General features: G+C 70.8%; 52 protein-coding genes, 3 pseudogenes and 1 riboswitch. Of the genes and pseudogenes, 30 read left to right on the forward strand and 25 right to left on the reverse strand.

Annotated elements, in window-relative coordinates:
- Nucleotides 1-75: 75 nt before the first annotated feature.
- Nucleotides 76-351: a GlsB/YeaQ/YmgE family stress response membrane protein gene (locus tag ACNPQM_RS31490; protein WP_358860917.1), complete on the reverse strand. Its 276-nt coding sequence runs from the start codon at nucleotides 349-351 to the stop codon at nucleotides 76-78.
- A gap of 205 nt (nucleotides 352-556) precedes the next feature.
- Here ACNPQM_RS31490 and ACNPQM_RS31495 point away from each other — a divergent pair, with 205 nt between their 5' ends.
- Together ACNPQM_RS31495 and ACNPQM_RS31500 are read left to right on the forward strand one after the other, a co-directional pair.
- Nucleotides 557-931 carry a DUF3099 domain-containing protein gene (locus ACNPQM_RS31495; protein WP_418086664.1) on the forward strand — a complete coding sequence of 125 codons (375 nt, stop codon included), beginning with the start codon at nucleotides 557-559 and terminating at the stop codon, nucleotides 929-931.
- A gap of 199 nt (nucleotides 932-1,130) precedes the next feature.
- Nucleotides 1,131-1,379, forward strand: coding sequence for a hypothetical protein (locus ACNPQM_RS31500; RefSeq protein ID WP_418086635.1), 249 nt, complete (start codon nucleotides 1,131-1,133; stop codon nucleotides 1,377-1,379).
- Nucleotides 1,380-1,385: 6 nt separating this feature from the next.
- Here ACNPQM_RS31500 and moaA read toward each other — a convergent pair whose 3' ends face one another.
- The 3 genes from moaA to ACNPQM_RS31515 all read right to left on the reverse strand — a co-directional run bounded on the left by moaA (nucleotide 1,386) and on the right by ACNPQM_RS31515 (nucleotide 4,559).
- Nucleotides 1,386-2,375, reverse strand: coding sequence for a GTP 3',8-cyclase MoaA (gene moaA, locus ACNPQM_RS31505; RefSeq protein WP_418086636.1), 990 nt, complete (start codon nucleotides 2,373-2,375; stop codon nucleotides 1,386-1,388).
- 181 nt (nucleotides 2,376-2,556) lie between these two features.
- Nucleotides 2,557-4,197: a cation acetate symporter gene (locus tag ACNPQM_RS31510; RefSeq protein ID WP_358860913.1), complete on the reverse strand. Its 1,641-nt coding sequence runs from the start codon at nucleotides 4,195-4,197 to the stop codon at nucleotides 2,557-2,559.
- Nucleotides 4,194-4,559 carry a DUF485 domain-containing protein gene (locus ACNPQM_RS31515; RefSeq protein ID WP_418086637.1) on the reverse strand — a complete coding sequence of 122 codons (366 nt, stop codon included), beginning with the start codon at nucleotides 4,557-4,559 and terminating at the stop codon, nucleotides 4,194-4,196. Before ACNPQM_RS31515 ends, ACNPQM_RS31510 begins: the two co-directional genes overlap by 4 nt.
- A 287-nt stretch (nucleotides 4,560-4,846) precedes the next feature.
- On the opposite strand from ACNPQM_RS31515, the gene ACNPQM_RS31520 reads away from it, so the two are divergent.
- From ACNPQM_RS31520 to ACNPQM_RS31535, 4 genes are all read left to right on the forward strand, one after another.
- Entirely contained in the window at nucleotides 4,847-6,376 is a 1,530-nt protein-coding gene (locus tag ACNPQM_RS31520; RefSeq protein ID WP_418086638.1) for a S8 family peptidase, read from the forward strand.
- Between the two features lie 64 nt (nucleotides 6,377-6,440).
- The gene (locus ACNPQM_RS31525) at nucleotides 6,441-6,599 is read left to right on the forward strand and encodes a hypothetical protein (protein WP_418086639.1); all 159 of its coding nucleotides are present in this window, start codon (nucleotides 6,441-6,443) and stop codon (nucleotides 6,597-6,599) included.
- Nucleotides 6,600-6,812: 213 nt separating this feature from the next.
- Complete coding sequence (locus ACNPQM_RS31530; RefSeq protein ID WP_418086640.1) at nucleotides 6,813-8,345, forward strand: S8 family peptidase; 1,533 nt, start codon at nucleotides 6,813-6,815, stop codon at nucleotides 8,343-8,345.
- Nucleotides 8,346-8,444: 99 nt separating this feature from the next.
- Nucleotides 8,445-9,884, forward strand: coding sequence for a CoA transferase (locus tag ACNPQM_RS31535; RefSeq protein WP_418086641.1), 1,440 nt, complete (start codon nucleotides 8,445-8,447; stop codon nucleotides 9,882-9,884).
- A 63-nt stretch (nucleotides 9,885-9,947) separates the two neighbouring features.
- Here the strand turns inward: ACNPQM_RS31535 and ACNPQM_RS31540 are convergent, their stop codons facing one another.
- The 4 genes from ACNPQM_RS31540 to ACNPQM_RS31555 all read right to left on the reverse strand — a co-directional run bounded on the left by ACNPQM_RS31540 (nucleotide 9,948) and on the right by ACNPQM_RS31555 (nucleotide 13,238).
- Complete coding sequence (locus tag ACNPQM_RS31540; RefSeq protein ID WP_358860907.1) at nucleotides 9,948-10,991, reverse strand: zinc-dependent alcohol dehydrogenase family protein; 1,044 nt, start codon at nucleotides 10,989-10,991, stop codon at nucleotides 9,948-9,950.
- A gap of 17 nt (nucleotides 10,992-11,008) precedes the next feature.
- Complete coding sequence (locus tag ACNPQM_RS31545) at nucleotides 11,009-11,698, reverse strand: lysoplasmalogenase (protein WP_418086642.1); 690 nt, start codon at nucleotides 11,696-11,698, stop codon at nucleotides 11,009-11,011.
- On the reverse strand, nucleotides 11,695-12,573 hold the full coding sequence (locus ACNPQM_RS31550; RefSeq protein WP_418086643.1) for a sterol desaturase family protein: 879 nt from the start codon (nucleotides 12,571-12,573) through the stop codon (nucleotides 11,695-11,697). The genes ACNPQM_RS31545 and ACNPQM_RS31550 overlap by 4 nt, the downstream gene beginning before the upstream one ends.
- 278 nt (nucleotides 12,574-12,851) lie before the next feature.
- Nucleotides 12,852-13,238, reverse strand: coding sequence for a DUF4440 domain-containing protein (locus ACNPQM_RS31555; RefSeq protein WP_358860904.1), 387 nt, complete (start codon nucleotides 13,236-13,238; stop codon nucleotides 12,852-12,854).
- Between the two features lie 159 nt (nucleotides 13,239-13,397).
- Here ACNPQM_RS31555 and ACNPQM_RS31560 point away from each other — a divergent pair, with 159 nt between their 5' ends.
- A complete protein-coding gene (locus ACNPQM_RS31560) occupies nucleotides 13,398-15,455 on the forward strand; it encodes a PA14 domain-containing protein (protein ID WP_418086644.1) in 2,058 nt (685 codons plus the stop codon).
- Between the two features lie 308 nt (nucleotides 15,456-15,763).
- Here the strand turns inward: ACNPQM_RS31560 and ACNPQM_RS31565 are convergent, their stop codons facing one another.
- Complete coding sequence (locus tag ACNPQM_RS31565; protein ID WP_418086645.1) at nucleotides 15,764-16,477, reverse strand: VIT1/CCC1 transporter family protein; 714 nt, start codon at nucleotides 16,475-16,477, stop codon at nucleotides 15,764-15,766.
- 25 nt (nucleotides 16,478-16,502) lie between these two features.
- Nucleotides 16,503-16,730: pseudogene (locus ACNPQM_RS31570) on the reverse strand (amidohydrolase); the annotation flags it as partial.
- Nucleotides 16,731-16,788: 58 nt separating this feature from the next.
- Here ACNPQM_RS31570 and ACNPQM_RS31575 point away from each other — a divergent pair.
- The 6 genes from ACNPQM_RS31575 to ACNPQM_RS31600 all read left to right on the forward strand — a co-directional run bounded on the left by ACNPQM_RS31575 (nucleotide 16,789) and on the right by ACNPQM_RS31600 (nucleotide 22,260).
- Nucleotides 16,789-17,172, forward strand: coding sequence for a VOC family protein (locus tag ACNPQM_RS31575; RefSeq protein WP_418086646.1), 384 nt, complete (start codon nucleotides 16,789-16,791; stop codon nucleotides 17,170-17,172).
- A gap of 196 nt (nucleotides 17,173-17,368) precedes the next feature.
- Nucleotides 17,369-18,394 carry a DEDDh family exonuclease gene (locus ACNPQM_RS31580; RefSeq protein ID WP_418086647.1) on the forward strand — a complete coding sequence of 342 codons (1,026 nt, stop codon included), beginning with the start codon at nucleotides 17,369-17,371 and terminating at the stop codon, nucleotides 18,392-18,394.
- Nucleotides 18,395-18,458: 64 nt separating this feature from the next.
- Nucleotides 18,459-18,692: a hypothetical protein gene (locus tag ACNPQM_RS31585; protein WP_358860900.1), complete on the forward strand. Its 234-nt coding sequence runs from the start codon at nucleotides 18,459-18,461 to the stop codon at nucleotides 18,690-18,692.
- A gap of 71 nt (nucleotides 18,693-18,763) precedes the next feature.
- Nucleotides 18,764-19,582, forward strand: a complete 819-nt coding sequence (locus ACNPQM_RS31590; protein ID WP_418086665.1) for an SURF1 family protein — start codon at nucleotides 18,764-18,766, stop codon at nucleotides 19,580-19,582.
- 117 nt (nucleotides 19,583-19,699) lie between these two features.
- The gene (locus tag ACNPQM_RS31595) at nucleotides 19,700-21,499 is read left to right on the forward strand and encodes a glycoside hydrolase family 15 protein (protein ID WP_418086648.1); all 1,800 of its coding nucleotides are present in this window, start codon (nucleotides 19,700-19,702) and stop codon (nucleotides 21,497-21,499) included.
- A 5-nt stretch (nucleotides 21,500-21,504) separates the two neighbouring features.
- Nucleotides 21,505-22,260 carry an SDR family oxidoreductase gene (locus ACNPQM_RS31600; protein WP_358860898.1) on the forward strand — a complete coding sequence of 252 codons (756 nt, stop codon included), beginning with the start codon at nucleotides 21,505-21,507 and terminating at the stop codon, nucleotides 22,258-22,260.
- Between the two features lie 37 nt (nucleotides 22,261-22,297).
- Here the strand turns inward: ACNPQM_RS31600 and amaP are convergent, their stop codons facing one another.
- From amaP to ACNPQM_RS31625, 5 genes are read right to left on the reverse strand one after another with little or no spacing between them, the layout of a single operon-like run.
- Entirely contained in the window at nucleotides 22,298-22,885 is a 588-nt protein-coding gene (gene amaP, locus ACNPQM_RS31605; protein ID WP_418086649.1) for an alkaline shock response membrane anchor protein AmaP, read from the reverse strand.
- Nucleotides 22,882-23,568: a DUF6286 domain-containing protein gene (locus ACNPQM_RS31610; RefSeq protein ID WP_358860896.1), complete on the reverse strand. Its 687-nt coding sequence runs from the start codon at nucleotides 23,566-23,568 to the stop codon at nucleotides 22,882-22,884. The genes amaP and ACNPQM_RS31610 overlap by 4 nt, the downstream gene beginning before the upstream one ends.
- On the reverse strand, nucleotides 23,565-23,918 hold the full coding sequence (locus ACNPQM_RS31615; protein ID WP_358860895.1) for an Asp23/Gls24 family envelope stress response protein: 354 nt from the start codon (nucleotides 23,916-23,918) through the stop codon (nucleotides 23,565-23,567). Before ACNPQM_RS31615 ends, ACNPQM_RS31610 begins: the two co-directional genes overlap by 4 nt.
- Nucleotides 23,919-23,923: 5 nt before the next feature.
- Complete coding sequence (locus ACNPQM_RS31620; protein ID WP_358860894.1) at nucleotides 23,924-24,115, reverse strand: hypothetical protein; 192 nt, start codon at nucleotides 24,113-24,115, stop codon at nucleotides 23,924-23,926.
- Nucleotides 24,116-24,147: 32 nt separating this feature from the next.
- Nucleotides 24,148-24,636: an Asp23/Gls24 family envelope stress response protein gene (locus ACNPQM_RS31625; protein ID WP_358860893.1), complete on the reverse strand. Its 489-nt coding sequence runs from the start codon at nucleotides 24,634-24,636 to the stop codon at nucleotides 24,148-24,150.
- 93 nt (nucleotides 24,637-24,729) lie between these two features.
- Here ACNPQM_RS31625 and ACNPQM_RS31630 point away from each other — a divergent pair, with 93 nt between their 5' ends.
- A complete protein-coding gene (locus ACNPQM_RS31630; RefSeq protein ID WP_418086650.1) occupies nucleotides 24,730-25,431 on the forward strand; it encodes a hypothetical protein in 702 nt (233 codons plus the stop codon).
- A gap of 283 nt (nucleotides 25,432-25,714) precedes the next feature.
- Here ACNPQM_RS31630 and ACNPQM_RS31635 read toward each other — a convergent pair whose 3' ends face one another.
- The 3 genes from ACNPQM_RS31635 to ACNPQM_RS31645 form a co-directional block, all read right to left on the reverse strand.
- The gene (locus tag ACNPQM_RS31635; RefSeq protein WP_418086651.1) at nucleotides 25,715-26,506 is read right to left on the reverse strand and encodes an enoyl-CoA hydratase/isomerase family protein; all 792 of its coding nucleotides are present in this window, start codon (nucleotides 26,504-26,506) and stop codon (nucleotides 25,715-25,717) included.
- A gap of 221 nt (nucleotides 26,507-26,727) precedes the next feature.
- Entirely contained in the window at nucleotides 26,728-26,949 is a 222-nt protein-coding gene (locus tag ACNPQM_RS31640; RefSeq protein ID WP_037691626.1) for a helix-turn-helix domain-containing protein, read from the reverse strand.
- A gap of 361 nt (nucleotides 26,950-27,310) precedes the next feature.
- Complete coding sequence (locus ACNPQM_RS31645; RefSeq protein ID WP_358860890.1) at nucleotides 27,311-28,909, reverse strand: ABC-F family ATP-binding cassette domain-containing protein; 1,599 nt, start codon at nucleotides 28,907-28,909, stop codon at nucleotides 27,311-27,313.
- 273 nt (nucleotides 28,910-29,182) lie between these two features.
- On the opposite strand from ACNPQM_RS31645, the pseudogene ACNPQM_RS31650 reads away from it, so the two are divergent.
- A pseudogene (locus ACNPQM_RS31650) lies at nucleotides 29,183-29,290 on the forward strand (neutral zinc metallopeptidase); the annotation flags it as partial.
- Between the two features lie 84 nt (nucleotides 29,291-29,374).
- Nucleotides 29,375-29,788 carry a VOC family protein gene (locus tag ACNPQM_RS31655; protein ID WP_418086652.1) on the forward strand — a complete coding sequence of 138 codons (414 nt, stop codon included), beginning with the start codon at nucleotides 29,375-29,377 and terminating at the stop codon, nucleotides 29,786-29,788.
- Between the two features lie 34 nt (nucleotides 29,789-29,822).
- Here the strand turns inward: ACNPQM_RS31655 and ACNPQM_RS31660 are convergent, their stop codons facing one another.
- From ACNPQM_RS31660 to ACNPQM_RS31670, 3 genes are all read right to left on the reverse strand, one after another.
- The gene (locus tag ACNPQM_RS31660) at nucleotides 29,823-31,133 is read right to left on the reverse strand and encodes a hypothetical protein (protein ID WP_418086666.1); all 1,311 of its coding nucleotides are present in this window, start codon (nucleotides 31,131-31,133) and stop codon (nucleotides 29,823-29,825) included.
- A gap of 185 nt (nucleotides 31,134-31,318) precedes the next feature.
- The gene (locus ACNPQM_RS31665; RefSeq protein WP_418086653.1) at nucleotides 31,319-32,446 is read right to left on the reverse strand and encodes an alpha/beta hydrolase; all 1,128 of its coding nucleotides are present in this window, start codon (nucleotides 32,444-32,446) and stop codon (nucleotides 31,319-31,321) included.
- A gap of 74 nt (nucleotides 32,447-32,520) precedes the next feature.
- Nucleotides 32,521-33,225, reverse strand: a complete 705-nt coding sequence (locus ACNPQM_RS31670; protein ID WP_418086654.1) for a class II aldolase/adducin family protein — start codon at nucleotides 33,223-33,225, stop codon at nucleotides 32,521-32,523.
- 282 nt (nucleotides 33,226-33,507) lie between these two features.
- On the opposite strand from ACNPQM_RS31670, the gene ACNPQM_RS31675 reads away from it, so the two are divergent.
- The 8 genes and pseudogenes from ACNPQM_RS31675 to cobC all read left to right on the forward strand — a co-directional run bounded on the left by ACNPQM_RS31675 (nucleotide 33,508) and on the right by cobC (nucleotide 43,797).
- Complete coding sequence (locus ACNPQM_RS31675) at nucleotides 33,508-34,794, forward strand: inorganic phosphate transporter (protein ID WP_358860886.1); 1,287 nt, start codon at nucleotides 33,508-33,510, stop codon at nucleotides 34,792-34,794.
- 12 nt (nucleotides 34,795-34,806) lie between these two features.
- Nucleotides 34,807-35,040 carry a hypothetical protein gene (locus ACNPQM_RS31680; protein WP_358860885.1) on the forward strand — a complete coding sequence of 78 codons (234 nt, stop codon included), beginning with the start codon at nucleotides 34,807-34,809 and terminating at the stop codon, nucleotides 35,038-35,040.
- A 152-nt stretch (nucleotides 35,041-35,192) separates the two neighbouring features.
- Nucleotides 35,193-35,324: riboswitch (cobalamin riboswitch) on the forward strand.
- 147 nt (nucleotides 35,325-35,471) lie between these two features.
- A complete protein-coding gene (locus ACNPQM_RS31685; protein WP_418086655.1) occupies nucleotides 35,472-36,452 on the forward strand; it encodes a cobalamin biosynthesis protein in 981 nt (326 codons plus the stop codon).
- Nucleotides 36,449-38,008, forward strand: a complete 1,560-nt coding sequence (locus tag ACNPQM_RS31690) for a cobyric acid synthase (protein WP_418086656.1) — start codon at nucleotides 36,449-36,451, stop codon at nucleotides 38,006-38,008. Before ACNPQM_RS31685 ends, ACNPQM_RS31690 begins: the two co-directional genes overlap by 4 nt.
- A 175-nt stretch (nucleotides 38,009-38,183) precedes the next feature.
- Nucleotides 38,184-40,199: a putative cobaltochelatase gene (locus ACNPQM_RS31695; RefSeq protein WP_418086657.1), complete on the forward strand. Its 2,016-nt coding sequence runs from the start codon at nucleotides 38,184-38,186 to the stop codon at nucleotides 40,197-40,199.
- Complete coding sequence (gene cobO / locus ACNPQM_RS31700; RefSeq protein WP_358860882.1) at nucleotides 40,199-40,807, forward strand: cob(I)yrinic acid a,c-diamide adenosyltransferase; 609 nt, start codon at nucleotides 40,199-40,201, stop codon at nucleotides 40,805-40,807. The genes ACNPQM_RS31695 and cobO overlap by 1 nt, the downstream gene beginning before the upstream one ends.
- Nucleotides 40,801-42,195: a cobyrinate a,c-diamide synthase gene (locus tag ACNPQM_RS31705; protein WP_418086658.1), complete on the forward strand. Its 1,395-nt coding sequence runs from the start codon at nucleotides 40,801-40,803 to the stop codon at nucleotides 42,193-42,195. The genes cobO and ACNPQM_RS31705 overlap by 7 nt, the downstream gene beginning before the upstream one ends.
- Nucleotides 42,192-43,797: pseudogene (gene cobC / locus ACNPQM_RS31710) on the forward strand (Rv2231c family pyridoxal phosphate-dependent protein CobC). Before ACNPQM_RS31705 ends, cobC begins: the two are co-directional and overlap by 4 nt.
- Nucleotides 43,798-43,881: 84 nt before the next feature.
- Here cobC and ACNPQM_RS31715 read toward each other — a convergent pair.
- Both ACNPQM_RS31715 and ACNPQM_RS31720 read right to left on the reverse strand, forming a co-directional pair.
- A complete protein-coding gene (locus tag ACNPQM_RS31715) occupies nucleotides 43,882-44,838 on the reverse strand; it encodes an SCO1860 family LAETG-anchored protein (RefSeq protein WP_418086659.1) in 957 nt (318 codons plus the stop codon).
- Between the two features lie 299 nt (nucleotides 44,839-45,137).
- Nucleotides 45,138-46,214 carry an amidohydrolase family protein gene (locus tag ACNPQM_RS31720; RefSeq protein WP_358860918.1) on the reverse strand — a complete coding sequence of 359 codons (1,077 nt, stop codon included), beginning with the start codon at nucleotides 46,212-46,214 and terminating at the stop codon, nucleotides 45,138-45,140.
- 127 nt (nucleotides 46,215-46,341) lie between these two features.
- On the opposite strand from ACNPQM_RS31720, the gene ACNPQM_RS31725 reads away from it, so the two are divergent.
- From ACNPQM_RS31725 to ACNPQM_RS31750, 6 genes are all read left to right on the forward strand, one after another.
- On the forward strand, nucleotides 46,342-47,448 hold the full coding sequence (locus tag ACNPQM_RS31725) for a pyridoxal-phosphate-dependent aminotransferase family protein (RefSeq protein WP_418086660.1): 1,107 nt from the start codon (nucleotides 46,342-46,344) through the stop codon (nucleotides 47,446-47,448).
- A 353-nt stretch (nucleotides 47,449-47,801) separates the two neighbouring features.
- The gene (gene ectA, locus ACNPQM_RS31730) at nucleotides 47,802-48,332 is read left to right on the forward strand and encodes a diaminobutyrate acetyltransferase (protein WP_358860878.1); all 531 of its coding nucleotides are present in this window, start codon (nucleotides 47,802-47,804) and stop codon (nucleotides 48,330-48,332) included.
- Nucleotides 48,333-48,383: 51 nt separating this feature from the next.
- A complete protein-coding gene (ectB, locus tag ACNPQM_RS31735) occupies nucleotides 48,384-49,652 on the forward strand; it encodes a diaminobutyrate--2-oxoglutarate transaminase (protein ID WP_418086661.1) in 1,269 nt (422 codons plus the stop codon).
- Between the two features lie 55 nt (nucleotides 49,653-49,707).
- Nucleotides 49,708-50,106 carry an ectoine synthase gene (locus ACNPQM_RS31740; RefSeq protein ID WP_358860876.1) on the forward strand — a complete coding sequence of 133 codons (399 nt, stop codon included), beginning with the start codon at nucleotides 49,708-49,710 and terminating at the stop codon, nucleotides 50,104-50,106.
- 3 nt (nucleotides 50,107-50,109) lie between these two features.
- Complete coding sequence (gene thpD, locus ACNPQM_RS31745) at nucleotides 50,110-51,003, forward strand: ectoine hydroxylase (RefSeq protein WP_358860875.1); 894 nt, start codon at nucleotides 50,110-50,112, stop codon at nucleotides 51,001-51,003.
- 95 nt (nucleotides 51,004-51,098) lie between these two features.
- Nucleotides 51,099-52,115: a VOC family protein gene (locus ACNPQM_RS31750; RefSeq protein ID WP_418086662.1), complete on the forward strand. Its 1,017-nt coding sequence runs from the start codon at nucleotides 51,099-51,101 to the stop codon at nucleotides 52,113-52,115.
- A 53-nt stretch (nucleotides 52,116-52,168) separates the two neighbouring features.
- Here the strand turns inward: ACNPQM_RS31750 and ACNPQM_RS31755 are convergent, their stop codons facing one another.
- Together ACNPQM_RS31755 and ACNPQM_RS31760 are read right to left on the reverse strand one after the other, a co-directional pair.
- The gene (locus ACNPQM_RS31755) at nucleotides 52,169-53,230 is read right to left on the reverse strand and encodes an aminotransferase class V-fold PLP-dependent enzyme (RefSeq protein ID WP_418086663.1); all 1,062 of its coding nucleotides are present in this window, start codon (nucleotides 53,228-53,230) and stop codon (nucleotides 52,169-52,171) included.
- Nucleotides 53,231-53,331: 101 nt separating this feature from the next.
- Nucleotides 53,332-54,051 (reverse strand): DsbA family oxidoreductase, encoded by a 720-nt coding sequence (locus ACNPQM_RS31760; protein ID WP_358860872.1) that lies wholly within the window; start codon nucleotides 54,049-54,051, stop codon nucleotides 53,332-53,334.
- Nucleotides 54,052-54,371: the final 320 nt, after the last annotated feature.

Here is a 54,371-nt window from a genome sequence, read left to right on the forward strand (position 1 = left end):
GCTGGGCGAGCTGGACGAGGCGACGCTGAGCGCCGCGCTCTCCGAGGTGCCGCACTGCGCTGTACGCGTGCCGGATCAGGCCTTCTGTCTGGTGCCGCGCATCGACGTCCAGAGCATGTCGCCGACACCGACGACGACCACGGCGCCGATCAGCTGCAGCAGGTGGCGCGTCCAGTCGATGCCCTTGGTTTCATTGACGCCGATCCAGGTCGCGACGGTATTGCCGAGGACGCTGCCGATGATGCCGAAAACGGTCGTCAGCCAGAGCGGGATGTTCTGCTTGCCCGGCAGGATCGCCCTGGCGATCACGCCGAGGACCAGACCCACGATGATTGCCCACAACCAGCCCATGTCGCCTCCTCACGCGGCGCGCTGTCGCGCATGTGCGCCCAGTCTCGGCCCATCCGCGGCGCTCCGCATGCCGGACGGGTCTGTCCGTGCCACGGGGGTGCGGTTGTGCGTGAATACGGCGTGCCCCGGTCTCGAACCCGCCGGAGGCCGGGCGTACCGTGGGAGCGGCTCGCAAAGAGCCTTCGGGGAAGGGTGGTGGAACGTGATGTGGAAGCAGAGCGGGGCTGAGGTCTTCCGGATCACGGGAGCGCGGCAGAGCCTTGCGGACGATGTGCGTGGCAGGCAGCGCCGCTATGTGATCTCGATGTCCGTACGGACGGTCTCGGTGATCTTGGCCGCAGTGCTGTGGAACATCGAGCGGCCTGTGGCCATCGTGGCGCTCGTCCTGGGTGCCCTGCTTCCGTACGTCGCCGTCGTCATCGCCAACGCGGGCCGGGAAGCGCCTCCTTCGCTGCCCTCCACCTTCGTTCTGCCGCCCGCGCGGCCGATGCTCGATGCCGCCCCGACGGCCGGTCCCGCGAAATCCGGACCGGCGGCCGACCGGGCCCCCGGCGGGGCGGAACCGCATGAGCACAGTTGAGCGCACAGCACACCTGTGGCCTCAAGGAAAGCTCAGACCAATCATGCAGTTCAGGTGCACCGCACCCCGGTCCGCGTGACATACTGCCTACGCGCTCCGCATCCCCCGTCGGAGCGACAGACCGACGCCGGGCAGCTCCCCCCGTGGCTGCTCGGCGTCGCTTTTTCTCCGTCTCTCGCAGGGCCCTAGGGTTGAGTCCGTGAACTCCCCCGAACATGCCGCCGAGAGCGCTGCCACCGCACCGATCTGTTCCGCCAAGGGCTGCCGTGCGGCCGCCGTATGGGTGCTGGCCTGGAACAATCCGAAGCTGCACACCCCCGAGCGCCGTAAGACCTGGCTGGCCTGTGACGAGCACCGGGAGCATCTCTCCTCGTTCCTGGGGGTTCGAGGTTTCCTGAAGGATGTCGTGACACTGGCGGAGTGGGAGTCCTCGGCCGAGGGGCGCTGAGGACCGTCAGCCGCCGATCGCCGACATCGGGCGGTCGGGCTGCAGGAACGACGGGTCGTCCAGACCGGATCCGGCCTTTTTCCCCCACATCGCGACACGCCAGAGCCGGGCGATCTCCTCGTCCGGGGCATCGGACCGCAGCGCGCCGCGCAGATCGGTCTCCTCGCGGGCGAACAGGCAGGTCCGCACCTGGCCGTCGGCGGTGAGCCGGGTGCGATCGCAGGCCCGGCAGAACGGGCGGGTGACGGAGGCGATGACGCCGACCCGGTGGGGTCCGCCGTCGACGAGCCAGCGCTCGGCGGGGGCGGAGCCGCGCTCCTCCTCGCCCTCGGCGGTGAGGGCGAAGCGGGTGCGCAGCGAGGCGAGGATGTCGCCTGCCGTGATCATGCCGTCGCGCTTCCAGCCGTGCTGGGCATCGAGCGGCATCTGCTCGATGAAGCGGAGCTCGTATCCGTGCTCCACGGCCCAGGCGAGCAGGTCGGGGGCCTCGTCCTCGTTGAGCCCCGGCATCAGCACGGCGTTGACCTTGACCGGGGTGAGGCCCGCGTCATGGGCGGCTTCGAGGCCTGCCAGCACGTCGTGGTGGCGGTCGCGGCGGGTGAGGGTCTTGAAGACGTCGGGGCGCAGGGTGTCCAGGGAGACATTGACCCGGTCCAGTCCGGCGGACCTGAGAGCGGCCGCCGTGCGCTTCAGCCCGATGCCATTGGTCGTCAGCGACAGCTTCGGGCGGGGCGTCATCGCCGCGCACTGCTCGACGATGGAGACGAGGCCGGGGCGCAGCAACGGCTCGCCGCCGGTGAAGCGGACGTCCGTGATTCCCAGCTGGGTGACGGCGATACGGACGAGCCGGACGATCTCGTCGTCGCTCAGCAGGTCCGGCTTGGCCAGCCACTGCAGTCCCTCTTCGGGCATGCAGTAGGTGCACCGGAGGTTGCAGCGGTCGGTCAGCGAGACGCGCAGGTCGGTGGCGACCCGGTCGTAGGTGTCGATGAGCATGGTGGCCCCCTCCCCCGGTGGATCCCGGTAGCGGATCTGACTCACTCGAGACTACGCGAGACCTGTGACAGGCAGGTGGCCCGATTGCCACGAGGTACGGCGCGGCCGCGTCGTAGGACTCTACGACGCGGCCGCGGGAACAGCGTGGTGCGTGGCTCGCCCTTCGATTGGCTCCTTCTCGTCAGTGGGCACCGACGCCGGTGAGGGACTTGACCTCCAGCTCGGCGTACTTGCCCTGGTCCGGCTCCTCCTTCGAGAGGAGGGAGCCGAGCCAGCCGAGCAGGAAGCCCAGCGGGATGGAGATCAGGCCGGGGTTCTCCAGCGGGAACCAGGCGAAGTCGACGCCCTTGAACATCGATGTCTTCGCGTTGCCGGAGACGACCGGCGAGAAGAGCACCAGGATCACGGAGCAGGCCAGACCGCCGTAGATCGACCAGAGGGCGCCCTGGGTGGTGAACCGCTTCCAGAAGAGGCTGTAGAGAAGGGTCGGGAGGTTGGCAGAGGCGGCCACCGCGAAGGCGAGAGCCACCAGGCCGGCGACGTTCATGTCGCGGGCGAAGGCGCCGAGGACGATCGCGACCGCGCCGATGAGGACGGTGGCCCAGCGGGCGGCCCGCATCTCCTCCTTCTCGGTGGCCTTCCCCTTGCGGATGACGTTGGCGTAGATGTCGTGGGCGAAGGAGGACGAGGAGGCGAGGGTGAGGCCCGCGACGACGGCGAGGATCGTGGCGAAGGCGACGGCCGAGATCACGGCGAGCAGCACCGCTCCGCCGGTCGTGCCGACCCCGCCGAGGTATTCGGCGAGCTGCGGGGCCGCGGCGTTGCCGGCCGGGTTCTTCGCCCTGATCTCGTCCGGGCCGATGAGCGCCGCGGCGCCGAACCCGAGCGCGATCGTCATCAGGTAGAACGCACCGATGATGCCGATGGCCCAGTTCACCGACTTACGGGCGGCCTTGGCGGTCGGGACGGTGTAGAAGCGGATCAGGATGTGCGGGAGTCCGGCGGTGCCGAGGACCAGGGCGATGCCGAGGGAGAGAAAGTCCAGCTTCGAGGTGCCGGTGGCACCGTACTTGAGGCCGGGCTCCAGGAACGCCGCTCCGTGGCCGCTCTTCTCGGCGGCCGTGCCCAGCAGGTCGGAGACGTTGAAGTCGAACTTGAGCAGCACCAGGAAGGTCATCAGGAGGGCACCCGCGATGAGCAGGACGGCCTTGACCATCTGCACCCAGGTGGTGCCCTTCATGCCTCCGACGGTGACGTACACGATCATCAGGACGCCGACCAGGGCGACGATGAGGATCTTTCCGGCGTCGCTGGTGATGCCGAGGAGCAGCGAGACGAGCACACCCGCGCCCGCCATCTGCGCCAGCAGGTAGAAGATCGAGACGACGATGGTGGAGGCGCCCGCGGCGGTACGGACCGGGCGCTGCCGCATCCGGTAGGCGAGGACGTCACCCATCGTGTAGCGGCCGGAGTTGCGCAGCGGTTCCGCGACCAGCAGCAGGGCCACCAGCCAGGCGACGAGGAAGCCGATCGAGTAGAGGAAGCCGTCGTAGCCGAAGAGGGCGATGGCGCCGGCGATACCGAGGAACGAGGCGGCGGACATGTAGTCGCCGGAGACCGCGAGCCCGTTCTGGAAGGCGGTGAACTGGCGGCCGCCCGCGTAGAAGTCGGAGGCGCTCCTGGTCTGCCGGCCGGCCCAGACGGTGATGCCCAGGGTCGCGGCGACGAAGACCGCGAACAGCGTGATGATCAGCGGCCGGTGCTCGGCGGTGGACGAGGCGGCGAGCTGGATCACGGGGTGCGAGTGGTACGCGGCGCTCATGCGTCGTCCTCCATACGGGACTTGATGGCCTCGGCCTTCGGGTCGAGCTTCGTCGCGGCGTGCCGCGCGTAGAACCAGGCGATGAGGAAGGTGGTGACGAACTGGGCGAGGCCGAACACGAAGGCCACGTTGATGTTGCTGTACACCTTGGTGCCCATGAAGCCGCCGGCGTAGTTCGACAGCAGCACGTAGAGCAGGTACCAGAGCACGAACGCGATGGTCAGCGGGAAGGCGAACGAGCGGTGCGAGTGGCGCAGTTCGGCGAACTCCGGGCTCTCCTGGACCTCGACGAACCGTTCTGTCGTGGGCTGGGCAGGGCCGGTGTCCGGACCGGCCTTGGGCGGCGATGCATCGGTAGCCACGGATTCTCCTCGCGACGCGGGTGCGGTGGTGGGGGTGGTGGGTTTCACAACAGAACCTCGATGTCGGGGGGTTGGTGGTGCGACTCCCCTGACAACGGCACGGAGGGCGCGGCGAAGCGGTTCACCGCGCGTTACTCCTCCTCCACTTCGCCGATCGGTGGCACTCTTCGAACTGAATGTCGTCAATTCATTGATGTGCAGGATGATCAGCGCTAACTTCACCGTTCATGCACACGTCCGGACACACCTCGTGTCCGGCCGGCTGACACGGATGATGTGGAGACCCCATGGCGCATCTGGGATCCAGGCGGACCCGCGCACTGACGCTGCCCGTCGGATTGGCCCTCACTGCCTCGCTCGGCTTCCTGCCGATGAGTGCCGCATCCGCCGCCCCGTCGGACGGACTGCCCACGGCGGCGGTCTCGACGAACGGCCCGAAGCTGTCGTACGTCGTCAACACCACCCCCGTACACAGCACGGGTGTGGTGCGCCGAGCGATAGCCGAGGCCGGCGGGACGATCGTGACGTCGTACGACCGTATAGGCGTGATCGTCGTCCACTCCTCGAACCCCGACTTCGCGAAGACCATTCGCAAGACCCCGGGTGTCGAGTCGGCCGGTGCCACCCGCACCGCCCCGCTCCAGTCCGTCGCCACGACCGAGGAGGGCAGCACCGAGCTGCTGACCGCCGAGGAGGCCGCCAAGGCCGCCGCGGCCGCGGGCCCGGGCCAGGAGCCGCTGGAGCCCAACCAGTGGGACATGCGCGCCATCCAGGCCGACGAGGCCAGCAAGATCAATGACGGCAGCCCCTCGGTCACCGTCGGCGTGATCGACACAGGTGTCGACGACACCCACGTCGACCTCAAGGCGAACTTCTCCAAGGAGCAGTCGGCCAACTGTGTCGGCGGCGTGGCGGACAACTCCGAGGGCGCCTGGCGCCCTTACCCCGACGGCAGTGACCACGGCACGCACGTCGCCGGTACGATCGCCGCCGCCCGCAACGGCATCGGCGTCACCGGTGTCGCCCCCGGCGTCAAGGTGGCCGGCATCAAGGTCAGCGAGCCCGGCACCAGCCTCTTCTACACCGAGGCGGTTGTCTGCGGCTTCGTCTGGGCCGCCGAGCACGGCATCGAGGTCACCAACAACAGCTATTACGTCGACCCCTGGTACTTCAACTGCCAGGACGACCCGGACCAGAAGGCTCTGCTCGACGCCCTCACCCGCGCCACGAAGTACGCCGAGCGCAAGGGTGTCCTCAGTGTCGCCGCGGCGGGCAACGAGAACTACGACCTGGCGTCGCACGAGATCCTCGACCCGTCCAGCCCGAACGACACCACCCCGGGACCGCGCACCGTGGACCCCCACAAGTGCTTCGACATCCCGACCCAGCTGCCGGGCGTCGTCACGGTGTCCGCGACCGGCGTCAAGGGCTTCAAGTCGTACTACTCCAGCTTCGGTCTGGGCGTCGCTGACGTGTCCGCCCCCGGCGGCGACAGGTGGCAGATCCCGGCCACGCCGGACGCCAACGGCCGTGTGCTCTCGACGGTTGTGAACGGCCAGTACGGCTACAAGCAGGGCACCTCGATGGCCACCCCGCATGTCGCGGGCGTCGCGGCCCTGCTGAAGAGCACGCACCCGAAGGCCACGCCTGCACAGCTGCAGGAGCTGCTGAAGGCCCAGGCCGTCAACCCGGGTTGCCCGTCCAAGGTCTACAACGCGGCCGGCCAGCTGATCGACGCGACGACCTGCAAGGGCGACAGCACGGTCAACGGCTACTACGGCCACGGCATCGTCAACGCCCTGAACGCCGTCAAGTAGTCGGCTCCGCACCTCTGCGCAACCGGGGCCGGACGGGAAGCACTTCCCGTCCGGCCCTCTCGTCATGGCGTCACGGCTTGACGAGACCGCCCGCCACCACAAGCTCACCGGACATCTTCGCGAGGCCGGACTCGGTGCCCTGACCGACCTCGGCTTCGGCCGAGCCCTGGAACGCGTCCCGTCACTCAACACTCCACATTTCGGCCCGTTGAGCGGGACTTGATCAACCTGCGGCCACTGTATCGATCAAGACATGAAAGGTAAGGGTGATTTGCGGCCGTTGCCCCCGGTCGCTCGGCGGCCCGCGCTCCACACTTCGAACTGATTTACGTCAATTCATTGATGTGCAGGATGATCAACGATAGCTTCACCGTTCATGCACACGTCCGGACACATCCCGTGTCCGGCCGGCTGACACGGATGATGTGGAGACCCCATGGCGCATCTGGGATCCAGGCGGACCCGCGCACTGACGCTGCCCGTCGGATTGGCCCTCACTGCCTCGCTCGGCTTCCTGCCGATGAGTGCCGCATCCGCCGCCCCGTCGGACGGACTGCCCACGGCGGCGGTCTCGACGGACGGCCCGATGCTGTCGTACGTCGTCAACACCCGTGCCAATCACGGCACCATCAAGCAGGTGAAGAAGGCGATAGCCGAAGCCGGCGGCACGGTGGTGATCGCCTATGAGCAGATCGGTGTCATTGTCGTCCACTCGCAGAACCCGGACTTCGCGGAGTCGATCCGCCGGGTCAAGGCCGTCGACTCGGCGGGGGCCACCCGTACCAACCCCATCGTTCCGCAGGCCACCACGGAGATCGGGGTCGAGCAGCCGCTCACCGCCGAGGAGGCGCGGACCGCGGCCGCGGAGGCCACCGGCGACCAGGATCCGATGGAGCCCCTGCAGTGGGACCTGCCCGCCATCAAGGCGGACCAGGCGCACCAGAAGACGCTGGGCAGCAGCAAGGTCACCGCCGCGGTCATCGACACGGGTGTCGACGACACCCACCCGGACCTGGCGCCGAACTTCAACCGCGAGGCCTCCGCGAGCTGCGTGTCCGGGGCGCCGGACACGACGGACGGCGCCTGGCGTCCCAAGGCCGGTGAGAGCGACCACGGCACGCATGTCGCGGGCACCATCGCCGCCGCGAAGAACGGCATCGGGGTGACGGGTGTCGCGCCGGGCGTGAAGGTCGCCGGCATCAAGGTCGCGAACCCGGACGGCTTCTTCTACACCGAGTCGATCGTCTGCGGCTTCGTCTGGGCCGCCGAGCACGGCGTCGACGTCACCAACAACAGCTACTACACCGACCCGTGGATGTTCAACTGCAAGAACGACCCGGACCAGGGCGCCCTGGTCGAGGCCGTCGCCCGCGCCACGCGGTACGCGGAGAGCAAGGGCACGGTGAACGTCGCCTCGGCCGGCAACAGCCGCTTCGACCTGGCCTCCGGCGCGATCGACGACACGACCAGCCCGAACGACACCACGGCCGTGACCCGGACGATCAACCCGCGTGAGTGCCTCGACATCCCGGCGATGCTGCCGGGCGTCGTGACCGTCTCCGCGACCGGTGCCAAGGGGCTGAAGTCCTCGTACTCGAACTACGGGAACGGTGTCATCGATGTGGCTGCCCCGGGCGGCGACTCGACGATCTACCAGACGCCCGCTCCGCCGGCCACGAGCGGTGGGATCCTGTCGACGCTGCCGGGCGGCAAGTACGGCTACAAGAACGGTACGTCGATGGCCTCCCCGCATGTCGCGGGTGTGGTGGCCCTGATCAAGTCGTCGCACCCGCACGCCTCGGCGGCCGCGGTGAAGGCGCTGCTGCTTTCCCAGGCGGACGCGACCGCGTGCGGCGCCCCGTACGACATCAACAACGACGGCAAGATCGACGCCGTCTGCGAGGGTTCCACGAACAGCAACGGCTTCTACGGGGCCGGTATCGTGAACGCGCTGAACGCGGTCCGCTAGTAACCGGCACGTAGTCGGCAGGCGTAACGAGCGGGAAGGGCCGGGGGCATCCCCCGGCCCTTCCTTCCGTCAGATGGCACTCAGTGCCATAGTGCGGACATGACACATGTACAGAGCTCCGGTACGGAGCAGGCCTGGGCCGCTCTCGGCGGTGACCCCGCACTTCTCGGCCGTATCGGCTTCGGCGGACCGACCGGTGCGCTGCCCGCGCGGCTGCCCGTCCTGGAACTGGCCCGCTCCACTGTCGCGGTCTGTTCGCTGGCCGCCGCCGAACTCGCGGCGCGCCGCACGGGGGGCAGCGCCGGTCCCGTACCGCAGGTCCGGATCGACGACGGGGCGGTGGGCACGGCGTTCCTCAGCGAGCGGCATCTGCGGATCGACGGGCGCGCGCCGACGACGTTCGCCCCGCTGTCCCGGTTCTGGCGGACGACCGACGGCTGGGTCCGCACCCACGCCAACTACCCCCACCACCGAGCCCGGTTGCTCACCGCACTCGGCCTGCCCGACGACACCGACGTGGACACGGTGGCTGCCGTGCTCGCCGAGCGCCGGTCGGTGGAGATCGAGGAGACGGTGTACGCCGCGGGCGGTCTGGCCGTCGCGCTGCGCACCTGTGAGGAGTGGGCGGCTCACGAACAGGGCGCCGCAATCGCCGCACGCCCGCTGCTCACGCTCGAACGGACCGAGGGGCCGGGGCCGGTGGCGCCGCGCCGCCTCTCCCCGCTGTCGGGTTCGCCACTGCTGCCCGCCGCCGGGCTCCGGGTCCTGGACCTGACGAGGGTGCTCGCCGGTCCGGTCGCCACCCGCACGCTGGCACTGCTGGGCGCGGACGTGCTGCGGATCGACGCACCGCAGCTGCCGGAGAGTCAGGACGCCCACAACGACACCGGCTTCGGCAAGCGGTCGGTCTCCCTGGACCTGCGCGACCGGGCCGGGCGGGCGACGTTCGAGGAGCTGCTCGCCGACGCCGATGTACTGGTGACCGGATACCGGCCGGGCGCGCTGGAGGCGTACGGCCTGACTCCGGAGGCGCTCGCCGTACGCCGTCCCGGTCTGGTCCTCGCGCAGGTGTCCGCGTGGGGCCGGTACGGGCCGTGGCACGGGCGCCGCGGCTTCGACAGCCTGGTGCAGGTGGCCACCGGCATCGCGGCGCTGGAGGGGAACGCGGGAGCACCGGGCGCGCTGCCCGCGCAGGCCCTCGACCACGGCACCGGGTACCTGCTGGCGGCGGGGGTGCTGCGGGCACTGTCCGAGCAGCACGACGACGGCGGCCCGCGTCTGCTGCGACTGGCGCTCGGGCAGACGGCGCACTGGTTGTGCACAGGCCTGTCGGAGCAGCCGGCCGACGGCGCCGCGGAGACGTACGACCCCGAAAAGTACCTCGGCATCACGGACAGCGGGATGGGACGCCTGAGGTACGCCCTGCCGCCGGTGTCCTTCGCGGGCGGCCCGGCGGACTGGTCGCGCCCGCCGGGCGCGCTGGGCGCGGATTCCCCGGTGTGGAGTGTCACCGCGACTGCCATCAGCGGCACCCACTGACCAGGACGGACCCGGCGGACATGTCTCGTGCGCCGGGCCCGCACCGGTCGATGCCGTGGTCCGCTACGGCTTGATGAGAACCTTCAGCGCCTTACGCTCGTCCATCGCCCGGTAGCCGGCGGGGACCTCGTCGAGGCCGATGGTGAGGTCGAAGACGGGCGACGGGTCGATCGTGCCGGACAGGACGTCGGGGAGCAGTTCCGGAATGTACGCACGCACGGGGGCGACGCCGCCGCGCAGGGCGATGTTCCGGTCGAACATGACGCCGAGGTCCAGCCCGGTGCCGCTGCCGTGCGGCACGCCGACGTAGCCGATCGAGCCGCCGTCGCGGGTGATCCCGACCGCCGTACGCATCGACTGCTCGGTGCCGACGGCCTCGATCACGGCCTGCGCGCCCGCGCCGCCGGTCAGTTCCCGTACGGCGGCGACGGCCGCCTCGCCGCGCTCGGCGACGACGTCCGTGGCGCCGAAGCTGCGGGCGATGTCCGTACGCGTCTGGTGGCGGCCCAGTGCGATGATCCGCTCGGCGCCGAGCCGCTTGGCGGCCATGACCCCGCACAGGCCGACCGCCCCGTCACCGACGACCGCGACCGTGGAGCCGGGCTTCACGCCCGCGCCGACGGCCGCGTGGTGGCCGGTACCGAGCACGTCGGACAGGGCCAGGAGCGCCGTGAGCAGCCGGTCGTCGGACGCGGCCGCGGCCGGGAGCCTGACCAGTGTGCCGTCGGCGAACGGGACGCGGACGGCCTCCCCCTGGCCGCCGTCGGAGCCGACCGAGCCCCAGAAGCCGCCTTGCGGGCAGGACGTCATCAGGCCCTCGGCGCAGTACTCGCAGGTGCCGTCGGACCAGACGAAGGGGGCGACGACCAGGTCGCCGACCGCGAATCCAGCGACCTCCGAGCCCGCCTCCTCGACGATCCCGAGGAACTCGTGGCCGATCCGCTGGCCGGGCTGCCGGGCGGCCTCGCCTCGGTACGCCCACAGGTCGCTGCCGCAGATACAGGCCCGCAGGACCCGCAGCACCACATCGGTGGGCTGCTGGATCGTCGGGTCCGGCACCTCCTGCACGCGTATGTCGTGGGGGGCGTGGATGACGGTGGCGCGCATGGGGGTCCTTGCTGATCTCAGATGCTGGTACTCCGCTCACGGTACGCCCCGGGGGCGACACCGGCCCGTTTCGCACCCGGTGCAAGCGCTCCGACGGTCAGCAGGAACTGCGCCGCGATGTAGGTGAGCATGATCCAGAAGTCGGGGGCCGGCAGCTGGGGCAGGTCGGCGATGCCGGTGGCGATCAGCGCGTCGGAGAGCAGGAAGAGCGCCCCGCCGACGGCCGCGTACCGGCCGAAGGTACTGGACCGGTAGGCCATCGCGGTGAGCAACAGGCTGTACCCGGCCATCGGGATCCTCAGGTCCGCGGGCAGCCCGCCCCAGAGCAGGACGAGGAAGCCGGCCAGCACGACCGCGTACCCGACGCCGAGCAGCGCGGAACTCCGGGCGCGCCCGAAGAGCCGGAGATAACAGACATGACCTGCGGCGAAGGAGCCCATACCGATGAGGAACGCGGCGTCGGCGTCCGCCAGCAGGAATGTGTCGCCGCCCCAGCCGAAGAGCAGCGCGGCGATCAGCAGCCGGGGACCGCGGCGGGCGGCGGCGTACCCGGCGAGCAGCGGCATGAGCAGCGGCTTGGCGACGAGGTGGGCGATGCCGGCATCGGCGAGGAGACCGAAGAGATCGACGGCGGAGGCGACGAGGAAGGCGATGAGCAGGGGGCGTACGAGGCGTGCCCGCGGATCAGCGGCCGTGGCGGCACTCATCCGGTGCGACCGGGTGCGGGGACGGCGATGGCGGAGACCTCGGGCGCCGGCTGCCACCCCGGCCCGCGGAAGACTCGCCCGGCCCGCTCGCGCCAGCTGCCCGCCGCCCGTACGTCCCGGGCGATCGCGGCGTACTCGTGCGTCGCGACGCGCAGCGGGTTGTGGGTGGCGATGTTCTTGGTGAGCCCGTAGACCGGCCGTTCGGTCTCGGCGGTGAAAGAACCGAAGAGCCGGTCCCACAGGATCAGGATGCCGCCGAAGTTCCGGTCGAGATAGCCGCCCTGGGAGGCGTGGTGCACCCGGTGGTGGGAGGGCGTGTTCAGTACGTACTCGAAGGGCCGGGGCAGCTTGTCGATCCGTTCGGTGTGGACCCAGAACTGGTAGACGAGATTGGCGGAGGAGCAGAACGCCAGCGCCGCCGGATGGACCCCGCACGCGATGAGCGGCACATAGAACGGCCAGACGGTCAGCGAGGTCCAGGGCTGGCGCAGTGCGGTGGTGAGGTTGAACTTCCGGCTGGAGTGATGGACCACATGGCAGGCCCAGAGAATCCGGATGACGTGGTGGCCGCGGTGGGACCAGTAGTAGAGGAAGTCCTGCGCGAGCAGCATCAGCAGGACCGTCCACCACAGGACGGGGACACGGAGGGGGGTGAGCTCGTAGACCGCGGTGTAGATCGCCACGATGGGCACTTTCCACAGCAGGTCGAAGACGAGGCTGCCGAGCCCCATGGTGACGCTGGTGACGGCGTCCTTGGTCTCGTACCCGGCGGTGTCCTCGTCGGGGTGGATGCGGTGGCTGACCATTTCGACAACGGTGAGCAGGACAAAGGCCGGTATGGACCACAGCACGACATCGGGGAGGTTCGGCTCCATACGAGCACCGTAGGGCTGCCGGTCGGTCCGGGACTAGACGTAGTTACCAACAAGTATACGAGACACGATGTCAGCAACCTTTGGCACCTTCTGCCAATAAGACCGACCGGCAATTGGGGGTGGGAGAAGGAGCGGGGCTGGGTGCGTGCGGCTGCCAGGCGGAGGAGGGAGGCAGCGCGGAGCGTTGTTGACCGACGACAACGCCGCAGATGTGCGCAACCGGCCCCGCGACGCTGCCCCCCTGTGCCGGTCGGTCTAAGACCGTCGCCCGATTCCGCTCATGTGCCCTCGGGCGGGATCGGTGTGGCCTGGTGGTAGTACAGCTGCCACGTCGCGCTCACGCTCCGCCTGCGCCAGAGGGAGCTCCGTCGTGCCCGGTTTCCACCGAACACGGTCTCGTAGGTGAGATGCACCAGCCCGGGTGCCAGCAGGACACCGGTCATGTCCGAGGGCTCGAAGCGCGGGCCGCCCTCTGCCGCACCGTCCAACTCGGGCAGCTCGGCCAGCATGTCCTCGTACGTCCACCGCCGACCCGAGGCGCCTACCTCCACGAAGTCCGGATCCAGCAGCTGTTGGGCCTGCAACCGTGACGTGCGCACGTCGGGGTCCATCAGCCGCAGCTCGCCCGCGATGGCTTCGCGTACCTCATCCGTCTCTCTGCTCATGCGGCATCATCGCCCAGGTGACCTGCCCCTTCGCAACCGAGTTGCCCCTGCCGGTCGGTCTCGGTCGGATTTCCCGGCCCTACAACCAAACGCGTTCCTCGCGAGTCGTGATCATCGGCGGTCACATACCGCCACCGACGATCAAAACCGAAGGAACGCATGAACCGACCCAGAGGCACAACGGTCGCCACTGCCAGCGCCGTCGTGCTCGCCACCGCCGGCGGCCTGCTCACCGCCGCCACCCCTGCCTCCGCCGCCGTGACCTGCGCATCGCCCGTCTTCAAGCGGACGTTCTTCGCGAACACCGCCTTCTCCGGCACCCCCAAGCGCACCGACTGCGACTCGGCGATCGACGAGAACTGGGGCACCCGCGCACCCGGCTACAAGGGCATGCCCGCCGACAACTTCGGCGTCCGCTGGTCCACGACCCGCGACTTCGGCTCCGGCGGGCCCTTCACGTTCACCGCCTCCTCCCGCGACGGCATCCGCGTCTACCTCGACGGCGTCCGCAAGGTCGACCTGTGGAAGAACGTCACCACCACCGTCTCCAAGACCGTCAACGTGACCATCCCGTCGGGCAAGCACAGCCTCCGCATCGACTTCGTCAACTGGACCGGCGCCGCCAACGTCAAGTTCGCCTATACCCCGCGCACTTCGGCGACCGTCGACAAGGTCAAGCCGCTCGTCCCGACCGGGACCACCGTCACCTACAGCACGGCGACCACGTCCACGAAGGTCAGCTGGGCCAAGAACAAGGAGATGGACCTCGCCGGGTACCGCGTGTACCGGCGGCTGAAGGGCACCTCCTTCCCCGCGAAGCCGATCGCGACCACGACGTCCACCTCGTGGACCGACACGACCGTCCCGAAGGACGGCAACGTCTACTACTACGAGGTCCGCGCCTACGACAAGGCCGGCAACGTCTCCTCGGGCACCGCCGACCTCGCCATCACCACCCTCGACCAAACCGCCCCCGCCGCCCCCAAGGGCGTCGAGGACAACTGGGCCATGGGCTACCCGGACAAGATCACCCTCTACTGGAACAGCAACACGGAGTCCGACCTCGCCGGCTACCGCGTGTACCGCTCGACGTCTTCTCCGGTCGCCCTCACCCCCGAGAACCTGCTGAACGGCGACAAGCTGTCGGGCGGCGGTTACAGCGGGCCCCTGCCGCAGACCGGTGGCGTCTACTACTACGTCGTCACCGCCGTCGACACGCACGGCCACGAGTCGGCGGCCTCGGGCACAGCGATGTACTACACCCGCGACCTGACGGGCCCGGTGGACACCGCCCTCAACGCGCGAGGCACGGAAAGCGAGGCGGGTGTCACGCTGGCCTGGGACGCCTCCGAGCGGACCAGCGACGACTTCGCGGGCTACTCGGTCTTCCGATCGCTGCAGCCGCGCACCGTCCCCGGGGCCGTTCGCAAGGAAGTCGGCAAGGGCGTGAAGGGCTCCACCTTCACCGACGCCGCCCCGCCGCCCGGCGCCACGTACTACTACTCCGTGGTCGCCCTGGACCACGCAGGGAACGGGGGCACCCCGTCCCAGGAGGTCGCCGTCACCGTCGTCGGCAACACGACCGCCCCTGCCCCGGTCACCGGCGTGACCGCCGTCCCGAAGGAGAATGGCGTCACCCTCTCCTGGGACGCGAGCAGCGCGCCCGGCCTCGACCACTACCGCGTGCTGCGCGGCAGCCTCGTCGACGGACAGTGGGTGTACAGGCCGCTGATGGATCCCTGGACCCTGCGGCCCCGGGAGTTCACGACGACGAGGTTCCACGACGCCGTGGCCGCCGGCGGGCAGCAGGTGCGCTACAGCGTCGTCGCCGTCGACCAGTACGGCAACCAGCTCACCCCGGACACCGGCGCGACCGTCGCCGACGTCACCGAGCTGGACCTCCGCCCCATCGCCCCGCCCGCGACCGGCGGACCGATCACCAGCCTCAACACCGTCTACAACGGCTGGATCCGCTGGTCCCTCTCCAGCGACGGGAACGAGAACGGCAGTCCGGTCTCCGGCTTCGAAATCCACCGCTGGAACCGGCAGACCGAGACGTTCGACCTGATCGGCACCAGCCCCGAGGACACCTCCGGGGACCATTCGTGGGTGGATCTCACCCAGCCGGCTGGCACCACGGTGTACTACCGCGTCACGGCCCTCTACGCGGACGGCACCAAGTCGGGCGCGTCCGAGACCGTCGCCGTGACCGACTGAGCGCACCCGCGCTGAGCACATCATGCGGGCGGTGAACTCCGCTATGGGGAATGGAAGTTGAGCTTCCAGTCCCCTTCGCCTTGCCACGCCGGATGTCCGGCCACCTGCCTGCAACCAGCCGCATCATGATCCACCCGAGAGGTCCTAGTGCCGTGACCGGCAATGTTTGCCCCGTGAGGAGCGTCGTCCAGTGCGTGCGATCGCAAGGCGGGCGGAAGTCCTTGTAGCGGAGCTACCAGGACTTTTGGCCAACGCGGCGAGCGGGCGTGCTGGACGGTGCGACGGGGCAAAGCTTGCCGGGAGGGGCACTAGACCCCCACCGCCCCCAGCAACGCCCCCGCCGCATAGGTCACCGCCATCGCCACCGCGCCCCCGCCCATGTTCCGCAGCATCGCGCGCCCCGCCGCCGCGTCGCCCAGCCGTGCGCTCCACCACCCCGTGAGCGCCAGCGCGGCCAGGACCGCCAGGACCGTGACGACCAGGCGTACCGACGACGGCGGCAGCACGATCGCCAGCAGGGGCAGCAGGGCACCCACCGTGAACGCCAGGAAGCTGGCGCCCGCCGCGTGCCAGGGGTTCGTCAGGGCGTCCGGGTTGATGCCCAGCTCGACCTCCGCGTGGGCGCGCAACGCGTCGCGGTCGGTGAGCTGGAGGGCGGCCTCACGGGCGACTTCACGGCTGAGGCCCTTGCCCTCCAACAGGCCGGTCAGTTCAACGAGTTCCGCCTCCGGGGTCTCCTTCAGCTCCCGATTCTCGGTGGCCAGCGCAGCCTGTTCCGAGTCGCGCTGGGTGGAGACCGATACGTATTCGCCCGCCGCCATCGACATCGAACCGGCCAGCAGCCCGGCCAGGCCCGCTGTCAGCAGGACGCCGCGGTCGTCGGTGGCTCCGGCGACACCGACGACGAGGCCCGCGGTGGAGACCACACCGTCGTTGGCTCCGAGGACCGCGGCGCGCAGCCAGTTCAGCCGTGCGCCCAGGCCGTTGCCGTGGGGCTCGTGATGCGCCTGGGTATCCGTCACCCGGGGATGGTCTCACCCCTCCCCGTCACCAGACGCGGACCGACCCGCCCGGCGCGAAGCCCGGACCGGTCGCGTCGGCCGGGACCTCGGTAAGGGGCTCGGCGATCTCCTCGACCGCCGGGCCGACGGTTGCGGCGATACGGTCGAGCGCGGCCAGGTCGAAGCCGTAGACGCGGGCCGCGTTGCCGCCGACCATCGCCGCGATCTCGTCGAGCGGGAGTCCGGCGTACGCGATCCGCAGGCCCTCGTGTGCGCGAACGATGAGCGCAACTCGGTGGCGCCCATCGTGGAAGTCAGGAAGGCTGGCGCGCATGGTTTCGGTTTTGCAGAACGTGGCGATTGACTGTGCGGATGCCTACGAGCTGGCCCGGTTCTGGAGCAGGGTGACGGGCCGTCCCCTGCATCCGGAGGGCAAACCGGGCGACCGGGAGACTCAGGTGCTGCTGGCGGAGGGCCCGGTGCTGCACTTCAACCAGGTGCCCGAGCCCAAGAAGATCAAGAACCGGATCCATCTGTGTCTGCGCCCTGAGACCTCGCGTGAGCAGGAGGTGGAACGGCTGCTGGGGATCGGTGCCACCTTTGTCACCGATCACCGGAATTCCGATGGCTCTGGCTGGGCAGTCCTCGCCGACCCCGAAGGCAACGAATTCTGCGTTCTTCGCAGCGAGTCCGACCGAGCCGCGATGAATTCCTGAAGCTCACGCGCCATCCTGGCCGGTTTCGTATGACAGCTGGTCACGACCACGTCAGGACGGGCTCGAACTGCGGGGAGTCGCCGCGCTGCCCGGCCGTGACCACGATCGACATGGGCTTCTGTCGCACGCCCTACCCCGGACCGGTCGAACAGAGGGCTCCCGAATAGGGGGCTGTCAGTACCGGCCCGTATTCTCTGTGACCATGCTCGACGACCGCCAGACCGCAGCACCGTGGCCGACCGCCTACCCGCAGGGGTACGCGGTCGTCGACGTGGAGACCACCGGACTCGCCCGCGACGACCGGATAATCTCCGCTGCCGTCTACCGGCTGGACGCGCAGGGCAATGTCGAGGACCACTGGTACACCCTGGTCAACCCGGAGCGGGACCCCGGCCCCGTCTGGATTCACGGTCTGACCAGCGATGTCCTGGACGGAGCCCCGCTCTTCCCGGAGATCTCCGCCGCACTGTCGGAGCGCCTCGCGGGCCGGGTTCTGGTCGCGCACAACGCCGCCTTCGACTGGTCGATGCTGGCCCGGGAGTACGCCCGCGCAGCGGCCGTCGCCCCGGTCGAGCAGCGGCTCTGCACGATCGCGCTCTCCAAGGAGCTGCGGCTGCCGCTGCCCAATCACAAGCTGGAGTCGCTGGCCGCGCATTTCGGAGTCGTGCAGCAGCGTGCGCACCACGCGCTGGACGACGCCCGGGTGCTGGCCGAGGCGTTCCGGCCGAGTCTGCATGCGGCCGCGCGCGACGGGGTGCGGCTACCGCTGCTGGAGTGCCGCCCACTGACAGAGTGGTCGGACTCCCCGGTGACCCCGCGGGTCGGCTATCAGCCCTCGTACGGCAACCAGAACAGCTGGCGCCCTTCCCGGAAGCGGCCCGCCTGCCCGTATCCGAACCCCGGGCGGTACGACAAGGACAAACCGCTCATGCAGGGCATGCGTGTGGCGTTCTCCGGGGACACCTCCATAGACCGTGAGCTGCTGGAGGACCGGTCGGTCGAGGCCGGGCTGCATGTGGCGACCAGCGTCTCCCGGCTGACCAGCCTGCTGGTCACCAACGACCCGGACGCGGCAACATCGAAGACGGTGAAGGCCAAGGCGTTCGGCACGCCGATCGTGGACGAGAGCGCCTTCACCCACCTGCTGAGAGATGTGGCCGAGGCGTCGGCGACGACCGGGGCGCCCGTGGCTGCTGCTCTGCCGACGCCGTCATCGGAGTGAACCGGGGGCGACTCGCCCGTACGCCGCTCGCCGCCCGGCGTCCCCGCGTCCCACCCTGTGGCGCATGGCACGTTGTGAGGTTTGCGGAAACGACTACGGCATGTCGTTCGAGGTGCACGCGCAGGGCGCAGTGCATGTCTTCGACTGCTTCGCCTGCGCCATTCACCGGATGGCACCCATCTGTGAGCACTGCCGGGTCCAGGTCATCGGCCAGGGTGTCGAGGTCGACGGGCACTGGTTCTGCGGGGGGCACTGCGCTCGCGCAGAGGGGAAGGTGGGCATCATCGACAGAGTCTGAGCCCCGGTCGCACGACACCGTCCGCCACCCCCTCCGCGATGCACCCCATGACGCAGTTGTACCGTCGTGGGGTGTACCGCTTCCTGTTGACCCGGCAGTGGCTGATCCTCGCCCTCCTCGCCCTCGTCCTCATTCCCACGATGGTCGAGCTGGGTTTCTGGCAGCTCCACCGGCATGAGCACCGAGTGGCGCAGAACTCCCTGATCTCGCACAACCTGAAGGCGAAGCCGGTTCCGGTCGCCACGCTCACCTCCCCCGGTCACACGGTCCCGCGCTCCGACTACTGGCGTGCGGTGACGGCCACGGGGACGTACGACACGAAGCACGAGGTCGTCGTGCGCCGCCGGACGTCCACCGACGGCAGCGTCGGCTTCCACGTCCTGATCCCGCTCGACCTCAAGGGCGGCGGTACGGTCCTGGTCAACCGGGGCTGGATCCCCACCGCCGACGACCAGCACGCCTTCCCGGACATCCCGGCCGTGCCCACGGGCGAGGTGACCGTCACGGGACGGCTCAAGGCCGACGAGACGACGGGCGCCAGCGGCATCAAGGACCTGTCGGACCTGCCGGACCGCCAGGTGATGCTGATCAACAGCGCCCAGCAGGCCAAGGCGCTCTCCCGGCCGGTCCTCGGCGGCTACATCGAGCAGACCGCCCCCGAACCGCGCGGCGACGTTCCGGAGCTGATCGAGGCGCCGGACGACAGCTCCATCGGTCCGCACATGGCGTACGCGGTCCAGTGGTGGCTGTTCGCCGCTGGTGTCCCTGCCGGATACGTGGTGCTGGCCCGGCGTGAGAAGCGCGACCGGATGGAGGCTGCGGCCAGGGCCGGGGCAGCAGGCGGCCCGGAACAGGAACAGCCGGAGAAGCCCGCGCCCGCGACTGCCTGAGCAGCCCTGCCCGGCGACGGCCCGCCACCATGTCCACGAGCCGGTGATGTCGGGCGTGCGGCCGCCTGTGGGACATCGGCTGCTTAGCGTGCCCCCGGTGCGGGAACACGGCAGAACGTGACCCCACGCATCGAGGACTACGCCCTCATCGGCGATCTGCAGACAGCCGCACTGGTCGGCAGGAACGGTTCTGTGGACTGGCTCTGTCTGCCCCGCTTCGACTCGGGCGCCTGTTTCGCCGCCCTGCTCGGCGACGAGGACAACGGCCACTGGCGCATCGCCCCGAAGGGCGCGGAGACCTGCACCCGGCGCGGCTACGCAGGCGACTCCCTCGTCCTGGAGACGTTCTGGGAGACCCGCACCGGCACCGTCAAGGTCATCGACTTCATGCCGCAGCGCGACCGTGAACCCGATGTCATGCGGATCGTCGAGGGGGTCAGCGGCACCGTCGACATGGCCTCCGTGATCCGGCTGCGCTTCGACTTCGGCTCCATCGTGCCGTGGGTGCGCCGCGCGCGGGGCCACCGGGTGGCGGTCGCCGGACCCGACTCGGTCTGGCTGCGCAGCGAGCCGCCGGTCAAGACGTGGGGCCAGGAGTTCTCCACCTGCTCGTCGTTCACCGTCTCCGCGGGCGAGCAGGTGGCGTTCGTACTGACCTGGCATCCCTCGCACTCGCCGCGCCCCGATCTCGTCGATCCGCACGAGGCGCTGAAGAACACCCTGTCCGACTGGGCCGATTGGTCGGCCCGCTGCAAGTACCGGGGCCCGTACCGGGAGGCCGTGATCCGCTCGCTGATCACCCTCAAGGCGCTCACCTTCGCGCCGACCGGCGGCATCGTGGCGGCCGCCACCACCTCGCTGCCGGAGGAGATCGGCGGCGTACGGAACTGGGACTACCGCTTCTGCTGGCTGCGGGACTCCACCCTGGTGCTCAACGCGTTGATCTCGGCCGGCTATGTGGAGGAGGCCGCCGCCTGGCGGGACTGGCTGCTGCGCGCCGTCGCCGGGGACCCGGCCGACCTGCAGATCATGTACGGCCTGTCGGGCGAACGACGGCTGCCCGAGGTGGAGCTGCCGTGGCTGCGCGGATACGGGAACTCCAGCCCGGTCCGGATCGGCAACGCGGCGGTCCGGCAGCGGCAGCTCGATGTGTACGGAGAGGTCATCGACTCGCTCCGACTGGCGCGTGAAGCGGGCATGCCCGACCAACCGCACGCCTGGAGCCTGCAGCTCAGCCTGCTCGGCTTCCTGGAGTCCACCTGGCGCGAGCCGGACGAGGGGCTGTGGGAGATCCGCGGCCAGCGCCGCCACTTCGTGCACTCGAAGGTGATGGCCTGGGTCGCCGCCGACCGCGCGGTGCGCAACCTGGAGGCCAACCCGTCGCTGGCCGGGGACGCCGACCGGTGGCGGGCGATGCGGGACGCCGTGCACCGGGAAGTGTGCGAGAAGGGGTACGACCCGGTACGGAACACCTTCACGCAGTCGTACGGCTCCCGGGAGCTGGACGCCGCGACGCTGCTGATCGCCCGGACCGGCTTCCTGCCGCCGGACGATCCGCGAATCGTCGGAACGGTCGACGCGGTCCGGGCCGAGCTGGGCAGCAACGGGCTGATCCGCCGCTACAGCACGGACGGCGGCTCGATCGACGGGCTGCCGGGCGGCGAAGGGGCGTTCCTGGCGTGCTCATTCTGGCTGGCTGACGCGCTGCGCCTGATCGGGCGCACCGAGGAAGCCACGGAACTCTTCGAGCGGCTCCTCGCGCTGCGCAACGATGTCGGGCTGCTCGCCGAGGAGTACGACACCGTGGCACGGCGGCAACTGGGCAACTTCCCGCAGGCGTTCAGCCACATCGGACTGGTGGGCACCGCCGTTTCGCTGGCCGGGTGCGACATGCTGGAAGCCGACGCGGCAGGATAGGGTCCATGGATCTTGGGCTGAAGGACCGTGTGTACATCGTGACCGGCGCGACCCGGGGGCTTGGCCATGCCGCCGCGCGGGAGCTTGCGGCGGACGGCGCGAAGGTGATCATCACCGGGCGGGACGGGAAGCGGGCCGAGGCGGCCGCCGCCGAACTGGGACCGGACGTGGTCGGCGTGGCCGCCGACAACGGGGAGCCCGGCGCGGCGCAGCGTCTGGTGGACGCCGCCCATGAGCGGTTCGGGCGGCTCGACGGCATTCTGATCAGCGTCGGCGGACCTGCGCCCGGATTCGTCGCCGACAACACGGACGAGCAGTGGCAGTCGGCGTTCGACTCGGTGTTCCTGGGCGCGGTACGGCTGGCGCGCACGGCGGCTGCGACGCTCGGCGAGGGCGGGGTCATCGGCTTCGTGCTCTCCGGCTCGGTCCACGAGCCGATCGCCGGGCTGACCATTTCGAACGGTCTGCGTCCGGGCCTGGCCGGGTTCGCCAAGTCCCTGGCCGACGAGCTCGGCCCACGGGGCATCCGTGTGGTGGGCGTGCTGCCGTCCCGGATCGACACGGACCGGGTGCGGGAGCTGGACGCGCTGTCCGGCGACGCGGAGGCTTCGCGCACGGCGGCCGAGGCGCGGATTCCGTTGCGCCGGTACGGTACGCCGGAGGAATTCGGGCGGACGGCGGCGTTCCTGCTGTCGCCCGCGGCGTCGTATCTGACGGGGATCATGGTGCCGGTGGACGGCGGGTCGCGGCACGGGTTCTGAGAGGGCCCGATTCTGCCGCTGCCGGACGTCCCCGCCCTCAACTCACTCGTTCCGCACGGTGCTTGACAGCCCTCAGCCGTACTTCCGCCGGCAGTTCCGCCAGGCCCGCCGAGTCCCTCGCGTGAGCCAGGGCCTCGTCCGTGAGGCGGCCGAGGGCCTCGTCCGGTACCGCGTGCGGTTCCATCAGCAGTCGGATCCGCGCCTGCGGCGTGCTGCGCCGGCCGACCAGCATCACCTGGGCGCGGGCCACCCCGTCCAGCGTCCCCGCCTCCGCGGCGAGCACGCCTTCCAGGGCCCGGCCGCGCAACAGCGCCCCCTCGCCGTCGCCGCTGTCGACCAGCACCTCGGCGAGGCGGGCGCGGCGGAGCTGGGCGAGGAACCACCACAACGCGAGGACGACGAGGACCGCGAGGACCACGAGTACGGTCGGCCACCACCAGCCGTCGGCACGCCAGCGGTCCCGGTCGGCCCTGCTGAGCAGCACATCGGCCCTGCCGTGCCACGGCCACCAGGGCGGCACGGAAAGGCCGAGCCCGGCGGCGAGCACCGCGCCGCCGCCGCAGATCAGCACCAGCCCGGCCAGTGCGAGCAGTACCCGGTTGACGGTCCTGAGCACGGCGGTCACCCCTTCTTCGCCGGACGGCGGACATACACGGACAGGCTCGGCGGCTTCGCCAGGCCCAGTTCCTCGATCCCCGCGCCCAGCACGGTGTCCAGGTCGGCCCGCACGTCGTCGAGTTCGCGGAAGTGCGACACGGCACGCACCGCGACCTTGGCGCGCCCCATCCGGACCCACACCGACTGCACGCCGGACACCTCCATGGCCCGGTCGCGCAGGACCAGGGCGGCGGCGGTCCGGTCGAGCCCGGCCCGTACCCCCGGACGGTCGCGGCGCATCGGCAGCACATCGCGCAGACCGGGCGTGGCGGCGAGCACGATCAGCCACACACCGATCGCCGTCGCGAGCGCGGCACCGGTCACCACCCACACATTGTCCAGCGGCCGCTCCGCCAGGTCGTCGGCGAGCGCGCGGCGCCAGTGCATGGCCGGGTGATGGGCCCGTACGGCCGCCACGTCGTACAGCAGCAGGCCGGATCCGCCGAGGATCACCAGCGCGAGGAGCCCGGCCGGGATGCGGCGCGCGGACCAGAAGCGGCCGGCGCTGCCGCCGCTGTGCTCCTTCACCGGCGCCGGGTCGTACGCCGCGGCGGAGGCGGACTGGTCGAGAGCCAGTCCGCCTCCGCGTTCCACGGGGTCGCCGGCGGGCGGGCGCCGCGTGCTGTTCTCCGGCTCCTGGGGCTCGGTCATCGGATCCTCCCCTGTGCCGCGGCGCTCGCTCCCGCGGGGTGCAGACGCTCGACCTGTACGGCCACTTCGGGCACTTCCATCCCCGCCAACGCCTTTACCCGTTCGATGACGTGCCGACGCACGGCACCGCACTGGCGGCCGATGTCGGTGGGATATCCAAGCTCCAGACTGACCCGTACCCGGGCGGTGTCACGGTGCACCGTGACCGTGGCGCGCGGCGAGGCACCCTCCCGCGGCGGCTCGATGACAGCCTCCTTCGCCGCCTGTGCGGCGATCTTCGCGACAACCCGGTCGGCGATCCGGGTCTCGCCCCGTTCCGAGGCAGGAACCCGGCCGAGTACCCCCGACAACGCCGTCACCGCCGTCGGTCGCCGCGCTCGCGACTCCGGAAGAAGTCGCCGGGTTCCAGATCGCCGTCCAGGAAGCGACCGGCGACGTAGCCGATCGCTCCCAGTGCGGCGACAAGCAGAAAGGCCCCGAACCCGCCGAAGTACCCGGCGAATGCGAGCGCCATGCCGGCCACCATGCCGACCACAGCCATGCTCATCGTGCGCTCCTCAACTGCCTCGGCTCGAAGGCCTACTGGAGACGTGGCTCGGAACGGTCCTCTTCCTCCTCGTCGGGCAGCTTCACATCGCTGACCGCAATATTGACCTCGACGACCTCGAGGCCCGTCATCCGCTCGACCGCCGCGATGACGTTCTCCCGTACGTCACGGGCGACATCGGCGATCGACACGCCGTAGTCGACGACGATCTCCAGGTCGAGGGCGGTCTGCGACTCACCGACCTCCGCCTTGACGCCGCGGGTGACCGATTTGCCGCCCCCGGGGACCCGATCGCGCACCGCGCCGAAGGTACGGGACAGGCCGCTGCCCATCGCGTTGACACCGACCACGTCGCGCGCCGCCATACCGGCGATCTTCTCGACCACACCGTCCGCGATGGTGGTACGGCCGCGGGTGGCGGGATCTCCACCGCCGCGCTTGGTCAGCGGACTCTTCCTGGCGTCGTCCCCCGTCGCACTGTCGGGGTTCTCGGGCCGGTTCCGCTGCGGGGTGTCGGTCATCGCCACTCTTCCCTTCGGGGCAGGGTTGGACTTCCTTGCCCACACTAAGTGCGCTTGCCCCGTCTCGCGCCGTGGATGCGGCAGGCTGGGGCAATGACGACGGCTGACAGCCCGCACAGGGCCGACGGGTGGACGACGGCGGTACGGCAGAGGCTCGGCCTGGGCAGACTGCTCCCCCTGGGTGGTCCGGCGGACGGTGCGTGGATCGCCGAGCGGGCCGTGATCTCGGTGCTGCGGCGCTCGGTGGGCGCATCGGAAACCGGCCCGGTGCTCGGGCACGTACGGATCACCGTGGCTGACCCGGACGCGGCCCCGGACCCTTCGCTGCCGTCGCCGCCGAGCGCGCTGCCGCCCGGGCCACTGCGGATCGGGGCGACGATGTCGGCGACGGCCGACCGGCCGCTGCCCGCCGCCGCGGCCGCCCTGCGCTCGGTCCTGCTGACGGCGGCCGTGCAACGGCTCGGCCTGGTGGTCGGCGAGGTGGATCTACAGGTGACGGAGCTGCTGGACACCGTCCCTGACCGGACGGCCCCAGCGCCCGCCGCGGTGCCCGGGGCGGAGCCGGAGGGCGCGGCAGGGACGGCGGCGGCCGCGGTCCCCGGTGTCGTCAAGCTGACCCGTGTGCTGGGCAGCGCGGTGCACACGGCCGCGGACCATGTGCGGGTCGAGCTGGCGACGGACGCGAACCACCGGGCGCTCGATGTGGCGCTGGCGGTGCGAACGGCGGTGGCGGACGCCGTGGACGGACATCCACCGGTGACTGTGCTGGTCACCTCGGTGGTGGACGCGGGATGAGCGGACGAAGTGCACCTGAGAGTGCCCGGCAGTAGGCAGCGCGGGTGAAGGAGCGGGGCTGGGGTGCGTGCTTCGCAAGGCGGAGGATTGAGCCAACGCGAAGGGGGTCCCCCCATGCCTTTGGGGCTATGGGGGAGTTGGTGATTGACGACAACGCCGCGAGGTGCGTGCGCCGGCCCCGCGACGCCGCGAAGCCTACTGCCGGGCACTCTGAACCGCCGCCACCGCGGCGCACACGGAGTGACCGGGCGGTTCCCGCTGGGGGACGCCCGGTGCCATGCCCTCAGTCCGTGAGACCCGCGAGGTCGCGGAGACGGCGGCCCTGGGCCGCGCGCTCGGCGGTGCGCTGGTCCTCGTATGTACGCGAGACCGCACCGCTCAGCAGCGCCTTGGTCTCGACGACGGCGTCACGCGGGGCCGCCAGCAGCGCCGCGGACAGTTCACGGGTCGCCGCGTCGAGCTCGTCGGCGGGGACCACGAGGTTGGCGAGACCGGTGCGCTCGGCCTCCTCCGCGTGGACGAAGCGGCCGGTGGCGCAGATTTCGAGCGCGCGGGCATACCCGACCAGGTGCACCAGAGGGTGTGTGCCGGTGAGGTCGGGGACCAGACCGAGACTGGTCTCACGCATGGCGAACTGCACGTCCTCGGCGACGATCCGCAGATCGCAGGCGAGAGCGAGCTGGAAGCCGGCGCCGATCGCATGCCCCTGGACCGCCGCGACCGACACAATGTCGTTGCGGCGCCACCAGGTGAACGCCTCCTGGTATTCGGCGATGGTCGCGTCGAGCTCGGAATCCTTGCCGCGTGCCAGGTCGAGGAAGGACGGCTCACCGTCGAACCCCTCGGGGCTGAACGCCTGCCGGTCGAGCCCCGCGGAGAAGGACTTGCCCTCACCACGGAGCACGACGACCCGCACGCTGCCGGGCAGCGCCCGTCCGGCCTCCGTCAACGCCCGCCACAGAGCGGGGGACTGAGCGTTGCGCTTGGCCGGATTGGTGAGGGTCACCGTGGCAACCGCGTCATCGACGGTGAGTCGTACGCCGTCCTGGTCGAGCACAGAGTCGAACGAGGTCATGGGGCGCCTCCGGGTCGGGTGCAGTCAGCATGTCGAGCTAAGTGACTGAACAGTAACCACCCGGTCGGTCACATGGCCGACCGGGTGGCCACCGCCCGAAACCGGTGAGCCCTCGGGGCACGTCCGTCCTGCGACGTGTCCCGATCCCCTAGGGCGTGTTTCGAAAGTCCCGCCTGCCCCAAGGGCGGCAGACGGCAGTTCGACGACACGGCCTGAGGCCGTCAGGCCGTCGCAGCCTTCTTGCCCCGTGTCGCTCCGCCGCGTCCCCGCAGCGTGACTCCGGACTCGCTGAGCATCCGGTGGACGAATCCGTAGGAGCGGCCGGTCTCTTCGGCCAACGCCCGGATGCTCGCACCGGAGTCGTACTTCTTCTTCAGGTCTGCCGCGAGCTTGTCGCGCGCGGTGCCGGTCACCCGGCTGCCCTTCTTCAGAGTCTCGGCCACCCGTGCCTCCTCATGGGAAGTGCGCTCTGGATTCTCATGATCACCCCTCGCGGGCTTCCTGGCCACCCATTCGGCAAGGTCCGTACAACCGGTTTCGCACCCCGGGAATACGTCTTCACGAGCGGAATCCCGCATTCTGCCGGGCTTCGAGGGCGGTTCGGCACCGAGTTGAGACGAAGAGCCAGGTCAGGGCCGTATGAGGGGAATCGGCCCCACATGGGTGCGCCCGGCAGGTATCTGCCGGGCGCCGCGCCGAGGTACGAGAGGTCCTCACACGGATGATGGATCACGCGTAGGCCGAATGATCCAGTCGGAATGGATCAGCCGGCAGCGGGCAGGGAAACCGCCCGGACCGCGGGAATCAGGCCAGGGCGACCAGGTCCCGGTAGTCCGCACCCCACAGGTCCTCGACGCCGTCCGGCAGCAGGATGATCCGCTCCGGCTGGAGCGCCTCGACCGCACCCTCGTCGTGCGTGACGAGGACGACCGCGCCCTTGTACGTGCGCAGCGCGCCGAGGATCTCCTCGCGGCTGGCCGGGTCGAGGTTGTTCGTCGGCTCGTCGAGGAGCAGCACATTGGCGGAGGAGACCACCAGGGTCGCGAGCGCCAGACGGGTCTTCTCACCGCCGGAGAGCACGCCGGCCGGCTTGTCGACGTCGTCGCCGGAGAAGAGGAACGAGCCCAGCGTCTTGCGGACCTCGACGAGGTCGAGATCCGGGGCGGCGGAGCGCATGTTCTCCAGAACCGTGCGCTCCGGGTCGAGGGTCTCGTGCTCCTGGGCGTAGTAGCCGAGCTTGAGCCCGTGGCCCTCGATGACCTCGCCGGTGTCGGGCTTCTCGGCACCGCCGAGGAGCCGGAGCAGGGTGGTCTTGCCCGCACCGTTGAGGCCGAGGATGACGACGCGAGAGCCCTTGTCGATGGCGAGGTTCACGTCGGTGAAGATTTCGAGCGAACCGTAGGACTTGGACAGCCCCTCCGCCATCAGAGGGGTCTTGCCGCACGGCGAGGGCTCGGGGAAGCGCAGCTTGGCGACCTTGTCGGAGACCCGGACCGCCTCCAGGCCGGAGAGCAGCCGCTCGGCGCGCTTGGCCATGTTCTGCGCGGCGACGGTCTTGGTCGCCTTGGCGCGCATCTTGTCGGCCTGCGAGTTGAGCGCGGCAGCCTTCTTCTCGGCGTTCTGACGCTCACGCTTGCGACGCTTCTCGTCGGCCTCGCGCTGCTGCTGGTAGAGCTTCCAGCCCATGTTGTAGATGTCGATCTGCGAGCGGTTGGCATCGAGGTAGAAGACCTTGTTGACGACCGTCTCGACGAGGTCGACATCGTGGGAGATCACGACGAAGCCGCCGCGGTAGGTCTTCAGGTAGTCGCGCAGCCAGACGATGGAGTCGGCGTCGAGGTGGTTCGTCGGCTCGTCGAGGAGCAGGGTGTCGGCGTCCGAGAACAGGATGCGGGCCAGCTCGACGCGGCGGCGCTGACCGCCGGAGAGCGTGTGGAGCGGCTGTCCGAGCACCCGGTCGGGCAGGCTGAGCGCGGCGGCGATGGTGGCGGCCTCGGCCTCGGCGGCGTAACCGCCCTTGGTGAGGAACTCCGTCTCCAGCCGCTCGTACTTCTTCATCGCCTTCTCGCGGGTGGCACCCTTGCCGTTCGCCATCCGGTCCTCGTTCTCACGCATCTTGCGCAGGATCTCGTCCAGCCCACGGGCGGACAGGATGCGGTCGCGGGCGAGGACGTCGAGATCACCGGTGCGCGGGTCCTGCGGGAGGTAGCCGACCTCACCGGAGCGGGTGATGGTGCCGCCGGCCGGTGCGCCCTCGCCGGCGAGGCACTTGGTGAGAGTGGTCTTGCCCGCTCCGTTGCGGCCGACGAGGCCGATGCGGTCGCCCTTGGCGATACGGAAGTTGGCGGACTCGATGAGGATGCGGGCGCCGGCACGCAGCTCGATACCGGAAGCGGTGATCACGGAAAAACTCCAGGGCGGGTTGGACGGCGGACGGGACGACTTCAGAGTCTCGACTCGACGCCGCTACTCATGCACAAGGAGAATTGCCATACAGGCCATTCTACTGGCGGTGTGCAACTGCTTTTCCGCATGCTCCTACGGCATTTGCCGATCACTCGCCCGGAACGCCCTCCGGCGCCGCCCTCCTGACTCCATCCGGCGACCAGAACAGGCATAGCGGTGTGAACTATCCGATACTCGGCGCAGTGCAGTGAGGCAGCCGCGGCCGGACGGAGAGTGGCGCCGGAGTCCTGGGCGCACGGCTCGACGGCGCAGCGGCAGCAGTGGTTCACCACCGGTTTCCGCAGCGGCGGCATGGCCGACTCCACCACCCTCCGGTGAAACGGCCGCGCGGCCGGTCCGCTGCCGATGACCGACGGAACACTGAGACGCAGATCACCATGGAGAGCGAAAGAGGTGAGCGCCATGGCGGGCGCACCGGCCGGGGTTCCGACGATCTATCCGACGATTCTGTACGACGACGCGAAGGCCGCGATCAGGACGCTGACGGAGGGGCTGGGGTTCACCGAGGAAGCGGTGTACGAGGGCGAGAGCGGCACGGTGCTGCACGCGGAGCTGTCCTGCGGCAACGGCAGGGTGATGCTGGGCTCCAAGGGGCGCGGGGGGATCTTCGCCGAGGCGATGACGGATGCCGGACCGAGCGGGGTGTACGTCGTGGTGGACGAGGTCGATGCGCACCATGCGCGGGCCGTGGAGTACGGCGTGGAGATCCTGATGCCGCCCACGGATCAGGACTACGGGTCGCGCGACTACATGGCGCGTGATGCGGAGGGCAATGTGTGGAGCTTCGGGACGTACGCCCCGGGGTCCGCGGACTGACCGCGTCCGCGTCCCCGGGCGCTCTCCCTGATTCCTACGCGCCGCCGGTGTGCACCTGGAAGGCGGCCCGGCGGACGGCCTTGGCCAGTGCGGGGTCCGGATGGGCGGCGGCCAGCGCCACCAGCACCTGGACGGTACGCGGGTGGCCGACGGCCCGGACCTCGTCCAGCAGCGCCGGGACCGTGCCCTGGACGGCGGAGTCGAGGTGACGGACCAGCAGTGCCGTCTCGCCGTGGTCGGCGACGGCCGCCGCGGTGTCGATCCAGAGCCAGGTGGCTTCCTCACGGCTGAGGACCTCCTGGGCGTCCTCCGGGTCGGCTCCGTCGTACTCGGCCAGCCAGAGCAGGGCGTACGGGCGCAGCGACGGGTCGGTGACGACGGAGCGCACCACCGGCTCGGCGGGGGCCCCGACGACCCGGAGTGCCTCGAAGGCGAGTCCGCGCAGCAGCGCGTCCTCGCCTCGGGCGACGGCGAGCAGTTCGGCGACGGCGCTGCCGATGGGACGGGCGGCCAGCCAGGCGCGGTATTCGGCGCGGGCCGGTCCGGGGGTGAGCCGGGCACAGCCGAGCAGCATGTCGGCGGCGGACTGCTCGATGTTCCCGGCCGGGCTCTGGGCGGCGACGCAGATCTGTTCCAGCTTGACCCAGACCGCCCAGTTGCCGAGCGGGGTGAGGGTGGCATGACCGGCGCCGAGCGTGAGTGCGCCGACGGCGGCCAGTCCCTCCAGTGCCCAGTCGAGGAGCAGCGCGACCAGGGCGGCGGGGTGCGCGGTGAGAGCGGGTTCGGCCGGTTCGGCTGGCCCCTTTGACCCATAGGGCACCTCGCAGCGCTCCTCGTGGAGTTCGGCGACGCGCTGGCCGAGGAGATCGAGGAGGGCGGGCACGGTGACCGGACCCGCCGAGAGCTGCAGGAGGGAGAGCACCTGGGGTACGGCCTCGACGGCTTCGGCGACCGCGGTGGACTCGATGCCATCGGGCGCCGGGTGGACGAGCGACCAGGCGTCGAAGAGCGCCACCCAGCCACGGAGCACGGCGGAGTCGTCGCGGTCCCAGGCGCGCAGCCGCCAGCCGGGGCGTGCGGTCTCGCCGTGGAGTTCGACGAGGCCGGCCAGGCGGGCCCGGTCCCAGCCGGAGCGGACCTGCGCCGGGGACAATTCCAGTGCGGTCGCAGCCCGTTCGAGAGCGTGGGCGGCGAGCGGGGCCGTGCCGGGGCTCGCGCCGTCGGCGGCCCAGCGGGCGATCCGTACGGCGTCGGCGAGCGCGGCCCTGGCCTCGCGGGCGAGTTCCGCACGGGGCGGGGTGCCCTCGGGCGGGCGGGGTACCGGCCTGGTGCGCCGGGTGGTCACGGCCTTGCGGGCGGTGGCAAGGGGTCGCGGGCGGACAAGTCGCAGCCTGGAGTCGCGCGGGGTACGGGACGTCACGGGGAGCAGTCTTGCCCCTGACGGCCCGAAAGCCCAAACGGAACCCGGATTCGCGGCGGAAGGGGGCTGCGGGCCCGGACGGCACCAACCCGCCCGTCCCTCGCATCAGCTCACATCAGGGGCGTGAGGAAACGCCGCAGCGCCTCTTCATAGCGGACCGGATCGGCATTCCACATCGCCGCATGCGGAGCCTGCGGTACGGGATGCAGGGCGACCAGGTCGGGACGGCGCTCGGCGAGCTCCCGGCTCGGCTGCCACGGGGCCAAGGTGTCGGCGGGGCCGTGGAAGATCAGCGTCGGGGCGTGCAGGGCCTGCGGGAGGGAGGCGTCGAGGAGCCGGGAGCCGCGCAGACCGGTCTGGCCCTGGGCGGCGCGCAGGGCGAGCGGCAGCAGCGGGGACGGGACGCCGCGGGCGATGGCCAGAGCGCGCAGGGTGGCGGCCCAGTCGAGCACCGGGGAGTCCAGGACGAGGCCGCAGATCCGCCCGCGGAGCGCGGAGTTGACGGCCGCGTGCAGAGCCATGGAGGCGCCGGTGGACCAGCCGTGCAGGACGACCTTCTCGGCGCCGTACCGCACGGCGAAGCGGACGGCCGCGTCCAAGTCGCGCCATTCGGACTCGCCGAGGTGGGCCAGTCCGTCCGGGGAGCGCGGGGCTCCGGGGTCGCCGCGGTATGCCAGGCCGAGGACCGGCAGCCGCAGCCCGTGCAGGAACTCCATGATGTTCATGGGGTGTTCGCGGGTGGTGCCGAGGCCGTGCACGGTGATGACCCAGGTGTCCCGGGGGCCGGGCACGAACCAGGCGGGCAGGACGCCGAGCTCACCGGGGATCTCGACGTCCTCGTGGTCGAGGCCGAGGGCCGTGCCGGGGTCGCCGCTGTACAGCGCGGGGGTGATCCGGACCTGGGCGCCGGGTTCCAGGCTGCCGTCATTGACACGTTCCAGTCTGCGTACGACGGCGTCGGGGGCGTGCGATGCCTGCTCGATCACCGGGCCGACGACGGCCTGGACGCCGTCGCCCACCAGTCCGTACGTACCGGGCCGGAGCGCGGCGAAGGAGCGGGTCAGTGTGACCTGCCCGGCCGCCGTGGCGTGCACGGTGAGCTGCCGGTCGGCGGGGAGCGGACGTCCGGACGGCGCCCTCAGGGCGGCGCTGCTGGCGTACCGGCCGGCGACGACCGCTGCCGCGCCGACGCCGAGGAGGGTGGTGACGGCTGCTGCCGCCGCTGTTGCCGGGCGCACTGCTTCAGTCTCGGGGGGTGTGCCGCGCCCTGCCAGTGGACAGGGGCCGTCCGGTGGCTCGCCGGTGCTCCCGGTCAGCCGGGTTGCCCGTACCCCTTCAGAGCGTCCTGCACGTCACGCAGCTGAGCGAGGGAGAGCAGGGACGGGGTGTGGCCTGGTACGGAGCTTGCGGTGAGCCAGAGCCTGCACATCCATTCCAGCTGGGCGGTGCGGTCGTAGGCCTGGTCGAGGGTCGATCCATAGGTGACGGTTCCGTGGTTGCGGAGCAGACAGCCCGTGCGGTCACGCAGGGCGGCCAGCATGTGCTCGGCCAGCTCCTGGGTTCCGTAGCGCGCATAGGCCGCGGTGCGGACGGGGCCACCGAGCATGGCGGCGGCGTAGTGCACCAGCGGGACCTCGGGGACGAGGGTGGAGACGGCCGTGGCGTGCACGGCGTGGGTGTGCACGACGGCGGCGGCGTCGGTGTTGCGGTAGACCGCCAGGTGGAGCGGCAGTTCGCTGGTCGGGGCGAGGGCGCCGAGCACCTGGTTGCCGTGGAGGTCGACGGCCACGGTGTCGCCGGGGCCCAGCCGGTCGTACGGCACACCGCTCGGGGTGACCAGGACGAGGTCGCCGACCCGCGCCGACACATTGCCCGAGGTGCCGACCACCAAGCCCTCCGCAGCGGTCCTGCGGGCGGTGGCGACGACGCCGTGCCAGGCCTGCTCGATCGCGTCGCGTGCGCCGTTCGCATCGCGCCCGTTATGCCCGCTGTGCGCGTCCTTGTGATGCTCACTCATGGGGGAATCCTGCCAGCGGGGCCGGCGCGGCAGGAGACGCCGAGTGACTCACATCTCTTTTCCGGGGCTTCCGGACCTCGGATCACAGGGCGCAAAGCGAGGCGGGAGGGGCGAAATTCGGCCACGACAGGCGCCGCGCCCCACATCCACTGTCGGTGGCCCGACAAAAAGAATGGCTCAACTCCGTTTGGAGTCACCACAGAGCCCCGTCCAGTTCATCTTCCGTTCACCCAGGTTGCCTACGTTCCACGTGCCAATGACGTCGAACGATTGCCTGGGTAAATGGAACACATCACGCTGCTCCTCGCGATTGTGATCGTGACAGCTCTAGTGTTCGATTTCACGAACGGTTTCCATGACACCGCGAACGCGATGGCGACCACCATCTCGACCGGTGCCCTCAAACCCAAGACAGCGGTGGCCATGTCCGCCGCTCTCAACCTCGTCGGCGCCTTCCTGTCGGTGGAGGTCGCCAAAACGATCTCCGGCGGGATCATCAACGAGAACGGACTGCGGACAGAAGTCATCTTCGCGGCCCTCGTCGGCGCCATTCTGTGGAATCTGCTCACCTGGCTGGTCGGCCTGCCGTCCAGCTCGTCCCACGCACTCTTCGGCGGCCTGATCGGCGCCGCGGTGATGTCGGCGGGCTGGTCCTCGGTCGACGGCGGAACCGTCGTCACCAAGGTCCTGCTTCCCGCGGTCGCCGCCCCGGTCGTCGCGGGTGTCGCCGCACTGCTGGCGACCAGGCTGACGTACCGGATCGGCGGCGGGAACCGTAACGAGGCCCAGGAGAAGGCCACCGCCAAGGGCTACCGGGCCGGCCAGATCGCCTCGGCCGGTCTGGTCTCGCTCGCCCACGGCACCAACGACGCGCAGAAGACCATGGGCATCATCACCCTGGCCCTGGTCACCGGTGGCATCCTGTCCCCCGGCTCGAACCCGCCGGTCTGGGTCATCGTCTCCGCCGGTCTGGCCATCGCACTCGGCACCTACCTGGGCGGCTGGCGCATCATCCGCACCATGGGCAGCGGCCTCACCGAGCTCAAGCCGCCGCAGGGCTTCGCCGCCCAGACCAGCGCGGCCACGGTCATCCTGGCCTCCTCGCACCTCGGCTTCTCCCTCTCCACCACCCAGTCCTGCTCCGGCGCCGTGATGGGTGCGGGTCTGGGCCGCCCGGGCGGTGTGGTCCGCTGGTCCACCGCGACCCGGATGTTCGCCGCCTGGGGTCTGACCCTGCCGGCCGCGGGTCTGGTCGGCGCGGGCGCGGAGTTCCTCACCAGGCAGGGCACCTGGGGTGTCGTCGCCGTCGCCGTCCTGCTCGTCGCGGGCTCCGGAGCGATCTGGCTGCTGTCCCGGCGCAAGCCGGTCGGGCACGGCGATGTCGCGCCCACCGGTGAGGTCGCCGAGCCGGCGGGGGTCATCACCACCGCCATCGCGGCCGTCACTCCGCCGCCCGCCGGGACGGCTGCGGTCGCCACGGCAGTGGACACGACCACGGACCTCAAGACCACCATCCCGGCCCAGCCCGGAACCGTCGCCGCCGATCCGGCGCGGCCCGCCACGGTGTAAGGACAGATCACCATGAACATCGACTGGGCAGCTCTCGGCTCCGTCTTCGGCGTCTCGCTCGTCGTCACCGTCGCGCTGGTGGGCCTCTTCACCCTGGGCATCGTCGGCCTCTCCAAGCAGCCGGAACCGGCCACGCAGGGTGGCTCCACCGGAGGCTCCCTGGTGCTCGCCCGCGTGGGCGGGTACCTCTGCTTCGGGCTCTGCGCGGCTGCGGTCGCGTACGGGATCTATCTGATCGTCGCCTGAGCCCCTTCCCGCACTCCCCCATCGGGCCGGACACACCTCGCGTGTGTCCGGCCCGATGTGCGTCTGCGCACAGTGCACCGCCGCAGGTCAACGCCAGGTTGACGGGCGTTCGCGGAGCGTGGTGGACTGCCGGAGCCATTTACGGCGACAGCAGAGGAAGCCGGTGTGAATCCGGCGCGGTCCCGCCACTGTCACCGGGGAGCAGTCCCCCACACCGGAAGTCACGGCCCGCGCATGCGGGCTGGAAGGCCGGGGGAACTGCGGATCCGGGAGCCAGGAGACTCTCGCCGCCGGTCACGTCGAACCAGGGCGCGGACCCTGAGTGAGGACATATCGCCATGCCCGGCTGCCGTGCGTCCGCCGTTTCTGTGCCGCCCTCACCAGGAGCAGGCTGTACCGAGGTCCTTCGAGGCAGCGCGGCCGGCTGAGCCGTGCGAGCCGACCGCATCTTCGCGTACGGCGCCGCCGCCGGCCTGATCGGCGATCTGCTGCTCGGTGATCCCCGCCGGGGGCATCCGGTCGCCGCCTTCGGGCGGGCCGCGGCGGGCGTCGAACGGCGCCTGTGGCGCGACCACCGCGGGTGGGGCGCCCTGCACACCCTGGTCTGCGCCGGAGGCGCTGCCGGTGGAGCCGCGCTGGCCGCCCGTACCGTACGCCGTCATCCCGCCGCCTCCGTCGCCCTGACCGCGGCCGCCACCTGGTCCGTCGTCGGCGGCACCTCGCTGGGTCGCGAGGCGCGCGCCATCGGCGGCGCGCTCGCCGCCGGTGACATCGAGCTGGCCCGGGAGCGCCTCCCCCATCTGTGCGGGCGCGACCCGCACTCCCTCGACGGGCCGCAGATCGCGCGCGCCGTGGTGGAGTCCGTGGCCGAGAACACCTCGGACGCGGTGGTGGGTGCCCTCGTGTGGGGCGCGCTGGGTGGCGTGCCCGGACTCGTCGCCTTCCGCGCCGTCAACACCCTCGACGCGATGGTCGGGCACAAGTCGCCCCGCCATCTGCGCTACGGCTGGGCCTCGGCCCGCCTGGACGACGTCGCGGGCTGGCCCGGCGCCCGGCTCACCGCCGCGCTCGCCGTGGTTGCCGGGGGGCAGCCACGTCGAGCGCTGCAGGCCTGGCGGGCGGACGCGGGCAGGCATCCGAGCCCCAACGCGGGCCCGGTGGAAGCCTCGTTCGCGGGGGCGCTCGGCGTACGGCTCGGCGGGACCCTCGCGTACGGCGGGCGTGTCGAGCACCGGCCGGTACTGAACGGCGCGACCGGCCGTGCGGTGGAGACCGGGGACATCGAGCGCGCGGTGCGGCTGTCGCGCCGCGTGGGAGTACTGGCCCTCGGCGTGTGCGCGGCGGGCCGGCTGATCGCGGGACGGTGGTCGCCCTCGGGGCGGCGTGCGGCTGCGGGACGGAGCGGGAAATGAGCGGCGGACTGCTGGTCGCCGGAACCACGTCGGACGCGGGCAAGAGCGTCGTCACCGCAGGCATCTGCCGGTGGCTGGTGCGCCAGGGCGTGAAGGTCGCGCCGTTCAAGGCGCAGAACATGTCGCTGAACTCGTTCGTCACCCGCGAGGGTGCGGAGATCGGACGCGCGCAGGCGATGCAGGCGCAGGCCGCCCGGGTGGAACCGACCGCGCTGATGAACCCGGTGCTGCTCAAGCCCGGCGGCGACCGGTCCAGTCAGGTCGTCCTGATGGGCAGGCCGGTGGGCGAGATGAGCGCGCGCGGTTACCACGGGGGGCGACAGGAATCTCTGTTCGGTACGGTCGTGGACTGTCTGGAGCAGCTTCGGGGCACCTATGACGCCGTGATCTGCGAGGGGGCGGGCAGCCCGGCCGAGATCAATCTGCGGCGCACCGACATCGTGAACATGGGGATCGCGCGGGCCGCGGGGTTCCCCGTCATCGTCGTCGGTGACATCGACCGCGGTGGCGTCTTCGCCTCGTTCTTCGGCACGACGGCGCTGCTCAGCGCCGAGGACCAGGCGCTGGTCGCCGGCTATCTGGTCAACAAGTTCCGCGGCGACGTGTCGCTCCTGGAGCCGGGTCTCGACATGCTGCACGGGCTGACCGGGCGGCGGACGTACGGAGTTCTGCCGTTCGCCCACGGCCTGGGCATCGACGAGGAGGACGGGCTGCGGGTCTCGCTCCGCGGTGCCGTACGCGAGTCGGTCGTCGCACCGCCGCACGGCGAGGACGTGCTGCGGGTCGCGGTGTGCGCCGTGCCGCTGATGTCGAACTTCACCGATGTGGACGCGCTGGCCGCCGAACCGGGTGTCGTGGTGCGGTTCGTGGACCGGGCGGAGGAGCTGGCCGACGCGGATCTGGTGATCGTGCCGGGCACGCGCGGGACGGTGAAGGCGCTGGCCTGGCTGCGGGAGCGGGGGCTGGCCGACGCGCTGCTGCGACGGGCGGCGCAGGGGCGTCCGGTGCTCGGCATCTGTGGCGGGTTCCAGGTGCTCGCGGAGCAGATCGAGGACGAGGTGGAGTCGCGGGCGGGGCGGGTCGACGGGCTCGGACTGCTGCCGGTGCGGATCCGGTTCGACCGCGAGAAGACCCTTGCCCGGCCGGTCGGTACGGCGCTCGGGGAGCCGGTGGAGGGGTACGAGATCCACCACGGGGTCGCCGATGTGCGGGGCGGCGAGCCGTTCCTGGACGGGTGCCGGGTCGGCGCGGTGTGGGGGACGCACTGGCACGGGTCGCTGGAGAGCGATGCGTTCCGGCGGCGGTTCCTGAGCGAGGTCGCGCGGACGGCGGGGCGGCGGTTCGTGGCCGCACCCGACACGAGTTTCGGGGCGTTGCGGGAGGAACAGCTGGACCGGCTGGGGGATCTGATCGAGGAGCATGCCGATACGGGGGCGTTGATGCGGTTGATCGAGGCGGGGGTACCGGAGGGACTGCCCTTCGTGGGCCCTGGGGCGCCGGAGGTGCCGGCGGCCCGTGGGGCCGGGGTGGCCGGGGTGGCCGGGAGGTCGGCGTGAGGGGGACGCCTGCGGCGGGCTCTGTTCCCCCGTCCGCACCTTCCCGTGACCGGGTCTCCGTCCCGGGCCCCGGTCCTCAGATGCCCGACGGGCCGAGCAGTCGCCCGGAACCGCTGGACAGCGGGCCGGAACAGGTCACCGGTTCTTGGATGGATGACGTCGTCAAGGAGGCTTTGTGAGTACCCCGTATCCCTTTACTGCCATCGTCGGGCAGGACGATCTACGGCTCGGACTGTTGCTGAACGCCGTATCGCCCGCTGTCGGTGGTGTGCTCGTGCGTGGGGAGAAGGGGACCGCCAAGTCCACCGCCGTGCGGGCGCTCGCCGCGCTCATGCCCGAGGTCGATGTCGTCTCCGGATGCCGGTTCTCGTGTGACCCGGTGTCGCCCGATCCGGCGTGTCCCGATGGGCCCCACAAGGCCGGCGGCGGCGTGTCGCGGGCGGCGCGGACCGTGGAGCTGCCGGTGGGCGCCTCCGAGGACCGGCTCGTCGGGGCGCTCGACATCGAGCGGGCGCTCACCGACGGGGTCAAGGCGTTCGAGCCGGGGCTCCTCGCCGACGCGCATCGCGGAATCCTGTACGTCGACGAGGTCAACCTGCTCCATGACCACCTGGTGGATCTGCTGCTGGACGCGGCTGCCATGGGTGCCTCGTACGTGGAACGCGAAGGCGTCTCCGTACGGCATGCCGCGCGGTTCCTGCTCGTCGGAACGATGAACCCCGAAGAGGGCGAGCTGCGGCCGCAGTTGCTCGACCGGTTCGGGCTGACCGTCGAGGTCGCCGCGTCACGCGACACCGATCAGCGGGTCGAGGTCGTGCGGCGGCGGCTCGCGTACGACGACGATCCGGCCGGGTTCGCCGCCCGGTGGGCCCAGGAAGAAGGGGAGTTGCGGGAGCGGATCGCCGCCGCGCGGGCGCTCCTTCCGCACGTGGTGCTCGGGGACCGCGCGTTGCGGCAGATCGCCGCCACCTGTGCGGCCTTCGAGGTCGACGGGATGCGCGCCGACATCGTGATGGCCCGCACCGCGACCGCGCTGGCCGCGTGGGCGGGACGTACCGACGTGCTCGCCGAGGACGTCCGGCAGGCCGCCCTGCTGGCGCTCCCCCACCGGCGCCGCCGCAATCCGTTCGACGCGCCCGGTCTCGACGAGGAGAAACTCGACGACACGCTGGAGCAGAACAGCGGTGAAGGGGACGGGCGCGGGGACGACCCCGATCCGGACGGGCCGGGTGGGGGTGGACAGCCCCCGCGGGGGGACGGGCCCGACACGCCGCCGCAGCCCGAGGCGCGGAACGGCGACACGCCCGGACTGCCCTCGCAGGGACGGCCGGCCGACGGCGGCGAGCAGCAGCCCGTACGTGCTGCCGAGCCGTTCCGCACGAAGATGCTGAGCGTGCCGGGGCTCGGCGAGGGCGCGGCGGGGCGGCGGTCCCGGGCGCGTACCGAACACGGGCGTACGACCGGGGCGCGACGGCCCGAGGGGGCCCTGACCAGACTGCATCTCGCCGCGACCGTCCAGGCTGCCGCCCCGCACCAGCGTGCGCGCGGACGGTCGGGCCGGGGGTTGGTGGTGCGGCGGGATGATCTGCGCCAGGCGACCAGGGAGGGACGCGAGGGGAACCTCGTACTTTTCGTCGTGGACGCTTCCGGGTCGATGGCCGCCCGGCAGCGGATGAGCGCCGTGAAGGGTGCGGTGCTTTCGCTGCTGTTGGACGCGTACCAGCGGCGGGACAAGGTCGGCCTGATCACCTTCCGCGGCAGGGGCGCCGACGTGGCACTGCCGCCCACCTCGTCCGTGGACGCAGCCGCCGCGCGGCTGGAGACGCTGCCGACCGGTGGGCGCACCCCCCTCGCGGCCGGACTGCTGAAGGCCCATGACGTCCTGCGGGTGGAGCGGCTGCGCGATCCGTCGCGGCGGCCGCTGCTGGTCGTGGTGACGGACGGACGGGCGACCGGAGGCCCGGAGCCGGTGGACCTGGCGGCGCGGGCCGCACGGCTGCACGAGGCCGAGGGCACGGCATCCGTCGTCGTGGACTGCGAGTCGGGGGTCGTTCGGCTCGGGCTGGCCGGCTCCCTGGCCCGCGATCTCGGGGGCACTGCCGTCACGCTCGACGAGCTGCGGGCCGACTCGATCGCCGGGCTCGTCAGGGATGTTCAGGGAACCAACGGATCCAACAGGAGGGCCGCCTAATGCCGCAGGGACAGCCGACCAACGTGCCGGACGACGGGCTGACGACGCGTCAGCGCCGAAACCGTCCGCTGCTCTTCGTCCATACCGGTATCGGCAAGGGCAAGTCGACGGCCGCATTCGGGCTCGCGCTGCGCGCCTGGAACCAGGGCTGGCCGATCGGGGTGTTCCAGTTCGTCAAGTCGGCGAAGTGGAAGGTCGGGGAGGAGAACGCGCTGAAGGTCCTCGGCGCGAGCGGTGAGGGCGGCACGGTCGCCTGGCACAAGATGGGCGAGGGCTGGTCGTGGGTCCAGCGCGGCCTGCACGGTGACAACGCGGACAACGAGGAGAAGGCCCGCGAGGGCTGGGAACAGGTCAAGCGTGACCTGGCCGCCGAGACGTACAAGCTGTACGTCCTCGACGAGTTCGCGTACCCGATGCACTGGGGCTGGATCGACACCGATGAGGTGGTCGAGGTGATGCGCAACCGTCCGGGGACGCAGCATGTGGTGATCACCGGGCGCAACGCCCCGGAGAAGCTCGTCGAGGCCGCCGACCTGGTGACCGACATGTCCAAGGTGAAGCACCCGATGGACGTCGGCCAGAAGGGCCAGAGGGGCATCGAGTGGTGACCATTCCGCGACTGGTGATTGCCGCGCCGGCGTCCGGCAGCGGCAAGACCACCGTGGCGACGGGACTGATGGCGGCCTTCGCGGAGCGCGGCCTCGCCGTGTCGCCGCACAAGGTCGGGCCCGATTACATCGACCCCGGCTATCACTCGCTGGCCACCGGGCGGGCGGGGCGCAACCTCGACGCGTACATGTGCGGGCCGGAGCTGGTCGCTCCGTTGTTCGCGCACGGGGCGCGTGGGTGCGACCTGGCGATCGTCGAGGGGGTGATGGGGCTGTACGACGGGGCCTCCGGACGGGGCGAGCTGGCGTCGACCGCCCATGTCGCGAAGCTGCTGCAGGCACCGGTGGTGCTGGTCGTGGACGCGTCGTCGCAGTCGCGGTCGGTCGCCGCGCTGGTGCACGGCTTCGCCTCGTGGGATCCCGAGGTACGGATCAGCGGGGTGATCCTCAACAAGGTCGGCTCGGACCGGCACGAGTTGCTGCTGCGGGAGGCGCTGGACGAGTCCGGCGTGCCGGTGATGGGGGTGCTGCGGCGGGCCGAGCAGGTGGCCACGCCCTCGCGCCATCTGGGGCTGGTGCCGGTGGCCGAGCGGCGGGGCGACGCGCTGGCCGCCGTCGCCGCGATGGCGGCGCAGGTGCGGAGCGGGTGTGACCTGGATGCGCTGATGGCATTGGCTCGGTCGGCACCGCGGACGCCTGCCGCGTCGGGGGCGTGGGATCCGGTGGAGGCCGTGCGGCAGGCGGGCGGAGGCAGGGACGCCGACGGCGAGGGCAGCCCGCGTCGTGGCCGGCCCGTCGTCGCCGTGGCCGGAGGGCCCGCTTTCACGTTTTCCTACGCCGAGCACAGCGAGCTCCTCGCCGCCGCCGGGGCCGACGTCGTGACGTTCGATCCGTTGCGGGACGAAACGCTGCCCGAGGGCACCCGCGGGCTCGTCATCGGTGGGGGGTTCCCGGAGGTGTACGCCCCCGAGCTGTCCGCCAACGAACCGCTCCGCAAGGCCGTTGCCGATCTCGCCGGCGCCGGTGCTCCCCTTGCCGCCGAGTGTGCCGGGCTGCTCTATCTCTCGCGTTCGCTCGACGGACTACCGATGTGCGGGGTGCTCGACGCCGACGGCCGGATGTCGAAGCGGCTGACACTCGGCTACCGGGAGGCCGTGGCGCTCACCGACAGTCCGCTGGCCGCGGTCGGCACACGGCTGCGTGGGCACGAGTTCCACCGCACGGTGCTGGAGCCGGGCGCCGGCGCCTCCCCCGCCTGGGGGATGCATCTGCCGGAGCGGCGCGTGGAGGGCTTCGTGCAGCAGGGCGTCCATGCCAGCTATCTGCATACGCACTGGGCCTCGACGCCGGGCGTCGCGCGGCGGTTCGTCGACCGTGTCCGGGTGTGACCCGCTCCGTGGTTCTGCTCGTCGTCGGGGTCGGCGCGGGCCGTGGTGTGCCGGCCGGTGAAGTGCTGGAGCTCGTCTCGTGCGTACTGCACGAGGCGGGGCTTTCGCCCGGCAGCATCGTGGAGTTGGCGACCCTCGACACGAAGGCCGAGGAGCCGGGGATCGTAAGAGCGGCTGCGCGGCTGGGTGTTCCCGTGCGTGGGTACAGCGCGGCGGAACTCGCCGCGGTCGCCGTGCCGAACCCGTCGGGCGCCGTGCTCGCCGCGGTCGGTTCGGCCTCGGTCGCGGAGGCGGCGGCTCTCGTCCGCGCCGACGAACTCCTCGTACCGAAGCGGAAGTCGGTCCCACCGGGGCGGATGGGGAAGGTTACCTGTGCGGTGGCCCGGCGGGCTTCGCCCGCGCATCCGGATCCGACCGTTGCGTCGAGTGCGGTGCCGGGCACATAGTCATCCTGCCGTCGCTCCATCCCCATCGTCATGAACTCGCCCCCCACACCCTCTGGAAGTCATGCACACTCCCATTGAGAGACCCGATGTCAACCGCGCGGACGGACAGCACGATCTGCGGCACCACGGTGACGCGGAGGTCCGCGGCCTGGATCTGACCGATCTCGCCGTCAACGTACGCACCGATACGCCCCCGGCCTGGCTGAAGGAGCGAATATCCGCGTCCCTCTCCACGCTCGCCGCCTACCCGGACGGGGGCCGTGCGCGGGCCGCGGTCGCGGAACGGCACGGGCTGCCGGTGGACCGGGTCCTGCTCACGGCGGGTGCGGCGGAGGCGTTCGTGCTGATCGCGCGGACGCTGCCGGCCCGGCGGCCGGTCGTCGTGCATCCCCAGTTCACCGAGCCGGAGGCGGCGTTGCGCGCGGCCGGGCACACGGTGGGGCGGGTGCTGCTGCGCGCGGAGGACGGTTTCCGGCTGGATCCGGCGGCCGTGCCCGAGGAGGCGGATCTGGTGGTGGTCGGCAATCCGACCAACCCCACGTCGGTCCTGCATCCGACGGCCGCACTGGAGAAACTGGCGCGCCCCGGGCGGACGTTGGTGGTCGACGAGGCGTTCATGGACGCGATACCGGGCGAACGCGAGGCGCTGTGCGGACGTACGGACGTCCCGGGCCTCGTCGTGCTGCGCAGCCTCACCAAGACATGGGGGCTGGCGGGGCTGCGGATCGGTTACGTGCTGGCTTCCCCGGAGATCATCGGCGCACTCCAAGAAGCGCAGCCGCTGTGGCCGGTGTCGTCCCCCGCGCTGGCGGCGGCCGAGGCGTGCATGGAGCCGCGGGCGCTGGTGGAGGCGGCCGCCGCGGCAGACCGTATCGCGGTGGACCGGGCCCATCTGATCGCCGGGCTCATGGAGTTCGCCGAGGTGCGGGTGGCGGAGCCTGCCGAGGGGCCGTTCGTACTGGTGCGGCTGGAGCGGGCGGCGGAGGTGCGGGAGCGGCTGCGGGCGCTGGGCTTCGCGGTGCGGCGCGGCGATACGTTCCCGGGGCTCGGTCCGCAGTGGCTGCGGCTGGCCGTGCGCGACCGCGTGACGACCAACCGTTTTCTGCAGGCGCTCGATCAGGCGCTCCAGGTGCTCGCCTCCCCCAGGAACCGCTGACGGGGAGCGGCGCTCGCCCCTGCGTGAACGCCGCTCCCCATGCCCCCGATTTCCCCCTGTCCCGCCCCTCGGGCCGGGGCGGTGTCAGTCCTGGGCGCGCCTGCGTGCCACGACCGTCGCGCCCGCACCCAGCGCCAGCAGGAGCGCCGCTCCGCCCGCGAGGTACGGCGTCGCGGAGCTGCCACCGGTCTCCGCGAGGTTCGTGTCGCCCGAAGCCGGGGCGTGGTCGGTCCCGGTCTGCGGCTTCACCTCGCTGCCGGTGCTGCCACCGCCGTTGCCTCCGCCGGAGTTGCCCCCCGCGGGCGCGGTGGGCTCGACACTGGGAGCGGCTGCCTTCGGGGTCTCACAGGTCGCCTCGGCGAGCGTGACCTCGCCCTCGACGTCGGCGACATTGAGCTTGAGCGGGTTGACCGACACCCTCAGCTGCAGCGCGGTCGCCGCGGCGGTGCGTGACGTGGTCTGCGTCTTCGACAGGTCGAGGACGACCTCGCCGACGCCGGGCACCGCCACCCGTGTCGTGCCGCCCGCCGTCAGCGTGACCTTCCGGCCGAGGACCGTGACATGGCCCAGCACATTCGATTCGGCAACGGGCTGGTGACCCACTTCGCAGACAGCCTTGGAGGTGACCTTCTCGACCTCGATGAGCGAGAGCTGCGGCAGTCCGGGCACATGGACACGAGCCTTCGCCAGGTTGCTGTGGCCCTCGGCCCTGTGCTTGTCGACGGTCGCGTCCGCCGTGGCCACGTCGGCACGCAGCACGTCGACCGGGCGGCCTTGCGACACGCCGTCGAGGCGCACGCTGAGTGCGGTCTCCTCGGCGCTCGCCGGTGCGTGCACCTCGTTGAGCGTGGCCTTCAGCGGCACGTCGACCGTCTTGTTCAGGAGTGAGACGTCGAGTGCGGTGCGGAGCACGACCGCGCTCGCCTTCCCGCCGCCGGTGGTCGTGGTGGTCCCGGTGGCGTGCGCCGGGGCGGCAACCAGCAGGGCGACGGGCGCGGCGGCGACCGCCAGTGCGGCGAGGCGGAAGGTGTTGCTGTTCAAAATGGTGGAACCCCCACAAGAGACATGGAGCCACCGGCGCCGTCCATGGGGGACATCGCGGGCACCGGTGGCCTCGACTCCGTGAATCTTTTCGTACAGAGGGTGAACTGACAGTAACCCGAGGTGAGTTCACCCCAAAGGGGGTTTCCGTATCCGTATTCGAATATCCCGGCACGTGCGCCCCTCGGTGTCACCCGATCCGCTGAGCGTGTCCGAGGTGCCGGACGACTGCGCCGGGGTGCTTCAACGAGTGCGAGCGCCGTCCGGTCACTGGCTGTCAACGCACCGCCGGGGCGGCATCAGCCGATCACACGGCCGTTCAGCACCACATGGCGCGGCGCCGCCAGCACCCGTACATCCGCCCGCGGGTCCGCCTCGTACACCACCAGATCCGCCGGGGCGCCCTGCTCAAGACCCGGCCGCCCGAGCCAGGCGCGCGCACCCCAGGCCGTCGCCGAGAGCGCTTCGCGGGGCGGGATGCCCGCCGTGACCAGTTCGGCGACCTCCGCCGCCACCAGGCCATGGGCCAGCGAGCCGCCCGCGTCGGTGCCGACGAAGACCGGTACACCCGCGTCGTACGCCGCGCGCACGGTGTCGTAGCGACGCTCGTACAGCCGCCGCATATGCGCCGACCAGCGCGGGAACTTGGCTTCGCCGCCGGCCGCGAGGTCCGGGAACGTGGCGATGTTGACCAGCGTCGGGACGATCGCGACGCCGCGCTCGGCGAAGAGCGGGATGGTGTCCTCGGTCAGTCCCGTCGCATGCTCGATGCAGTCGATCCCGGCCTCGACGAGATCGACGAGGGCGTCCTCGGCGAAGCAGTGCGCGGTGACCCGGGCGCCGAGCCGGTGCGCCTCGGCGATGGCTGCCTCGACCTCGCCGCGCGGCCAGCAGGCAGCCAGGTCACCGGCGTCCCGGTCGATCCAGTCGCCGACCAGCTTGACCCAGCCGTCACCGCGCCGCGCCTCCTGCGCGACGTATGCGACGAGGTCGCCGGGCTCGATCTCATGGGCGTAGTTCCGTGTGTACCTGCGGGTCCTGGCGATATGACGTCCGGCCCGAACGATCTTGGGAAGGTCCTCGCGGTCGTCGATCCACCGGGTGTCGGAGGGCGATCCGGCGTCTCTGATGAGCAGCGTGCCGGCCTCCCGGTCGGTGAGCGCCTGCTTCTCGCTCGTGGCGGCGTCGACCGGGCCGTGGTGGTCGAGCCCCACATGGCAGTGGGCGTCCACGAGGCCCGGCAGCACCCAGCCGGTGACGGTCTCCGCCGCGTCCGCGCCGGGCGGCCGCTCGTACGAGATCCGCCCGTCGACGGCCCACAGCTCGTCCCGTACGTCGTCGGGACCGACGAGTACCCGCCCCTTCACATGCAGCACCGATTGCACCGTGTGATCTCTCATGGCAGCACTGTACGAGGCGGCCGATGGCGGCCTCGGTACTCTCGACGGAAGCGCTGTTCGTACGCCGAACCGCAGGCCGACCCGATCCGAAGAGAGCACCACCGTGACGCACCCCCTCCTCGACCTCGCCCCGCTCACCGCCGCACACTTCGCCGCCATCGAGCGGCGGGTGGCCGGCCTCCTCGCCACCGAGCAGGACGTCGTCATCATGCAGGGCGAGGCGCTGCTTCCCCTCGAAGGCTGCATCCGGGGCGGTGCCCGGCCCGGTTCGACCGCACTGAACGTGGTCACGGGGCCGTACGGTCAGACCTTCGGGAACTGGCTGCGCGACTGCGGTGCCAATGTCATCGACCTGGCGGTGCCCTTCCACACGGCGGTCACCGCCGACCAGGTCGCGCAGGCGCTCGCCGCGCACCCGGAGATCGACTTCGTCTCGCTGGTCCACGCGGAAGCCGCGACCGGCAACACCAACCCGGTCGCGGAGATCGGTGAGGTCGTCCGGGCGCACGGGGCGCTGTTCATGCTGGACGCCGTCGCCTCGGTGGGCGCCGAGCCGCTGCTGCCGGACCTGTGGGGCGTCGACCTGTGCGTGATCGGCGCACAGAAGGCGATGGGCGGCCCGGCCGGGGTGTCGGCGGTGTCGGTGAGCGAGCGCGCCTGGGAGCGGATCGCCGCCAACCCCGAAGCCCCCCGCCACTCGTATCTCTCGCTCCTGGACTGGAAGGAGCGCTGGATCGACGGCGGCCGGAAGGCGCTCCTGCACGCCCCCGCGCAGCTGGAGATGCTGGCCCTGGAGGCGTGTGTGGAGCGGATCGAGACGGAGGGGCTCAAGGCGCTGATGGCACGGCACGCGGCGGCCGCCGCGGCGACGCGGGCGGGCGCGGTGGCGCTCAGCGGCGGCCTGGCGCCGTACGTGCACGAGGCACGGGACGCGGCGCCGGTCGCCACGACGCTGCGCGCCCCGGCGGGGATCGACGCCGCCGGGCTGGTCGCCAAGGCACTCGCGGCCGACCCGTCGCTGCCGCTGATCGCGGGCGGCGGGGCGCTGTCCAAGGAGATGATCCGGGTCAATCACTACGGTGTGGACGCGACGCGGGGCGCGGTGCAGTCCTCGCTCGCGGCTCTGGGGGCGGCGCTGGCCGACGCGGGCCGGCCGGTCGACTTCGAGGCTGCCCGCAGGGCCGTTACGGAAACCTGGCCGAGCGAATAAATTCAGGAGGGTCCGCCATCCTGGATCCGGCGGCGGACCACCACGAATTCATCAATGCGGGGAGCTGTTAATTCAGAGCAGCTCCCCGCATTCTTTTGCCCGCTTTCCCGGACCCTAAACACTCAAGTTTCGGCAGCACTGATCGACACAATTCGACCACGTTTCCCAGGAGTTACGACTCTGTGACCGACTCCACATCCGGGAAAGATTTGCCGGATAAATGACGGACATATCGCCAGGAATCTTCACTGCTTCGCGCCGGGGCACGCGCCCGCGTGATAACACACGGGCCCGTCCCGCCCAACCCTCTACGTCGATGCAATTTCAGAATTTGCTGGGTAAATTCAATTCGCATGACCGCCGCGCCAGCAGATTTTGCACGTGCCCGAAGCGAATTCCTTACCATCGACACCCCGCGAGTGGAGGACGGAGCCGCGATCTGGCGTATCGCCCGCGACTCCGAGGTCCTGGACCTCAACTCCTCGTACAGCTATCTGCTGTGGTGCCGTGACTTCGCCACGACCTCCGTGGTCGCCCGCGACGAGACCGGCGAACCGGTCGCCTTCGTGACGGGATACATCCGGCCCGACCGCCCCGAGACGCTCGTCGTCTGGCAGGTGGCCGTCGACCACGGCCACCGCGGGACCGGGCTGGCCGCCAAGCTGCTGGACTCGCTGACCGCGCGGGTCGCCGCAGTGCACGGCCTGGCCTCCGTCGAGACCACCGTCACCCCGGACAACACCGCATCCGACCGGCTGTTCACCTCCTACGCACTCCGCCATGACGTGGCTCTGGAGCGTGAAGTGCTGTTCGACGGCAGGCTGTTCCCCGAGGGAACACACCAGCCGGAAGTGCTCTACCGCATCGGTCCGTTCCACGCCTGAGAGCGGCGAAGACCGCACCGCCGCCCTCCCCCCTCAAGCAGGAGATCCCCTGTGACCATCACCCCGCCTGCCCTCAGCGTCTTCGAGACCCTGGAGTCGGAGGTACGGAGCTACTGCCGCGGCTGGCCCGCCGTGTTCGACCGTGCGCAGGGCTCCCGGCTGACCGACGAAGACGGCCACACGTACCTCGACTTCTTCGCCGGTGCCGGATCCCTCAACTACGGCCACAACAACCCGGTGCTGAAGCGTGCGTTGATCGACTACATCGAGCGCGACGGCATCACCCACGGCCTCGACATGGCCACCACCGCGAAACGCTCCTTCCTGGAGACCTTCCAGAACGTGGTGCTGCGCCCGCGCGACCTTCCGTACAAGGTGATGTTCCCCGGCCCGACCGGCACCAACGCGGTCGAGGCCGCGCTGAAGCTGGCCCGCAAGGTGAAGGGACGCGAGTCGGTCGTCTCGTTCACCAACGCCTTTCACGGCATGTCGCTCGGCTCGCTCGCCGTCACCGGCAACGCCTTCAAGCGGGCCGGGGCCGGCATCCCGCTGGTGCATGGCACGCCGATGCCGTTCGACAACTATCTCGACGGCCAGGTCCCGGACTTCCTCTGGTTCGAGCGGCTCCTCGAGGACCAGGGGTCGGGTCTCAACCAGCCCGCCGCCGTGATCGTCGAGACGGTGCAGGGCGAGGGCGGCATCAATGTGGCGCGGCCCGAATGGCTGCGGGCGCTGGCCGATCTGTGCCGGCGCCGCGACATGCTGCTGATCGTCGACGACATCCAGATGGGCTGCGGCCGTACGGGCGCGTTCTTCTCGTTCGAGGAGGCCGGTATCACGCCGGACATCGTCACCCTGTCCAAGTCCATCAGCGGATACGGACTGCCCATGTCGCTCTGCCTGTTCCGCCCGGAGCTGGACATCTGGGGACCGGGCGAGCACAACGGCACCTTCCGCGGCAACAATCCCGCGTTCGTCACCGCCGCCGCCGCTCTCGACGCCTACTGGACGGACGGCCAGATGGAGAAACAGACCCTGGCCCGCGGCGAACAGATCGAGCAGGCACTGCTGGCGATCTGCGACGAACACGCCCCGCTCGGCGCTCGGTTCCGCGGCCGCGGCCTGGTCTGGGGGCTGGAGTTCACCGACACGTCGCGCGCCGCCGCGGTCTGCGCCCGCGCCTTCGAACTGGGGCTGCTGGTGGAGACCTCCGGTCCGCAGAGCGAGGTCGTGAAGCTGCTGCCGGCCCTGACCGTCACCCCCGAGGAACTGGACGAGGGCCTGCGCACGCTGGCCCGCAGCGTCCGCGAAACCGCCTGACACCCCGACGCGCAGAGACACCGAAGAGAAAAGCAGAGAAAGGCACCGACTCACCGTGATCGTCCGTTCACTCAGTGACATCGAGAACACCGACCGGCATGTGAAGGCCGCCTCCGGCACCTGGGAGAGCAAGCGCATCGTGCTCGCCAAGGAGAAGGTGGGCTTCTCGCTCCACGAAACCGTGCTGTACGCGGGCACGGAGACGTCGATGTGGTACGCGAACCACATCGAGGCCGTGTTGTGCACCGAGGGCGAGGCCGAGCTCACCAATGACGAGACCGGCGAGAAGCACTGGATCTCCCCCGGCACGATGTACCTGCTGAACGGGCACGAGCACCACACGCTGCGCCCGAAGACCGACTTCCGCTGCGTCTGCGTCTTCAACCCTCCGGTCACCGGACGGGAGGACCACGACGAGAACGGTGTCTATCCCCTGCTGACCGAGGAAGGCTGAACGATGACCATCGATGTACGCGCCGATCTGTACCCCACCCGGGGCTCGGCCGAGCTGATCACTCCTCGCCAGGACCCGGTCATCTGGTCGGCACCCGGCGCCCCGGGCCCGGTCGCCGTGAAGGACCTGCAGGGCTTCGAGCGCGACGGCTTCCTCACCGTCGACCAGCTGATCACGCCCGACGAGGTCGCCGGCTACCGGGCCGAGCTCGACCGGCTGATCGCCGATCCCGCGGTCCGGGCGGACGAGCGCTCGGTCATCGAGCCCACGTCGCAGGACGTCCGCTCGGTCTTCGAGGTCCACCGGATCAGCGAGGTCTTCGCCCGGCTGGCCGGCGACGAGCGGGTGGTGGGCCGGGCCCGCCAGATCCTCGGTTCGGACGTGTACGTCCACCAGTCGCGGATCAACGTCAAGCCGGGCTTCGGCGCTTCGGGGTTCTACTGGCACTCGGACTTCGAGACCTGGCATGCCGAGGACGGTCTGCCGCACATGCGGGCGGTGTCCGTGTCGATCGCGCTGACCGAGAACCACGACACCAACGGCGGGCTGATGATCATGCCCGGTTCGCACAAGTCGTTCCTCGGGTGCGCGGGCAGGACACCGAAGGACAACTACAAGAAGTCCCTGCGGATGCAGGAGGCCGGCACCCCGTCCGACGAGGCGCTGACCAGGATGGCCGACCGGTACGGCATCCGGCTCTTCACGGGTCCGGCTGGTTCGGCGACCTGGTTCGACTGCAACTGCATGCACGGCTCGGGGGACAACATCACCCCGTTCCCGCGCAGCAACGTCTTCATCGTCTTCAACAGTGTGGAGAACGCGGCCGAGGAACCGTTCGCGGCGCCGGCCAGGCGCCCGGAGTTCATCGGGTCACGGGACTTCTCGCCGGTGGGATGAGGCGGTGGCGCGGTGGGCGGGGACGGCTCGGACGGTCCCCGCCCACCGGCACAATCGGGTGGACCCGGCGGTCCGGCAACAGCGAGAGTGAGGCCATGACTTCACTTGTACGACACGTCACGATCGACTGCGCCGACGCCTACAGCCTCGGCAGTTTCTGGGCCGAGGTACTCGGTGCGCAGCTGTCCGACGAGGACCGGCCCGGTGATCCGGAGGCACTCGTCGAAACCCCCGGCGCCGCACTGCTGTTCATTTCGGTGCCCGAGCCCAAGGCCGGGAAGAACCGGGTCCACCTGGACATCCAGCCGCAGGACCGTACCCGTGACGAGGAGGTCGAGCGGCTGCTCGCCCTCGGCGCCACGCTCGTCGGCGACCACCGCAAGCCGAACGGCCGGGGCTGGGCGACGCTCGCCGACCCCGAGGGCAATGAGTTCTGTGTGGAGTGCAGCGCCGCGGAGAAGGCCACGCTGACCGCGACCCGGCTACCGGTCACCGCGGATGACGTGACCACCGCGGTCCAGCTCTCGCTCGCCGCGCTCCGTGAGGTTCCGGAGGATCACTGGCGGGCACCCGCCGGGACGCTGCAATGGGACTCCTGGGAGACCGTGGAGCATCTGAACGACGATCTCTTCGCGTACGCAGCCCAGTTGGGCCCGAAGAAGCCGCCGCTGGACCGTGAGGTGCCGTACCGCTGGGGAGCCGACCGCAAGGGCGGTCCGGCCAACGCGATCTTCGCCAACCCCGATGCCGGTGCGGTCGGTCTGCTGCAGACCCTGGAAGCGAGCGGGGCACTGCTGACGGCGATGGTACGGACGACCCTGGCGGATGTCCGCTCGTACCACGTGTACGGGATCTCGGACCCGGAGGGCTTCGCCGCGATGGGAATCGTGGAGACCCTGGTGCATACCCACGATGTCGTTCGGGGCCTGGACATCTCCTGGGTGCCGCCCGCCGATCTGTGCGACCGCGTACTGGCCCGGCTGTTCCCGGACGCCCCGGACGACACCGACCGGTGGACCGTACTCCTCTGGTCCACCGGCCGCGCCGAGCTGCCCGGGCGTGAGCGTGTCAGCTCGTGGAAGTGGCGGAGCGCGCCGCTGGACACGCCCTGAGGGCTGTCCAGCGGATCGGGGCGGACACACGTCAGCGCTGCGGGCCGGGGCAGTCAGCCCGCCAGCACCTCCAGCGCGCGGTCCACATCAGCCTGTGTGTTGTAGAGGTGGAACGCCGCCCGTAGATTTCCGGCCCGGTCCGAGACCGTGATCCCCGCCCGCGCCAGCGCGGGCTCCCGGCTGCCGAGCCCCGGCACAGCGACGATCGCGGTCCGGCCGGACACCGGTTCGTGACCGATCCCGGCCAGTCCGGAACGGAACCGGGCAGCGAGCGCGGTGTTGTGGGCGTGCACGGCATCGATGCCGATCTCGACCAACAACGCGAGAGAGCGCTCGGCGCCGTGGTATGCGAGGAAGGCCGGCGCCGCGTCGAAGCGGCTCGCGGTGCCGGCGAGCCGCTCGACCGGACCGTAGACGCTGCCCCAGCGGTCCTCCGCGGCCATCATGCCCGCGTAGAGAGGCAGCAGGGTCTCCTGCGCCTCCTCGGTGACCGTGAGGAACGACGTACCCCGCGGGCAGAGCAGGAACTTGAAGCCGCCGGTGACGGTGTAGTCGTACGCCCCGGCGTCCAGCGCCAGCCAGCCCGCGGACTGGGTGGCGTCGAGCAGGACCCGGGCTCCGTGCGCGGCGGCCGCCGCCCGGACCGCGTCGAGGTCGGCGAGGCGGCCGTCGGCGGACTGTACGGAGGAGAGGGCGACCAGCGAGGTCGTGGGCCGCACCGCCTCGGCCATGCCGTCCAACGGCACGTACCGCATCCGCAGATCCCCGCGGGCCGCGAACGGGCCGACGACCGAGCTGAACTCTCCCTCGGGAACCAGCACTTCGGCGCCCGGCGCCAGCGAGGCCGCGATCAGACCGACATGCACGGCGACCGAGCTGCCGGTGGCGACCCGGTCGGCGCCAACACCGACGAGCCCGGCGAACCGGGCCCTCGCCTGGTCCACCACTTCGAAGTTTCCCCCGCCGGGGACTGCACCCGCGGCGTTCTCGTCGACGAGCGCCTTCACCGCCTCGACGGTGCGGCGGGGCAGCAGCCCGCAACTGGCGGTGTTGAGATAGGTGGACTTGGGCGCAAACTCGGCGTCTACCGTCTGGGTGAACGAGGAGATCTCCATGCATCCACCCTGGATTCCCCTCAACTCATCGTCAATTGCGAAAAGTTAAGGGGAATCCCCAAGCAATTCTTATGTGTGCGGCTGGCTGCGCGGGTGCGGGGTCAGCCCTGGGCGCCGGACTGCGGGACCTCGCACGCCCCGTCGGCGTCGCAGGCCGCCGCGTCCGAGCCGATCGCAGTCAGCGGACGGTCCTTCCACGCCTGCTCCAGCGCCTGCGCGAAGACCTCGGCGGGCTGGCCGCCGGAGATCCCGTACCGCCGGTCGAGCACGAAGAACGGCACGGCGTTGGCGCCCAGCTCGGATGCCTCCTGCTCATCGGCCCGCACCTCGGCCGCATACGCCTCCGGGTCGGCGAGCACGGCACGCGCCTCGTCCGCGTCGAGTCCGGCCTCGGTGGCCAGCTCGACCAGCACCTCGGCGTCGAAGACAGACCGCTCCTCGGCGAAGTTGGCCTTGTAGGCGAGCGTCAGCAGCTCGTCCTGGCGGCCGCGGGCCTTGGCGAGGTGGAGCAGCCGATGAATGTCGAAGGTGTTGCCGTGGTCGCGCCCCTCGGTCCGGTAGCCGAGCCCCTCGGACTGCGCGTTGGCCGCGACGTTCGCCTCCATGGCCTGCGCTTCCTCACGCGTACGCCCGTACTTCTGCGCCAGCATGTCGATCACCTGCTGGGTGTCGCCCTTGGCCCGGCCCGGGTCGAGCTCGAAGGACCGGTGCACGACCTCCACCTCGTCGCGATGGGCGAACCCCGCCAGCCCCTTCTCGAACCTGGCCTTGCCGATGTAGCACCAGGGGCAGGCGATGTCGCTCCAGATCTCGACGCGCATGACTCTTCTTCTCTCCAGGATGTCGGGGCGGACCGCGGGGTGCCCACGGCAGCGCGGAGGCACCCTCCGCGCCCCTGGTGAACGCCGGCACGGACCCGGTCATTCCCGCGTGTGCCGCGCGGAGCGTGTCGAGGAGTACCGTGCGGGGTGCCCCGGCGGGTTCGGGCCCCCGGGCTGACCGGTTCCGTCCTCAATCGCCGGACAGGCTTGATTTTCGGCGCCGTGCCCCCGGGGGCGCCGCCGCGCTGTCCGGTGGTGGGGCGGGTGGGGCCCCTCCGGGGCGTCTCCTCGGGACTGGCGCGGAAACCGGCACCGCGGAC

It is taken from the genome of Streptomyces sp. NPDC056231 (assembly GCF_048270745.1).
Classification (GTDB): domain Bacteria; phylum Actinomycetota; class Actinomycetes; order Streptomycetales; family Streptomycetaceae; genus Streptomyces.

Excerpts from the sequence above, each read along its gene's own strand:
- moaA (WP_418086636.1), bottom strand. The coding sequence starts at position 2,375 with ATGCTCATCGACACCTACGACCGGGTCGCCACCGACCTGCGCGTCTCG.
- ACNPQM_RS31755 (WP_418086663.1), bottom strand. The coding sequence starts at position 53,230 with ATGGAGATCTCCTCGTTCACCCAGACGGTAGACGCCGAGTTTGCGCCC.
- ACNPQM_RS31495 (WP_418086664.1), top strand. The coding sequence starts at position 557 with ATGTGGAAGCAGAGCGGGGCTGAGGTCTTCCGGATCACGGGAGCGCGG.
- ectA (WP_358860878.1), top strand. The coding sequence starts at position 47,802 with ATGACCGCCGCGCCAGCAGATTTTGCACGTGCCCGAAGCGAATTCCTT.
- ACNPQM_RS31560 (WP_418086644.1), top strand. The coding sequence starts at position 13,398 with ATGAACCGACCCAGAGGCACAACGGTCGCCACTGCCAGCGCCGTCGTG.
- ACNPQM_RS31690 (WP_418086656.1), top strand. The coding sequence starts at position 36,449 with ATGAGCGGCGGACTGCTGGTCGCCGGAACCACGTCGGACGCGGGCAAG.
- ACNPQM_RS31610 (WP_358860896.1), bottom strand. The coding sequence starts at position 23,568 with ATGACCGAGCCCCAGGAGCCGGAGAACAGCACGCGGCGCCCGCCCGCC.
- ACNPQM_RS31760 (WP_358860872.1), bottom strand. The coding sequence starts at position 54,051 with ATGCGCGTCGAGATCTGGAGCGACATCGCCTGCCCCTGGTGCTACATC.
- ACNPQM_RS31520 (WP_418086638.1), top strand. The coding sequence starts at position 4,847 with ATGGCGCATCTGGGATCCAGGCGGACCCGCGCACTGACGCTGCCCGTC.
- ACNPQM_RS31675 (WP_358860886.1), top strand. The coding sequence starts at position 33,508 with ATGGAACACATCACGCTGCTCCTCGCGATTGTGATCGTGACAGCTCTA.
- ACNPQM_RS31525 (WP_418086639.1), top strand. The coding sequence starts at position 6,441 with ATGGCGTCACGGCTTGACGAGACCGCCCGCCACCACAAGCTCACCGGA.
- ACNPQM_RS31670 (WP_418086654.1), bottom strand. The coding sequence starts at position 33,225 with ATGAGTGAGCATCACAAGGACGCGCACAGCGGGCATAACGGGCGCGAT.
- ACNPQM_RS31630 (WP_418086650.1), top strand. The coding sequence starts at position 24,730 with ATGACGACGGCTGACAGCCCGCACAGGGCCGACGGGTGGACGACGGCG.
- ACNPQM_RS31680 (WP_358860885.1), top strand. The coding sequence starts at position 34,807 with ATGAACATCGACTGGGCAGCTCTCGGCTCCGTCTTCGGCGTCTCGCTC.
- ACNPQM_RS31750 (WP_418086662.1), top strand. The coding sequence starts at position 51,099 with ATGACTTCACTTGTACGACACGTCACGATCGACTGCGCCGACGCCTAC.
- thpD (WP_358860875.1), top strand. The coding sequence starts at position 50,110 with ATGACCATCGATGTACGCGCCGATCTGTACCCCACCCGGGGCTCGGCC.
- ACNPQM_RS31555 (WP_358860904.1), bottom strand. The coding sequence starts at position 13,238 with ATGAGCAGAGAGACGGATGAGGTACGCGAAGCCATCGCGGGCGAGCTG.
- ACNPQM_RS31620 (WP_358860894.1), bottom strand. The coding sequence starts at position 24,115 with ATGAGCATGGCTGTGGTCGGCATGGTGGCCGGCATGGCGCTCGCATTC.
- cobO (WP_358860882.1), top strand. The coding sequence starts at position 40,199 with ATGCCGCAGGGACAGCCGACCAACGTGCCGGACGACGGGCTGACGACG.
- ACNPQM_RS31625 (WP_358860893.1), bottom strand. The coding sequence starts at position 24,636 with ATGACCGACACCCCGCAGCGGAACCGGCCCGAGAACCCCGACAGTGCG.
- ACNPQM_RS31530 (WP_418086640.1), top strand. The coding sequence starts at position 6,813 with ATGGCGCATCTGGGATCCAGGCGGACCCGCGCACTGACGCTGCCCGTC.
- ACNPQM_RS31540 (WP_358860907.1), bottom strand. The coding sequence starts at position 10,991 with ATGCGCGCCACCGTCATCCACGCCCCCCACGACATACGCGTGCAGGAG.
- ACNPQM_RS31510 (WP_358860913.1), bottom strand. The coding sequence starts at position 4,197 with ATGAGCGCCGCGTACCACTCGCACCCCGTGATCCAGCTCGCCGCCTCG.
- ACNPQM_RS31635 (WP_418086651.1), bottom strand. The coding sequence starts at position 26,506 with ATGACCTCGTTCGACTCTGTGCTCGACCAGGACGGCGTACGACTCACC.
- ACNPQM_RS31655 (WP_418086652.1), top strand. The coding sequence starts at position 29,375 with ATGGCGGGCGCACCGGCCGGGGTTCCGACGATCTATCCGACGATTCTG.
- ACNPQM_RS31545 (WP_418086642.1), bottom strand. The coding sequence starts at position 11,698 with ATGAGTGCCGCCACGGCCGCTGATCCGCGGGCACGCCTCGTACGCCCC.
- ACNPQM_RS31600 (WP_358860898.1), top strand. The coding sequence starts at position 21,505 with ATGGATCTTGGGCTGAAGGACCGTGTGTACATCGTGACCGGCGCGACC.
- ACNPQM_RS31575 (WP_418086646.1), top strand. The coding sequence starts at position 16,789 with ATGGTTTCGGTTTTGCAGAACGTGGCGATTGACTGTGCGGATGCCTAC.
- ACNPQM_RS31535 (WP_418086641.1), top strand. The coding sequence starts at position 8,445 with ATGACACATGTACAGAGCTCCGGTACGGAGCAGGCCTGGGCCGCTCTC.
- ACNPQM_RS31550 (WP_418086643.1), bottom strand. The coding sequence starts at position 12,573 with ATGGAGCCGAACCTCCCCGATGTCGTGCTGTGGTCCATACCGGCCTTT.
- ACNPQM_RS31490 (WP_358860917.1), bottom strand. The coding sequence starts at position 351 with ATGGGCTGGTTGTGGGCAATCATCGTGGGTCTGGTCCTCGGCGTGATC.
- ACNPQM_RS31585 (WP_358860900.1), top strand. The coding sequence starts at position 18,459 with ATGGCACGTTGTGAGGTTTGCGGAAACGACTACGGCATGTCGTTCGAG.